Annotated in this window: 42 protein-coding genes, 1 pseudogene and 1 riboswitch; of the genes and pseudogenes, 35 read left to right on the top strand and 8 right to left on the bottom strand. The window is 72.6% G+C overall.

Annotated features, from left to right (window positions below; genetic code table 11):
• Nucleotides 1–116 precede the first annotated feature (116 nt).
• Both gcvH and gcvT read right to left on the bottom strand, forming a co-directional pair.
• Entirely contained in the window at nt 117–497 is a 381-nt protein-coding gene (gcvH, locus tag ACFWIC_RS20875; RefSeq protein ID WP_329882952.1) for a glycine cleavage system protein GcvH, read from the bottom strand.
• Nucleotides 498–574: 77 nt separating this feature from the next.
• Nucleotides 575–1,693, bottom strand: coding sequence for a glycine cleavage system aminomethyltransferase GcvT (gcvT, locus tag ACFWIC_RS20870; protein WP_329952185.1), 1,119 nt, complete (start codon nt 1,691–1,693; stop codon nt 575–577).
• Between the two features lie 213 nt (nt 1,694–1,906).
• Nucleotides 1,907–2,012, bottom strand: a riboswitch (glycine riboswitch).
• A 209-nt stretch (nt 2,013–2,221) separates the two neighbouring features.
• Between gcvT and ACFWIC_RS20865 the strand changes: the two genes are divergently transcribed.
• From ACFWIC_RS20865 to ACFWIC_RS20830, 8 genes are all read left to right on the top strand, one after another.
• Entirely contained in the window at nt 2,222–3,016 is a 795-nt protein-coding gene (locus ACFWIC_RS20865; RefSeq protein ID WP_329952184.1) for an enhanced serine sensitivity protein SseB, read from the top strand.
• A 151-nt stretch (nt 3,017–3,167) separates the two neighbouring features.
• Nucleotides 3,168–4,100 carry an enhanced serine sensitivity protein SseB C-terminal domain-containing protein gene (locus ACFWIC_RS20860; protein WP_380519681.1) on the top strand — a complete coding sequence of 311 codons (933 nt, stop codon included), beginning with the start codon at nt 3,168–3,170 and terminating at the stop codon, nt 4,098–4,100.
• A 458-nt stretch (nt 4,101–4,558) separates the two neighbouring features.
• Nucleotides 4,559–5,548, top strand: a complete 990-nt coding sequence (locus ACFWIC_RS20855; RefSeq protein WP_329882948.1) for an ABC transporter permease — start codon at nt 4,559–4,561, stop codon at nt 5,546–5,548.
• A gap of 56 nt (nt 5,549–5,604) precedes the next feature.
• The gene (locus ACFWIC_RS20850) at nt 5,605–7,374 is read left to right on the top strand and encodes an ABC transporter substrate-binding protein (protein ID WP_329882947.1); all 1,770 of its coding nucleotides are present in this window, start codon (nt 5,605–5,607) and stop codon (nt 7,372–7,374) included.
• Nucleotides 7,375–7,472: 98 nt separating this feature from the next.
• Nucleotides 7,473–8,483: an ABC transporter permease gene (locus tag ACFWIC_RS20845; RefSeq protein WP_329882946.1), complete on the top strand. Its 1,011-nt coding sequence runs from the start codon at nt 7,473–7,475 to the stop codon at nt 8,481–8,483.
• On the top strand, nt 8,480–9,562 hold the full coding sequence (locus tag ACFWIC_RS20840; RefSeq protein WP_329952183.1) for an ABC transporter ATP-binding protein: 1,083 nt from the start codon (nt 8,480–8,482) through the stop codon (nt 9,560–9,562). The genes ACFWIC_RS20845 and ACFWIC_RS20840 overlap by 4 nt, the downstream gene beginning before the upstream one ends.
• A gap of 34 nt (nt 9,563–9,596) precedes the next feature.
• Entirely contained in the window at nt 9,597–10,697 is a 1,101-nt protein-coding gene (locus tag ACFWIC_RS20835) for a dipeptide ABC transporter ATP-binding protein (protein ID WP_329882944.1), read from the top strand.
• A gap of 112 nt (nt 10,698–10,809) precedes the next feature.
• On the top strand, nt 10,810–11,469 hold the full coding sequence (locus tag ACFWIC_RS20830; protein WP_329952181.1) for a trimeric intracellular cation channel family protein: 660 nt from the start codon (nt 10,810–10,812) through the stop codon (nt 11,467–11,469).
• On the opposite strand, the gene ACFWIC_RS20825 is transcribed toward ACFWIC_RS20830, so the two are convergent.
• Nucleotides 11,405–12,160, bottom strand: coding sequence for an IclR family transcriptional regulator (locus tag ACFWIC_RS20825; protein WP_380519680.1), 756 nt, complete (start codon nt 12,158–12,160; stop codon nt 11,405–11,407). The two genes, ACFWIC_RS20830 and ACFWIC_RS20825, sit on opposite strands and share 65 nt — an antisense overlap.
• 267 nt (nt 12,161–12,427) lie before the next feature.
• On the opposite strand from ACFWIC_RS20825, the gene ACFWIC_RS20820 reads away from it, so the two are divergent.
• Both ACFWIC_RS20820 and mnmA read left to right on the top strand, forming a co-directional pair.
• Entirely contained in the window at nt 12,428–13,609 is a 1,182-nt protein-coding gene (locus ACFWIC_RS20820) for a cysteine desulfurase family protein (RefSeq protein WP_380519679.1), read from the top strand.
• Between the two features lie 50 nt (nt 13,610–13,659).
• Nucleotides 13,660–14,799, top strand: coding sequence for a tRNA 2-thiouridine(34) synthase MnmA (mnmA, locus tag ACFWIC_RS20815; protein ID WP_329882940.1), 1,140 nt, complete (start codon nt 13,660–13,662; stop codon nt 14,797–14,799).
• Here mnmA and ACFWIC_RS20810 read toward each other — a convergent pair.
• The 4 genes from ACFWIC_RS20810 to ACFWIC_RS20795 all read right to left on the bottom strand — a co-directional run bounded on the left by ACFWIC_RS20810 (nt 14,789) and on the right by ACFWIC_RS20795 (nt 16,810).
• Nucleotides 14,789–15,934: a methyltransferase domain-containing protein gene (locus tag ACFWIC_RS20810; RefSeq protein ID WP_380519678.1), complete on the bottom strand. Its 1,146-nt coding sequence runs from the start codon at nt 15,932–15,934 to the stop codon at nt 14,789–14,791. The genes mnmA and ACFWIC_RS20810 overlap by 11 nt on opposite strands.
• A complete protein-coding gene (locus ACFWIC_RS20805) occupies nt 15,931–16,065 on the bottom strand; it encodes a hypothetical protein (RefSeq protein WP_327680895.1) in 135 nt (44 codons plus the stop codon). Before ACFWIC_RS20805 ends, ACFWIC_RS20810 begins: the two co-directional genes overlap by 4 nt.
• A gap of 152 nt (nt 16,066–16,217) precedes the next feature.
• Nucleotides 16,218–16,373: a hypothetical protein gene (locus ACFWIC_RS20800; RefSeq protein WP_355404356.1), complete on the bottom strand. Its 156-nt coding sequence runs from the start codon at nt 16,371–16,373 to the stop codon at nt 16,218–16,220.
• Nucleotides 16,370–16,810 carry an ATP-binding protein gene (locus ACFWIC_RS20795; RefSeq protein WP_355404358.1) on the bottom strand — a complete coding sequence of 147 codons (441 nt, stop codon included), beginning with the start codon at nt 16,808–16,810 and terminating at the stop codon, nt 16,370–16,372. Before ACFWIC_RS20795 ends, ACFWIC_RS20800 begins: the two co-directional genes overlap by 4 nt.
• Nucleotides 16,811–17,028: 218 nt before the next feature.
• On the opposite strand from ACFWIC_RS20795, the gene ACFWIC_RS20790 reads away from it, so the two are divergent.
• The 25 genes from ACFWIC_RS20790 to cimA all read left to right on the top strand — a co-directional run bounded on the left by ACFWIC_RS20790 (nt 17,029) and on the right by cimA (nt 52,232).
• Nucleotides 17,029–18,192: a helix-turn-helix domain-containing protein gene (locus ACFWIC_RS20790; RefSeq protein ID WP_380519677.1), complete on the top strand. Its 1,164-nt coding sequence runs from the start codon at nt 17,029–17,031 to the stop codon at nt 18,190–18,192.
• Between the two features lie 12 nt (nt 18,193–18,204).
• Nucleotides 18,205–18,780: an HD family hydrolase gene (locus tag ACFWIC_RS20785; protein WP_380519676.1), complete on the top strand. Its 576-nt coding sequence runs from the start codon at nt 18,205–18,207 to the stop codon at nt 18,778–18,780.
• A 30-nt stretch (nt 18,781–18,810) separates the two neighbouring features.
• Nucleotides 18,811–19,263 (top strand): NUDIX hydrolase, encoded by a 453-nt coding sequence (locus ACFWIC_RS20780; protein WP_380519675.1) that lies wholly within the window; start codon nt 18,811–18,813, stop codon nt 19,261–19,263.
• Nucleotides 19,264–19,314: 51 nt separating this feature from the next.
• Nucleotides 19,315–19,845, top strand: a complete 531-nt coding sequence (locus ACFWIC_RS20775) for a TIGR00730 family Rossman fold protein (protein WP_329882939.1) — start codon at nt 19,315–19,317, stop codon at nt 19,843–19,845.
• A gap of 13 nt (nt 19,846–19,858) precedes the next feature.
• Entirely contained in the window at nt 19,859–20,548 is a 690-nt protein-coding gene (locus ACFWIC_RS20770; RefSeq protein ID WP_329882938.1) for an SDR family oxidoreductase, read from the top strand.
• Nucleotides 20,549–20,615: 67 nt separating this feature from the next.
• Entirely contained in the window at nt 20,616–21,626 is a 1,011-nt protein-coding gene (locus tag ACFWIC_RS20765; protein WP_329952177.1) for a methionine synthase, read from the top strand.
• A 24-nt stretch (nt 21,627–21,650) separates the two neighbouring features.
• A complete protein-coding gene (ligA, locus tag ACFWIC_RS20760) occupies nt 21,651–24,098 on the top strand; it encodes an NAD-dependent DNA ligase LigA (protein WP_380519698.1) in 2,448 nt (815 codons plus the stop codon).
• 311 nt (nt 24,099–24,409) lie between these two features.
• Nucleotides 24,410–26,161 carry a bifunctional diguanylate cyclase/phosphodiesterase gene (locus ACFWIC_RS20755; protein ID WP_329952175.1) on the top strand — a complete coding sequence of 584 codons (1,752 nt, stop codon included), beginning with the start codon at nt 24,410–24,412 and terminating at the stop codon, nt 26,159–26,161.
• Between the two features lie 186 nt (nt 26,162–26,347).
• Nucleotides 26,348–26,644: an Asp-tRNA(Asn)/Glu-tRNA(Gln) amidotransferase subunit GatC gene (gatC, locus tag ACFWIC_RS20750; RefSeq protein WP_035845952.1), complete on the top strand. Its 297-nt coding sequence runs from the start codon at nt 26,348–26,350 to the stop codon at nt 26,642–26,644.
• 5 nt (nt 26,645–26,649) lie between these two features.
• Nucleotides 26,650–28,143 (top strand): Asp-tRNA(Asn)/Glu-tRNA(Gln) amidotransferase subunit GatA, encoded by a 1,494-nt coding sequence (gene gatA, locus ACFWIC_RS20745; RefSeq protein WP_329952174.1) that lies wholly within the window; start codon nt 26,650–26,652, stop codon nt 28,141–28,143.
• Nucleotides 28,140–28,379: a hypothetical protein gene (locus ACFWIC_RS20740; RefSeq protein ID WP_329882933.1), complete on the top strand. Its 240-nt coding sequence runs from the start codon at nt 28,140–28,142 to the stop codon at nt 28,377–28,379. Before gatA ends, ACFWIC_RS20740 begins: the two co-directional genes overlap by 4 nt.
• A gap of 78 nt (nt 28,380–28,457) precedes the next feature.
• Nucleotides 28,458–29,966, top strand: coding sequence for an Asp-tRNA(Asn)/Glu-tRNA(Gln) amidotransferase subunit GatB (gene gatB, locus ACFWIC_RS20735; protein WP_329882932.1), 1,509 nt, complete (start codon nt 28,458–28,460; stop codon nt 29,964–29,966).
• Between the two features lie 235 nt (nt 29,967–30,201).
• Nucleotides 30,202–30,363, top strand: a complete 162-nt coding sequence (locus ACFWIC_RS20730) for a hypothetical protein (RefSeq protein ID WP_329882931.1) — start codon at nt 30,202–30,204, stop codon at nt 30,361–30,363.
• Nucleotides 30,364–30,497: 134 nt separating this feature from the next.
• Nucleotides 30,498–33,533, top strand: a complete 3,036-nt coding sequence (locus ACFWIC_RS20725; RefSeq protein WP_380519674.1) for an AAA family ATPase — start codon at nt 30,498–30,500, stop codon at nt 33,531–33,533.
• A 683-nt stretch (nt 33,534–34,216) separates the two neighbouring features.
• Entirely contained in the window at nt 34,217–37,105 is a 2,889-nt protein-coding gene (locus ACFWIC_RS20720) for a putative bifunctional diguanylate cyclase/phosphodiesterase (protein ID WP_380356380.1), read from the top strand.
• Nucleotides 37,106–37,413: 308 nt separating this feature from the next.
• Nucleotides 37,414–39,267, top strand: coding sequence for an acetolactate synthase large subunit (locus ACFWIC_RS20715; protein WP_329882929.1), 1,854 nt, complete (start codon nt 37,414–37,416; stop codon nt 39,265–39,267).
• A gap of 38 nt (nt 39,268–39,305) precedes the next feature.
• Nucleotides 39,306–39,830, top strand: coding sequence for an acetolactate synthase small subunit (ilvN, locus tag ACFWIC_RS20710; RefSeq protein WP_329882928.1), 525 nt, complete (start codon nt 39,306–39,308; stop codon nt 39,828–39,830).
• A 162-nt stretch (nt 39,831–39,992) separates the two neighbouring features.
• Nucleotides 39,993–40,991 (top strand): ketol-acid reductoisomerase, encoded by a 999-nt coding sequence (gene ilvC, locus ACFWIC_RS20705; protein ID WP_329882927.1) that lies wholly within the window; start codon nt 39,993–39,995, stop codon nt 40,989–40,991.
• A 218-nt stretch (nt 40,992–41,209) separates the two neighbouring features.
• On the top strand, nt 41,210–42,811 hold the full coding sequence (gene serA, locus ACFWIC_RS20700) for a phosphoglycerate dehydrogenase (protein ID WP_329882926.1): 1,602 nt from the start codon (nt 41,210–41,212) through the stop codon (nt 42,809–42,811).
• 347 nt (nt 42,812–43,158) lie between these two features.
• Entirely contained in the window at nt 43,159–43,320 is a 162-nt protein-coding gene (locus tag ACFWIC_RS20695; RefSeq protein ID WP_329882925.1) for a hypothetical protein, read from the top strand.
• 303 nt (nt 43,321–43,623) lie between these two features.
• Nucleotides 43,624–47,016, top strand: coding sequence for a S8 family serine peptidase (locus tag ACFWIC_RS20690; protein ID WP_380519673.1), 3,393 nt, complete (start codon nt 43,624–43,626; stop codon nt 47,014–47,016).
• 103 nt (nt 47,017–47,119) lie between these two features.
• Complete coding sequence (locus tag ACFWIC_RS20685; RefSeq protein WP_380519672.1) at nt 47,120–47,695, top strand: Uma2 family endonuclease; 576 nt, start codon at nt 47,120–47,122, stop codon at nt 47,693–47,695.
• A gap of 74 nt (nt 47,696–47,769) precedes the next feature.
• The gene (locus ACFWIC_RS20680) at nt 47,770–48,807 is read left to right on the top strand and encodes a 3-isopropylmalate dehydrogenase (protein WP_380519671.1); all 1,038 of its coding nucleotides are present in this window, start codon (nt 47,770–47,772) and stop codon (nt 48,805–48,807) included.
• 249 nt (nt 48,808–49,056) lie between these two features.
• Nucleotides 49,057–50,169, top strand: coding sequence for a branched-chain amino acid aminotransferase (locus ACFWIC_RS20675; protein WP_329882922.1), 1,113 nt, complete (start codon nt 49,057–49,059; stop codon nt 50,167–50,169).
• A gap of 452 nt (nt 50,170–50,621) precedes the next feature.
• A complete protein-coding gene (gene cimA, locus ACFWIC_RS20670; RefSeq protein WP_329952170.1) occupies nt 50,622–52,232 on the top strand; it encodes a citramalate synthase in 1,611 nt (536 codons plus the stop codon).
• An 82-nt stretch (nt 52,233–52,314) separates the two neighbouring features.
• On the opposite strand, the pseudogene ACFWIC_RS20665 reads toward cimA, so the two are convergent.
• Nucleotides 52,315–52,413, bottom strand: a pseudogene (locus ACFWIC_RS20665) (ATP-binding protein); the annotation flags it as partial.

Here is a 52,413-nt window from a genome sequence, read left to right as displayed (position 1 = left end):
TCGTACACGGCGCCCCCGGGGGGGGCCCCGGCGCGGGGGGGGGGCCGGGGCAGGGGTGGTGTCGCGCGGGGGGGGGGGGGGGGGCGGCCGCGCGGCGGCCCGCCCCGACGGGTGGCTCAGGCCGAGGGGTTGGTGAGCGCGGTGTACTCGTCCGCGCTCAGCAGCTCGTCGGTGGACTCGACGCGCACCTTGAACAGCCAGCCGCCGTCGAAGGGCTCGCCGTTCACCAGGGCGTTGTCGTCCAGGACGGCCTGGTTGACCTCGGTGATCTCGCCGGTCACCGGCGAGTAGAGGTCGCTCACCGACTTGGTGGACTCCAGCTCACCGCAGGTCTCACCGGCGGTCACGGTGTCGCCGACCTCGGGCAGCTGCACGTAGACGATGTCACCGAGGGCGTCGGCCGCGTGCTTGGTGATGCCGACCGTGGAGACGCCGTCCTCGGCGACGGTCAGCCACTCGTGCTCCTTGGTGTACTGCAGGTGCTGGGGGTTGCTCATGACGTCATTCTCCAGGATGGGAAGCGGGTACGACGAAGCGGCCCGGTGGGCGGGCATGCCTCGGGAAGGGGAAGGGGTCAGCGGGCGCGCTTGTAGAACGGCAGCGCCACGACCTGGACGGGCTCGTGCTTGCCGCGCACGTCCACCGCGACGGTGGTGCCGGGGGCGGCGTGCGCCGCGTCCACGTAGGCGATCGCGATCGGCTTGCCCAGGGTGGGGGAGGGGGCGCCGGAGGTGATCCGGCCGATCGGCTCGCCGTCGGCGGAGACCACGCTGTACTCGGCGCGCGGGACGCGCTTGCCCTCGGAGACCAGGCCGACCAGCACCCGCGGCGGGTTGGCCTCGGCCGCGGCGGCGGCCTTCTCCAGCGCCTTGCGGCCGATGAACGCGCCCTCGTTGGTGGTCTTGTCGAAGCGGACGACCCGGCCCAGGCCGGCGTCGAACGGGGTCAGCTCGGTGGACAGCTCGTGGCCGTACAGCGGCATGCCGGCCTCCAGGCGCAGCGTGTCGCGGCAGGAGAGACCGCACGGGACCAGGCCGCGGTCGGCGCCGGCCGCGGTCAGCGACTGCCAGATCTGCTCGGCGTCGCCCGGGTGGCAGAAGATCTCGAAGCCGTCCTCACCGGTGTAGCCGGTGCGGGCGAGCAGCACGTCGCGGCCGGCCACCTGGGCCGGGAGGATCGCGTAGTACTTCAGGCCGGGCAGGTCGGCGTCGGTGGTGTCGGCCAGGATGCCGGTGGCCTCCGGGCCCTGCACGGCGATCAGCGCGTAGGTGTCGCGGTCGTCGGTGACGACGGCGTCGAAGCCCTTGGCGCGGGCGATCAGCTCGTCCAGCACCAGCTGGGCGTTGGAGGCGTTGGCGACGACCAGGAACGCGTCCTCGCGCAGGCGGTAGACGATCAGGTCGTCCAGGATGCCGCCGTCCTCGGCACAGATCATGGTGTAGCGGGCGCGCAGCACGCCGAGCGCGGAGACGAAGCCGACCAGCGCGTGGTCCAGCATCTCGCCGGCCTGCGGGCCGGTGACGGTGATCTCGCCCATGTGGGAGAGGTCGAAGAGGCCGGCCCTGGTGCGGACGGCGAGGTGCTCCTCGCGCTCGCTCCCGTAGCGCAGCGGCATGTCCCAGCCGGCGAAGTCGGTCATGGTCGCGCCGAGGGCGCGGTGCAGCGCGTCGAGCGCGGTCAGGCGGAGGGACATGGCCAGGAACTCCTCGGTCGGGGCACTCAGGGGTGCACGCGCCGGAGCCGGCCCTGCTCGGGACCGACCCTGCGCGCGGGCATGCGGCGGCTGGGCCTCCCCATCTGTCGTCGAACCTGAGAGCTTCACCGCGCGCTGTCCTACGGGAACAGCATGGCGGCTTGCACCGTGGGTGGGCGTACGGCAGGGCCGTGCGCCGCTTTCCAGATGTGCCTAACCCGTGCGGTAGGGGTGCCTGAGAGATTCCGGGGAGGACTTGCTCCTTCGGCGCCGGCTGTGCCACCAGACGGGGCACTCCGGACTCTCCCGCGCGGGTTCGAGCGGCCGGTATGGAGTTAGGGGCCTCGGTGGGAATACACCCGAGACGCGGACATCATGGCACGTCCGCCCGGATGAGGGGAGAGGGGGAGGGGCCGGGCCGGGGGATCCGGCCACCGGGGAGCCCGGCGCCGGGGCGCTCCGGAGCAGGGCCGGGGCGGTGCCCGCTAGGCTGCGGGCGTCGGCGAGCGGAGGGCGGTACAGCGGCGCATGGGGAACCCGGTGGAGCAGCAGCAGGGGTGGGGCGGCCAGGAGCCGGTGCCGCCGGGCGGCGGATGGCCGGCCAACGAGCTGGAGCAGGTGCTCACCGCCGCGCTCGGTGATCCGGGGGCGACCCCCCGGGTGATCGAGGTGCTGGCCCGCAGCCAGGTGTGGATCCCGCTGCCGGCCGGCGGCGACCCGCAGGGGCAGTCGCTGGACCTCCCGGTCGTCGAGCTGGCCGGCGACCCGTACGTGCCGGTGTTCTCCTCGCAGGAGGTGTTCGTCCAGCAGGCGCCGGGGATGGCCTTCGCGGTCGCGCCGATGTGGGAGTTCGCCCGGGGCCTGCCGCTGGGCGTGGGGGTCGCGGTCAACCCGGAGGCGGCGGTGGGCATCCCGGTGCCGCCGGAGGGCGTGGCCGAACTGCGCCGCGGGCCGCGCGAGGACCGCTGGGAGGCCGGGGACGCGCCGTCCGGCGGCCGGGTGGCGCTGCGCGAGCCGGTGCCGGGCGAGGACCCGGAGCCGTTCCTGGCCGCCTGCCGGAACGAGCTGTTCGCCCTGCCGGGGGTGTTGACCGCACGGCGGGCACTGGCCAGTGTGGAGGGCGAGCCCACCGTGATGTTCGTGGGCGTCCAGCTCGATCCGTCGGCCCCGGCCGACCCGGGGGCGGTCAACGAGGCGCTGGGGCGCGCGCTGGGAACCGCGCCGCTGCCCGGCGGCGTCCACCTCGTACTGCTCGACCTCGCGGACGACCCGGTGGTCGACTGGATGCTGAACCGGGTCGCCCCTTTCTACGTACGGGGTTGATCCGGCCCCCGGCCGCGGTCGGGCGGGGGAGCGGTGCGCACCCTGGCACGTCGGCGTGGCGGTGGTCGGCGGCGCCCCATAGGGTGCGTCCTGGCGGCCGCGGGGCCGCCGGTGGCAGACGAGGAACGAAGAGGCGCAGCGAGGTGGGCGCATGAGTGCGGGAGCGGTAGCGGGCGGTGCACCGGGGCCCTGGGGCCAGGCACCCACCGGACGTCCGGATCAGGGCGCGCTGGAGCGCGCCCTGCGCGAGGTGGCGCCGGAGCGCTACGAGGCGTACGAGACGCTGCTGCACGCGCTGGCCGAGGGGCAGGTCTGGATGCTCCTCTGGCACGGTACGCCGGGCAGCGCGGACGCCCAGTACGGGAACATGGAGATCAGCGGCCACGGCTACGCGCCGGCCGTGACCTCGCCCGAGCAGTTGACGGCGTCCGGCTGGGCCCGGGCGCACGAGGTGATCTCCGGCCGGGAGATCGCCGCCTCGCTGTTCCGGACCCGCTGGGGGCTCTGGCTGAACCCGCACGCGCCGGGTGGCGGTGTCGGGGTGCCCTGGGCGGACCTGCGCCGGGTCGCGGCGGGGCTGAACCGGCTGCCGGCCGGTCCGTTGAAGCTGAGCGAGCCGCAGGTGCCGGCGCAGCAGTTCTTCGCGCTGCTGGAGCGCCAGGCGGTCGAGGTGCGGGCGGTGCGGGCGCTGCGCCGGGCCTGGGTGCGCCCGACGGTGGGCGAGCCGTACCTGGCCATCGGCCTTGAGCTGTACGAGAGTTCGCCGCCCACGGTGGAGGCCGTGCGGGCGCTGATGCAGCGGGCGATCGCGGTCGCGCCGGAGGGCCTGGCCGTCTCGACGGTGGCGATGGCGGACGAGTTCGACCCGGTGGCGCTCTGGATGCGGGCCAACGCGCGCCCGTTCTACGACCGGGAGGCGGCCGGGACGGGCCGCCCGCAGGGGCCGTACCCGCCGGTGCCGCCGCCGCCCTACGCCTCGCAGCAGGGGCCCGGCTACGGCTACGGCACGCACCCGCCCGCGCCGGGCTGGCCGGGGCAGCAGCAGCCGCCCCAGCAGCCGTGGCCCGGCTACCCCGGGCGCTGAGCCGACAAACGCAATAGCAACGTTCCTTTTCCGGAACCGGTCTGACGACAAGTCAGGCCGGTTCCGACGTTTTCCGGACGAACTTCCCGAAGTCGGTGGCCATCATCTTGACATGGCTGTTACAGCTGTGTGAAGAGGGATATACCGGGGATCAGGGAGGTGCATGGGCGCAGATCACAGTTGGGCATCTGTCGGTTGTCAGGGCTGGCGCAAGCCAGTTCGGATGGCAGAGAGTTCTGCAACAGCCGCCGCGCGTGGTTGGCGCCTCACAAAGGCGAACGCGCTGACGGACCGCAATATCCACGTGATGCCCATGCCGCGTGGCAGCAGTACTGAGCACGCCGTACCGCTGGGAACACCGCACTCCGCATGCCCGCACGTCCGCACCAGCCGTACCGCCGATCCCGGCGTCCGGCACCCGTGGGCCGGCCACCGTCGGCGAGGGGACCGAACTGACCATGACCGCACCCGTCAAGACCGCCGGCAACGCTCCGGAGGCAGCAGCCGCCGCGAGCCCGGCCAACAAGATCGAGGGCCGCTCGCTCGGCCGGATCGCCTGGACCCGCTTCAAGCGGGACAAGGCCGCCGTCGCAGGCGGCGTCGTCGTGATCCTGCTGATCCTGCTCGCCGTGCTGGCCAAGCCGATCGAATCGGTCTTCGGCCTCGACCCCGACGCGCTCAACCAGGACCTGCTGGACGCCAACCTCGGCGGCCTGCCGCTGGGCGACTGGGGCGGGATGAGCTGGGACCACCCGCTCGGTGTCGACCCCCTGCAGGGCCGTGACCTGCTCTCCCGCGTCATCGAGGGCTCCTGGGTCTCCCTGCTGGTCGCCTTCGGCGCGACCCTCCTGTCCAACACCATCGGCACCGTGCTCGGCGTGATGGCCGGCTACTACGGCGGGTGGGTGGACACCCTGATCAGCCGGGTGATGGACGTCTTCCTCGCCTTCCCGCTGCTGCTCTTCGCCATCGCGATCTCCGCCTCGCTCCAGGGCGGCGCGTTCGGCCTGCACGGCCTCCCGCTGCACATCGCCGTGCTGATCTTCGTGATCGGCTTCTTCAACTGGCCCTACATGGGCCGGATCGTGCGCGGCCAGACCCTCTCGCTGCGCGAGCGCGAGTTCGTCTACGCGGCCCGCAGCCTCGGCGCGCGGGGTCCGTTCATCCTGTTCAAGGAGCTCCTGCCGAACCTGGTCGGTCCGATCCTGGTCTACTCGACCCTGCTGATCCCGACCAACATCCTCTTCGAGGCGGGCCTCAGCTTCCTCGGCGTCGGCATCCAGGCACCCCAGGCCTCCTGGGGCGGGATGCTCAACGACGCGATCCAGTACTACCAGGTGGACCCCCAGTACATGGTGGTCCCCGGTATGGCGATCTTCCTGACGGTGCTCGCCTTCAACCTGCTCGGCGACGGGCTCCGTGACGCCCTCGATCCCAAGAGCAACTGACCCAGCGTCAGGACCCTCCGTTCGGCCACCACTTCCTCAAGGGGTTGATCCCACCCATGCGCAGGTCCCGTACCGTCGCACTGACCGCCGCAGCTGCCGCCGCGGTCCTGGTCGTCACCGGCTGTTCGTCGAGCTCCAAGAGCGACGACGCCAAGTCCACCGCCACCGGTAGCTCCGCGGCCGGCGGTGCCTCCGGCGCCGACGCGGCCACCAAGGGCATCGTCAACGCCTCGGACAAGAAGGGCGGCACCGTCACGTACGAGATGCGTGGCACGCCGGACTCGCTGGACCCGGGCAACACGTACTACGCGTACATCTACAACTTCTCCCGCCTGTACGGGCGTCCGCTCACCACCTTCCAGCCGGACGGCCAGAAGCTCGTCCCGGACCTGGCCGAGTCGCTCGGCCAGGCCAGCGCGGACGGCCTGTCCTGGACGTACAAGCTGCGCGCGGGCCTGAAGTACGAGGACGGCACGCCGATCACGTCCAAGGACGTCAAGTACGCGGTGCTGCGCTCCAACTACGCGCCGGAGGTCAACTCCAACGGCCCGACGTACTTCAAGGAGATGCTGGTCGACAACGAGACGCCGTACCAGGGTCCGTACAAGGACAAGGAAGGCGACCTCAAGTCCATCGAGACGCCGGACGACCAGACCATCGTCTTCCACCTGAAGCACGCCTTCGCGGACTTCGACTACCTGGTCTCCGCCCCGCAGACGGTGCCGGTCCCGAAGGACAAGGACACCGGCTCCAACTACGTGAAGCACGTCATCTCCTCGGGCACCTACAAGTTCGAGAGCTACGAGGACGGCAAGCAGGCGGTCCTGGTCCCGAACACCAACTGGGACAAGAGCACCGACCCGATCCGCAAGCAGCTGCCGGACAAGATCGTGCTCAAGATGAACATCGAGCAGTCCACGATCGACAAGGACCTGCTCGCCGGGAACGCCCAGGTCGACCTGGTCGGCGCCGGCGTCGACCAGCAGACCCAGGCGAAGATCCTCCAGGACCCGAAGCTCAAGGCCTCCACCGACAACGCCTACGGCGGCCGTCTGGTCTACACCGCGATCAACTCCAAGGTCGCGCCGTTCGACAACGTCGAGTGCCGCAAGGCCGTCCAGTACGCCATCGACAAGGTCTCGGTGCAGACCGCGATCGGCGGCCCGATCCGCGGCGCGGTCGCCAACACCGTGCTGCCGCCGGACATCCCGGGTCACGAGGACTTCAACACCTACCAGACCAAGGACAACAAGGGCGACGAGGCCAAGGCCAAGGACGCCCTGAAGGCCTGCGGCAAGCCCGGCGGCTTCGACACCGTCATCACCGCGCGCACCGAGCGCGGCCCGGAGATCGCCGCCGCGACCTCGATCCAGGCCGCGCTGAAGAAGGTCGGGATCAACGCCGAGATCCAGCAGTACCCGCAGGGCAAGTACCTCTCCGACCACGTCGGTGTCCCGGCGTTCAACAAGGAGAAGAACGTCGGCCTGATGATGATGCAGTGGGGCTCCGACTGGCCGACCGGCTACGGCTTCCTGCAGCAGATCGTCGACGGCCGCTCGATCAAGGCCTCCGGCAACAGCAACCTCGCCGAGCTGAACGACCCCGAGGTCAACAAGCTGATCGACGACGCCGCGGTCAACACCGACAAGGCGGCCCGCGAGAAGATCTACGCCCAGATCGACAAGAAGGTCATGGACGCGGCCGTCTACGTCCCGCTGACCTACTTCAAGGTCTTCCTGTACCGCCCGGACAGCGCGACCAACCTCGTCTCCACGCCGGCCTTCTCGGGTGAGTACGACTACCTGAACATCGGCACCACCAAGTAAGAGCCTGGCTCCGCATCCCTGAAGGCAGGTGAAGGCAGCGGCGCCCGCCGTCGTCCGGAGGATCCCGGACGGCGGCGGGCCGCCGGAGCCGCCCAACTGTGTTTGCCTACATCATCCGCAGGACGCTGGCCGCCGCGGTGCTGCTGCTGGTGGTCAGCGCGGTCACCTTCGCGATCTTCTTCCTGCTCCCGCGTCTGGCCGGCGAGACCACCGACCAGCTCGCCGCCCAGTACATCGGGAAGAACCCGTCCCCCGAGGCGATCGCGGCGGTCAAGAAGAACCTCGGTTTCGACCAGCCGCTGTACACCCAGTACTGGAACTTCCTGAAGGCGCTGGTCGCCGGTGCCGAGTACAACTTCGGCCCTGACCCCGCCACCTGCCACGTGCCGTGCTTCGGCTACTCGTTCAAGAACCACCTGGAGGTCTGGCCGGAGCTCACCAAGCGCATCCCGGTCACCATCTCCCTGGCCATCGGCGCCGCCGTCATCTGGCTCGTCTCCGGCGTCACCACCGGCGTGATCTCCGCGCTCAAGCCCAAGTCGATCTTCGACCGGCTCTCCATGGGCGTCGCCCTGGCGGGCGTCTCGCTGCCGGTCTTCTTCACCGGTGCGCTGCTGCTCACGCTCTTCAGCTACGAGTGGCCGATCCTGGACAACCTCCAGTACACCAACTTCACCGACGACCCGCTGATGTGGGCGCGCAACCTGATCCTGCCGTGGATCTCCCTCGCCTTCCTGTACTCCGCGCTCTACGCCCGGCTCACCCGCGCGGGCATGCTGGAGACGATGAGCGAGGACTACATCCGCACCGCCCGGGCCAAGGGCCTGGCCGAGCGGAAGGTGGTCGTCCGGCACGGCCTGCGGGCCGCGCTCACCCCGGTCGTCACCATCTTCGGCATGGACCTCGGCCTGCTCCTCGGTGGCGCGCTCATCACCGAGCAGGTCTTCTCGCTCCAGGGCGTCGGCTTCTTCGCGGTCTCCGCGATCAAGGACAACGACCTGCCGAAGATCCTCGGCGTCACCCTGCTCGCCGCGTTCTTCATCGTCCTGTGCAACCTCGTGGTTGACCTCCTGTACGCCCTTGTCGACCCCCGGGTGAGGCTGTCGTGACCGAGCTCCAGAAGACCGCGGCACCCGAGGCCGCCCCGACCGGGTCCGCCCCGACGGGGGACGCCTTCCTCTCCGTCCGGGACCTGCGGATCCACTTCGACACCGACGACGGCCTGGTCCGCTCGGTCGACGGGGTCAGCTTCGACCTCAGCAAGGGGCGGACCCTCGGCATCGTCGGCGAGTCCGGCTCCGGCAAGTCCGTCACCTCGCTCGGCATCATGGGCCTGCACCGCTCCAAGCGGGCCCGGATCGGCGGCGAGATCTGGCTGGACGGCGAGGAACTGGTCGCGGCCGGCCCGGACCGGGTCCGCCAGCTGCGCGGCCGCCAGATGGCGATGATCTTCCAGGACCCGCTCACCGCGATGCACCCGTACTACACGGTCGGGCAGCAGATCGTCGAGGCCTACCGGGTGCACCACCCGCGGGCCACCAAGAGGCAGGCGCGGGCCCGCGCGGTCGAGATGCTCGACCGGGTCGGCATCCCGCAGCCCGACCGCCGGGTCGACGACTACCCGCACCAGTTCTCCGGCGGCATGCGCCAGCGCGCGATGATCGCCATGGCCCTGGTCAACGACCCCTCGCTGCTGATCGCCGACGAGCCCACCACCGCCCTGGACGTCACCGTCCAGGCGCAGATCCTGGACCTCATCCGCGACCTCCAGGAGGAGTTCGGCTCCGCCGTCATCATCATCACCCACGACCTCGGGGTGGTCGCCGAGCTCGCCGACGACATCCTCGTCATGTACGGCGGCAAGTGCGTCGAACGCGGCCCGGCCGAGACCCTCTTCGACGCGCCCGAACACCCCTACACCTGGGGCCTGTTGGGCTCGATGCCGCGCCTCGACCGGGAGCTCCAGGACCGGCTCGTCCCGGTCAGGGGCACCCCGCCCAGCCTCATCAACGTGCCGTCCGGCTGCGCCTTCCACCCGCGCTGCCCGTACGCCGAGCTGACCGGCGGGCGCTCGGCCGGCGAGGTCCCGGTGCTCACCGAGGCCGCGGCCGGACACCACGCCGCCTGCCACCTCGCGACCGCCGACCGGCACCGCATCTTCACCGAAGAGATCGCGCCCCGACTGTGAGCCCCGCCCCGTACCACCTCTCTGGAGAGAACCGATGACGGACACTCAGGCGGCGGCCATCCCTTCTCCCGCACCCGCCCCCGACCGGGAGCCGCTGCTCCGGGTGGCCGGCCTGACCCGGCACTTCCCGATCCACGGCGGCCTGCTGCGGCGCCAGACCGGCGCCGTCCGCGCGGTCGACGGCATCGACTTCACGGTCAACGCCGGTGAGACCCTGGGCGTCGTCGGCGAGTCCGGCTGCGGCAAGTCCACGATGGGCCGGCTGGTCACCCGGCTCGACGAACCCACCGGCGGGACGATCGAGTTCGAGGGCACCGACATCACCCACCTGGGCGTCGGCGCGATGCGGCCGCTCCGCCGTGACATCCAGATGATCTTCCAGGACCCGTACTCCTCGCTGAACCCCCGGCACACCGTCGGCACCATCGTCAGCGCGCCGTTCCGGCTGCAGAAGGCCGAGCCGGCCGGCGGGGTGAAGCAGGCCGTCCAGGACCTGCTGGAGCTCTGCGGACTCAGCCCCGAGCACTACAACCGCTACCCGCACGAGTTCTCCGGCGGCCAGCGCCAGCGCATCGGCATCGCCCGGGCGCTCGCCCTGCGGCCCAAGATGATCGTCGCGGACGAACCGGTCTCCGCCCTGGACGTCTCCATCCAGGCGCAGGTGGTCAACCTGCTGGACGACCTCCAGCAGGAACTCGGCCTGACCTACCTGATCATCGCGCACGACCTCTCGGTGGTCCGGCACGTCTCCGACCGGGTCGCGGTCATGTACCTCGGCAAGATCGTCGAGATCGCCGACCGGGACTCGCTCTACAGCCGCCCGATGCACCCCTACACCAACGCCCTGATGTCCGCGGTGCCGGTGCCCGACCCGCGCCGCAAGCAGCGGGCCGGGCGTGAGCGGATCCTGCTCAAGGGCGACGTGCCGTCCCCGATCAACCCGCCCAGCGGCTGCCGGTTCCGCACCCGCTGCTGGAAGGCCCAGGACGTCTGCGCCAGCCAGGAGCCGCCGCTCGTCGCGCTGGAGTCCGGGCACCAGGTGGCCTGCCACTTCCCCGAGAACGCTCCCGGGTCCGCCGCCGCGGCCGCCCCCGGGACCGCCCCGTCGGGCGGACCGGTGCCCGTCTCCGGGTGAGGCCCGGGCCGCCCGTCGAACGGCGCAGGCCGTCCCGCACCGTCCGTCCGGAGCTCCGGGCTCCGGACGGACGGTGCGCGGAGGTCCGGACCATCGGGTCCATAGTGGTCCGGTGACCTCGCAGATCTTCCCCTCCGACGTGCAGCAGTCGCTGGACCTCGTCGGCATCTTCGTCTTCGCCCTCTCCGGAGGGCTGCTCGCCGTCCGCAAGAACATGGACATCTTCGGCATCTGTGTGCTGGCCGAGGTCACCGCACTGGGCGGCGGGGTGATGCGCGACCTCGTGATCGGCGCCACCCCGGTCGCCGCCTTCAGCAACCTCGGCTACTTCGTCACCCCGCTGGCCGCCGGGCTGGTCGTCTTCTTCCTGCACCCCGAGGTCGAACGGATCAACCGCGCCGTGCAGACCCTCGACGCGCTCGGCCTCGGCCTGTTCTGCGTCACCGGGACCGCCAAGGCGCACGACTACGGGCTCGGAGCCGTCGCGGCCGTCGCGCTCGGCATGGTGACCGCGGCGGGCGGCGGCGTCATGCGCGACCTGCTCGCCGGGGAGATCCCCTCCCTGCTCCGCTGGGACCGGGAGATCTACGCCGTGCCCGCCCTGGTCGGCTCGGCGCTGGTCGCCGTGCTCATCGCCCTCGACCGGCTGACCGCCCTCACCGGCACCGCCGCCGCCCTGACCGCCTTCCTGCTCCGGATGCTCGCCCTCAAGTACGGCTGGCGCGCACCGCGGGCCTGGCACCGCAACGGTTCTCGCACCAGCGAGGAGTAGGCGAACCGCCGTACGCCAGCGAGATCGCCTCGACCGTGCAGAGCAGCTCCGGCACCAGCCGCACCAGCTCGGCGGGCGACACCCGGTCGGTCGGCGCCGAGACCGCGCAGGCCGCCACGGCCCGCCGGTCGCTGCCGGCCACCGGCGCGGCGACGCAGGTGACCGCCTCCCGGTGCTCGGCCGACTCGGCGGCCCAGCCCCGGTGGCGGACCGCGGCCAGGTCGGCGGAGAGCTCCGCCTCGGGCCGGCCGTCCCCGGGCAGCCCGGCCAGCAGCACCCGGCCGATCGCCGTCCCGGCCGCCGGGGCGCGCCGCCCGATCCTGGTCGGCCGCCCGGCCTCGCCGTCCCACCGGCCCGCCAACTCGTCCAGGTACAGCACCTCGCCGTCCTGCAGCACCGCCAACTGCACGGTGCAGCCGGAGCGCTCGGCGAGGGCCGCCAGGTACGGCGCGGCGACCTGGCGGACGTCGATCTCCTCCAGGGCCCGGTTCGCCAGCGACAGCACCTTGCCGCCCAGCCGGTAGCGACGGTCGGACTGCCGGTGGACGAAGCCGTGCTCCTCCAGCGTGCGCAGCAGCCGCAGCGCGGTCGACTTGTGCACCCCGATCGAGGTGGCGGCCTGTTCGAGGGAGACCGGGCCGTCGCCGAGCGACCCGAGCAGGGTCAGCGCACGATCGACAGACTGCGACATTCCGCCCCGTCCTGTTCCGTCCGGCCGCATTGCGGTGGCCGTCAGGCTAACCGTTCGAGGCGGGTGCCCCCTACCGGGCCCCGGTCGCCCGGCACCCCCGCCGTCCGGGTCCGCCCCTCCGCCCGCCGCCGGACCCGCCCGTCCGACTGCCCGCCCGGGCACGGCGGGTCACCGACCGCCCGGGAGCGGCGGTCGGTGGCCGGATCGGTACGGTGGGCGGATCGGCCGCCGGACCGCACACCGGGGGCCCTCTACAATCGGATGGTTATGCCATACCTGGACCATGCGGCGACCACGCCGATGCTGCCCGAGGCGATCGCCGCGATGACGGCGCACCTGGGGGTCGTCGGCAACGCCTCCTCCCTGCACGCGGCCGGCCGCCGGGCCCGCCGCGTCGTCGAGGAGTCCCGCGAGTCGCTGGCCGACTCGCTCGGCGCCCGGCCCAGTGAGATCGTCCTCACCGCCGGCGGCACCGAGTCCGACAACCTGGCCGTCAAGGGCCTGTACTGGGCCCGCCGGGGGGCCGACCCGGCCCGCACCCGGGTGCTCTGCAGCCCCGTCGAGCACCACGCGGTGCTGGACGCCGTGCACTGGCTCGCCGAGCACGAGGGCGCCACCGTCGACTACCTGCCGGTGGACGGCCTCGGCCGGGTGCACCCGGCGGCGCTGCGCGAGGCGGTCGAACGCGACCCGGCCTCGGTCGCGCTCGTCACCGTCATGTGGGCCAACAACGAGGTCGGCACCGTCCAGCCGGTCGCCGAACTCGCCGCCGTGGCCGCCGAGTACGGCATCCCGATGCACGCCGACGCGGTCCAGGCGCTCGGTCAGGTCCCGGTGTCCTTCGCGGACTCGGGGCTCACCGCGCTTACCGTCACCGGCCACAAGATCGGCGGACCGTTCGGCATCGGCGCCCTGCTGCTCTCCCGCGGCGCGACGCCCGTCCCGCTGCTGCACGGCGGCGGCCAGGAACGCGACGTCCGCTCCGGCACCCTCGACGCACCCGCCGCCGCCGGCTTCGCGGCCGCCGCGGCGATCGCCGTCGAACGCCGCGCCGAGCACGCCGGCACGCTCGGCGCACTGCGGGACGACCTGGTCGCCGAGGTGCTGGCCGGGGTCCCGGACGCGGTGCTCAACGGCGACCCGGCGGCGGACGGACGGCTGCCCGCCAACGCGCACTTCTCCTTCCCCGGCTGCGAGGGCGACGCACTGCTGATGCTGCTCGACGCCCAGGGCATCGAGTGCTCCACCGGCTCGGCCTGCTCGGCCGGCGTCCCGCAGCCCAGCCACGTCCTGCTGGCGATGGGCGTCGACCCGCTGCTCGCCCGGGCCTCGCTCCGCTTCTCGCTCGGCCACACCTCCACCCGGGAGGACGTCGCCGCCCTCACCGGGGCCATCGGCCCGGCCGTCCACCGCGCCCGCAGCGCCGGTCTCGCGGCCGTCCGGCGCTGAGGAAAGCCCCGGCGGAATGCCGGACGGCACCACGTACGCTTGGACTCATCATGACTGACTTCCCGGGTGCTCCGACCGCTCCGTCCCCCACCGGCCGCCTGCGCGTGCTCGCGGCGATGTCCGGCGGGGTGGACTCCGCCGTCGCCGCGGCCCGCGCCGCCGAGGCCGGACACGAGGTGACCGGCGTGCACCTGGCGCTCTCCAGCAACCCGCAGTCCTTCCGTACCGGCGCCCGCGGCTGCTGCACCATCGAGGACTCCCGGGACGCCCGCCGGGCCGCCGACGTGATCGGCATCCCGTTCTACGTCTGGGACCTCGCCGAGCGGTTCCGCGAGGACGTGATCGACGACTTCGTCGCCGAGTACGCGGCCGGGCGCACCCCCAACCCCTGCCTGCGCTGCAACGAGAAGATCAAGTTCGCCGCGCTGCTGGACAAGGCGGTCGCGCTCGGCTTCGACGCCGTCTGCACCGGCCACTACGCCCGGATCGTCGACCTGCCGGACGGCCGCCGCGAGCTGCACCGCGCGGTGGACGGCGCCAAGGACCAGTCCTACGTGCTCGGCGTGCTCGACGCCGACCAGCTCGCCCACTCGCTCTTCCCGCTCGGCGACACCACCAAGGACGTCATCCGCGAGGAGGCCGAACGGCGCGGCCTGGCCGTCGCCAAGAAGCCCGACAGCCACGACATCTGCTTCATCGCGGACGGCGACACCCAGGGCTTCCTCGCCCGGCACCTCGGCACCGCGACCGGCGACATCCTCGACGCCGACGGCACCAAGCTCGGCGAGCACGACGGCGCGTACGGCTTCACCATCGGCCAGCGCAAGGGCCTGCGGATCGGCCGCCCGGCCGCGGACGGCAAGCCGCGCTACGTCCTCGACATCTCGCCGGTGAACAACACCGTCACCGTCGGCCCGGTCGAGGGCCTGGACGTCACCGCGCTGACCGCGATCCGTCCGCGCTGGTGCGGCGACGAGGCACCCGCCGAGGGGCGCTACACCGCCCAGCTGCGCGCCCACGGCGAGGAGGTCCCGGTCGCCGCCTCGGTCGCCGACGGCGAACTCCGCGTCCGCCTCGACACCCCGGCCCGCGGCATCGCCCCGGGCCAGGCGGTCGTGCTCTACGACGGCACCCGCGTGGTCGGCTCCGCCACCATCGCCACGACGGAGCGCCCGGCCGTCAACGCCTGAGCACACGACGGTCGGGCCCGTCCAGCCAGGCCCACTGCCGCTCCGCCGTGACCGTCAGGCCGAACCGGCCGGGGGACGGCCGGCCGTTGTCGAGCCACCAGCGGTGGGCCTCCTCGACCTCGTCCCAGAGCCGGCGGGGGCCGTACTGCCACGCGGTGCCGTCCTCGACGGCGGCCCAGGAACGGGCGTCGGTGGTCGCCACCCACAGCCGGGCGCCGTCCTCGTCCCAGGCGGTCCACACGGTCCCCAGCCGCAGCCCGAGCGCGAAGCGGGCCTCCCACTCGTCTCCCGTGACCCGCCACGGGGACAGCACGGTCCGGCGTTCTTCGGGGACGTGCTCGTCGCGGACGACGTCGCGGAAGATCCGCAGATCCTGCCGCTGGGTGCGCATCAGCATGAATGCCGAGTGCGGGGCGAACCGGCCCTGCGCACGGCCCCGTTCGACGGTGAGCCTGAGAAGACCCCAGCAGAGCATGGGGTTGTCCCAGGGAGTGAGGACGATGCCGCCCGGCCTGGTCTGTTCGATCCACGCCCACGGGACCCGTCGGACCGAGCAGGTCGAGATGATCCGGTCGTACGGCAGTCGACGGTGCCGGCCGAGGGAGCCGTCCCCGCAGATCACGTTGACGGTCAGGCCGGCCGCGTTCAGGGAGGTCTGCGCCTGCCGGGCGACCCGGGGGTCGATCTCGATCGAGGTGACGCCTCCGGGGCCGAGGCGGTGGGCGAGGAGCGCGGCGTTCCAACCGGTACCGGTGCCGATCTCCAGGACGTGCATGCCGGGGCGGACATCGAGGTCGCGGAGCATCCGGACGACGATCGAGGGGGCGGAGGCCGAGGAGGAGGGCCAGGCCTCGGTGGGGTCGGGCGGTTCGGCGCCGTCGTTGACCTGGGTGACGATCGGCACGTCCGCGCAGGCGGCATCGAACCAGCGGTCGTGGTCGGTCCGGAGGTCGCACGGCACGTAGCCGCCTCGGCCGTCGTCCAACCAGACCCGCTCCGGGAGGAAGCGGTGGCGGGGGACTGCCGTGATCGCTTCCTGCCACTCGCGGGGGACGGGGCCGCCGAGCGCTTCGCCGGCGGCCCGGAGCAGGCCGCGGGCGGCGGCCTGCTCCGGGTGGTGAGGGGAGTCCGTCACTTCTTGTCGTCGTCCTTCCGGTGCTTCGGCTCGGGTGCGGGCCGCGCGCCGTCGGGGGACGGCTTGTCCGTGCCGGGGTCCTTCTTGCCCCCGTGCTTCCCGCCGCTGTCCTTGTCGGTTCCCCAGGCCATGGGTCCTCCTCGTGTTGTGGTGGTGATCGGGTTGTGGCTACCGGTCCGGAGGGCGCGGCGTGGGCGGATTCGCCGGCTTCGGTCGGGGTGGCTTCGGTTCGGGCGCGGGCATGGCGGTGCTCCTTTCTGTGCGAGGGGAGAGCGGTCCGGCTTCAGCGGGCGCGGTCGATCAGCACCAGGGCACCGGCGACGACGTGGAGTGCGGCCGCGACCGACACCCCGTAGGCGGCCCAGACCCGAACGGGATCGTCGCCGGAAGGCGAGCCGCCCTCGGAACAGCGATCGTCGTCCGTCGACGGGCGGTTCATCGGGGGATCGAAAGGTCGGCGTGCACGACCTTTCCGAGTGCCTCGACGCTCACGCCCCATCTGCCCCGGGTCAGGCGGTTCACCAGGGTCAGGCCGCGGTGGCACTCCTCGTCCGGAGCGGCCTGGATCAGTACCGGCAGGGCACACGAGCCGTCCCGAACCGAGATCCGCACGGTCGTCCGCGAGATGACTCGGACGGTGACCGCCATCTGCTGCCGGCATCCGGTCTTCGCGGCATTGGCGACCAGCTCGCTCGCGACCAGCTCGGCCGTGTCGAGCAGCTGGTCCAGTGCCCATTCCGTCAGGGTCTCCCGGAGGAACCGGCGAGCCTGCCCCGCCGATTCCGGCAGGTAGGGCAGCAGGATCTCGGCTGAGGTCAGAAGGCGAGCCGGTCCGTCAGCAGGAGGCGCGTGAGCCTCAACCGACCTCTGTGGCATGGCAACTCCTCTGTAAACTGGCCCGCTCGGCAAGATGTTCGAGTGCCGGGTTCGGGAGGGATCCGAGCAATCGATGTCGCAGACTCCTGCATCAGGTCTACGATTTCCGAGCCACGCGCGGAATCTCTCCGTGTCCGAGACGCTACGCCGCGTAGTGCATCGCTTCGACGGGCCGTCAGTACGAGTTACCCGGCCGATCCAGGCCAGGGGGAGCCCCGATGGTTGCTCAATCTCAGGCAGGGCGAGGAACAACACCGACCGGGGGTCGGTCTTCGCCCGAGCGGGAGCTGGAGGGCGCGATCGCCGGCTATCTCTTCAAGGTCATTCGCGAGCAGATTCCCCGGACTCAGGAGGAGCTGGCGGAGGAGCTCGGAGTGGACAAGAGCACCGTCCAAGGGTGGGAGTCCGGACGGCGTCCGCTGTCGTCCACCAAAGCCGGAAACCTTGTAGCGATGCGCCGAAGACTGATCCTTCTCGGTGCTCCGTCGGCTCTGGTGGACATACTCGCTGTCGCGATGGACGCAGACCTCCTCCTGGGCGAGATTCTCAGGGCGGAACCGACCCGCGCTCGGGTTCGTGAGCACCCGCTGGCGGGATGGGTGCTCACGCGAGACACGACGCACATGATCGGCTGGGCGGTCAGCGGAGTTCTCCCCGGCGCCGTTGCTGCCTACTCGACGCTTCCGGCCGCGCGACGTGGGCCGGTCTCGTCGTCGCCTCTTCTGGACCCTGGGTCGAGGGCACGCTTCTTCCACAATCTCCGGACTGCTTCGGATGCCGCGGAGCGGGCTGGACCGGACGCGGCTCTCCTGCGTCGACAGGTCTGGTACCTCTCCGCGTACGACCGGGAATGGGATGCCGCGAACTGGTTCGACGGAATGCGTCGCAGAGGTGCACTGACTGCGACGGTTGACGGCTGGTCGCCGCAGTGGGCCGAGACAAGGTCGGTGGCAGCGGCCTTGGCTCGTCAAGGCGACGCGGCTCTGTTGAGGGAGTTCATCAACAGGTCGATTGTTGATCATGACCAGGCGGAGGCGGCCAACCTGAACTACTGGGCGCATTGGCTCGGCCTCGACCGTCGGGCTCAAACGGACGACTGCTTCATGGCTGAGCGCGACCGGCCGGCCTGGGATGCCTCGGCGCTCCTGCGGGAGCTCGCCGTACGGCTCGACCGGGCTGTCGAGTACACCGATCTGTATGTTCATTCGGTTTGGGCTCTGATCCTTTCCCGCCGGAATCTGCTCGACTCCGATCCGTACGTGGCGCGGGAACTGGCCCGAAGAGTTGGTGTTCTGCTTGACGACGGACTTCTGTCTTCCGAGTCCCGGCGCAAGTTGGAGTCGGTGTACTACGGTCTCCGGGCAGGTGGCTACGGCGTGTGAGAGAGGGCGGCGATGGCAGAGGACGGGCAGGCGAAGGGCACCGCGGGGTACCTGTTCGAAGCAGGGATGCTCAAGCGGGCGAAGCGATCGGGCTGGTGGATCGCCGGAGTCAAGGATCCCGAGACGATTGCCGAACACTCCTTCCGCGTCGGTGTTGTCGGTGCGGTCCTCGCGATGATGGAAGGCGCCGATCCGGCGAAGGTCGCCCTGCTGTGCCTCTTCCATGACACGCAGGAGACCCGTGTCGGCGACATTCCGCACATCGGACGGCGATACGTCACCGCCGCGTCCAACGAGCGCGTCACTGCCGACCAGGTCAGTGCTGCCCACCCGGTTGTGGTCGCGGGAGTCCAGGCGATCGTCGAGGAGTACGAGAACGGCGAGAGCTTGGAGGTGGTCGTCGCACACGACGCCGACAAGCTCGAATGTCTGATCCAAGCCGTCGAGTACCGGGAGCAGGGCTACCGGAACGTCCAGCCCTGGATCGACAGCAGCCTCGGCAGCCTGAAGACCGACGCGGCCCGGCAACTCGCCGAGGCCTCGCTCACGATGACGTCGCTGGAATGGCAGAAGACCTACCTTGGGTAAGCTGCCCACCCCTCCTCGAACCCCGGTGACATGACGAGAGGCGAGGAGACCGGCCCGCCGCCACTGCACTCCGTGTCCGTCGCAGGGGTGGTGGTGCGGGAGGACGGGCGGGTGCTGGCGATCCGCCGGGCGGACAACGGGGCGTGGGAGCCGCCGGGCGGGGTGCTGGAGCTGTCCGAGGCCGTCGAGGACGGGGTGCGGCGGGAGGTCTTCGAGGAGACGGGCATCAAGGTCGGTGTGGAACGGCTGACCGGCGTGTACAAGAACGTGACCCGCGGCATCGTCGCGCTGGTCTTCCGCTGCCGTCCGGAGGACGGGACGGCGCGGCTCTCGGACGAGTCGACCGCCGTCGACTGGCTCACGCCGGCGGAGGTCTCCGACCGGATGGCCGAGGTGTACGCCGTGCGCGTGCTCGACGCGCTCCGGGACGGTGCCGCGCCCAGCATCCGTGATCACGACGGCCGGCGGGTGCTCGGGCGGTAGGGCGTCCCACCGGGGAGGAGGATCTCCGGACCGTGATAGACCGGACGCACTATGAACATCACTGTCTTCTGCTCCGCGTACTCGCTCGACGACCGCTACTCGGCTCCGGCCGCCGAGTTCGCCCGGCTGCTGGGGGAGGGCGGGCACACGCTGGTCTGGGGCGGTTCGAACGCCGGGCTGATGGGTCTGCTCGCGGACGGGGTGAAGGCCGCCGGGGGCCGGCTGGTCGGGGTCTCCGTCGAGTTCCTGAGGCACAAGGCGTACGACGGGGCCGACGAGCTGATCACCACCGCCGACCTCGCCGAGCGCAAGGCCCAGCTGCTGATGCGGGCCGATGCCGTGGTGGTGCTCGTCGGCGGCCTCGGCACGCTGGACGAGGTCACCGAGGTGCTGGAGCTGAAGAAGCACGCGCTGCACGACAAGCCGGTGGTCGTCCTGGACACCGAAGGTTTCTACGCGGGCCTGCGCACCCAGCTGGAGCGGATGGACGCCGAGGGCTTCCTGCCCCGCCCGCTGGGCGACCTGATCACCTTCGCCGGTACTCCGGCCGAGGTTTTCGAACAGCTCAAGTCCGGCGCCTGAGAGGATCGGCCCCATGGCTGCACATCTGATCACCGGCGCCGGCTCCGGCATCGGCGCCGTCCTCGCCGAACGCCTCGCGGAACGCGGGGACGACCTCTGGCTGCTGGCCCGCGACGCCCGCCGCGCCGCCGAGCTGCGCGAACGCTTCCCCGGGGCGCAGACCCTGGTCGGCGACCTCGGCACCCCGGCGAAGCTCTCCTGGGCCCTGGGGCACCAGGCACCGCCGATCGAACTCGACTCGCTGCTGCACGTCGCGGGCATCGTCGAGCTGGGCCCGGTCGGCGAACTGCCGGTCAAGGCCTGGCAGGACACCCTGAACGTCAACCTGGTCGCGCCCGCCGAGCTGACCCGTCTGCTGCTGCCCTCGCTGCGGCTGGTCAAGGGCCACGTCGTCTTCGTGAACTCCGGTGCCGGTCTGCGGGCCAGTGCCGACTGGTCGGCGTACGCGGCGAGCAAGCACGGCCTGAAGGCGCTCGCCGACTCGCTGCGCGCGGAGGAGCACGGGCACGGCGTCCGGGTCACCTCGGTCTACCCCGGCCGCACCGCCACGGCGATGCAGGTCAAGGTGCACCAGCAGGAGGGCAAGGAGTACGACGCCGGGCAGTGGATCGAGCCGGAGTCGGTGGTGAAGGCGATCCTGACCGCCCTCGACGTCCCGCGCGACGCCGAGATCACCGACATCACCGTCCGCCCCGGCCGCTGAGCCGCGACCGGCGGGGCGGGAGGTCGGCCGGTCCGACCTCCCGCCCCGGCGCACTAGGCTCGGGCGGGTGAGCAACGGACACCCCTTCCCCGACCTGGTCGGCGCCGCCACCGGCGTCGGATCGCTGCCCGGCACCGACGCCCGGGAGGCCGCCAGGACCTCCACCGGTGCGCTGGAGCACCTGCCGTTCCTCCCCGAACTGCCCGCGCGCGGGCCGGGTGCGGACATGATCGGACGCTCCGCCGGGATGCTGGTCGAGCTGTTCACGCAGACCGAGCCGAGCGGCTGGCGGTTCGCCGACCGCCCCGGCCGGGACACCCGCCGCGCCCACTCCTGGCTCGGCGAGGACCTGGACGCGCTGGAGGAGTACACCCAGGGCTACCGGGGACCGCTCAAGGTCCAGGCGGTCGGCCCGTGGACGCTGGCCGCGTCGATCGAGCTCAAGCACGGCGAGAAGGCGCTCGCCGACCGCGGCGCCTGCCGCGACATCGCCGCCTCGCTCACCGAGGGCCTCCGCCGCCACCTCGCCGACGTCCGCCGTCGCGTCCCCGGCGCCGAGGTCGTCCTCCAGCTCGACGAGCCCTCGCTGCCCGCCGTGCTGGCCGGCTCCGTGAAGACCGCCAGCGGCTTCCAGCGGCTGCGCTCGGTCGACCGGCAGGTCGCCGAGGAGGTCCTGCGCGAGGTGGTCCTCGGGCTGGACGCGCCGGTCGTGGTGCACTGCTGCGCGCCGCAGGTGCCGCTGCCGCTGCTGCGCCGCGCCGGGGTGGTCGGGGTCTCGCTGGACTTCTCGCTGCTGACCGAGCGTGAGGACGAGGAGCTGGGCGAGGCGATCGACGCGGGCACCGTGATCCTCGCCGGTGTCGTCCCCTTCACTGACCAGGGAGTGTCGGACGCGGCCGGTAGTGTCCAGGGTGTCAGGACGTTGTGGCGCAGGCTCGGGTTCGCCCCGGAGCTGCTGGGCCGCCGTGTGCTGGTGACGCCCACCTGCGGGCTGGCCGGGGCCTCACCGGCCTACGCGCGCACGGCGCTGTCACTCAGCGTGAAGGCGGGCCAGAGCCTGGTGGACAACCCGGAATGAGAAGTTAACGGAGGGCTTGCGGTGGTGGCTGTCGAGGGCTGGGAGGACGTTCCGGCGGAGGTTCGCAGGCGGCACGCCGAGCTGGCCACCGAGATCGAGGACCACCGGGCCCGCTACTACGAGCAGGACGCTCCGGTCGTCAGCGACGCCGAGTTCGACGCGCTGATGCGCGAGCTGGAAGGGCTGGAGGCCGAGCACCCGGCGCTGGTCACGCCGGAGTCGCCGACCCAGCGGGTCGGCGGCGCGCCGACCGGGCTGTTCGCCCCCGTCGAGCACCGGGAGCGCCTGCTCAGCCTGGACAACGCGATGGACGACGACGAGCTGGCCGCCTGGGCCGAGCGCGTCGCCGCCGAGCTGGCCGGCATTGACTACCACTACCTCTGCGAACTCAAGGTGGACGGCCTGGCCGTCAACCTCACCTACGAGAACGGCCAGTTGGTGCAGGCGGCGACCCGCGGCGACGGCCGGGTCGGCGAGGACATCACCGCCAACGTCCGCACCATCAAGGAGATCCCGCACCGGCTCAAGGGCGAGAACATCCCCGAGCTGGTGGAGATCCGCGGCGAGGTCTACTTCCCGACCGACGCCTTCGAGGCGCTCAACGCCTCCTTCGCGGAGGAGAACGAGCGCCGCCGGCTGGAGAACGAGGAGCGCGCCGAGGAGGGCAAGCGGCCCCGGGCGATGATCCGGCTCTTCATGAACCCGCGCAACGCCGCCGCCGGCTCGCTCCGTCAGAAGGACCCGCTGGTCACCGCCTCCCGTCCGCTGCAGATGGTGGTGCACGGCATCGGTGCCCGGGTCGGCTTCGACATCGACGACCAGTCGCACGCCTACCGGCTGCTGCACGACTGGGGCCTGCCCACCGCGCGGCACAACGAGGTGGTGGGGACCCTCGACGAGGTCCGCGCCTTCATCCGGCGCTTCGGCGAGCAGCGGCACTCGGTCGAGCACGAGATCGACGGCGTGGTCGTCAAGGTCGACGAGATCGCCCTGCAGGGCCGGCTCGGCTCCACCTCCAAGTCCCCGCGCTGGGCGATCGCCTGGAAGTACCCGCCGGAGGAGGTCACCGGCAAGCTGGCCGAGATCAAGATCGGCATCGGGCGCACCGGCCGGGCCACCCCGTACGCGGTGCTGGCCGAGCCGGTCAAGGTGGCCGGCTCGATGGTCCAGTACGCGACGCTGCACAACCAGGACGTGGTGAAGGCCAAGGACGTCCTGCTGGGCGACACCGTGGTGCTGCGCAAGGCCGGCGACGTCATCCCGGAGATCCTCGGCCCGGTCTACGACGTGCGGGACGGCAGCGAGGTGCCGTTCGTGATGCCCTCGCACTGCCCCGAGTGCGGTGCCGAGCTGCGGCCGATGGCCGAGGGGGACATCGACCTGCGCTGCCCCGACGCCCGGTTCTGCCCGGCCCAGATCCGCGAGCGGATCGCCTTCCTCGGCGGGCGCTCGGCGCTGGACATCGAGGGTCTGGGCTACGTCGCGGCCACCGCGCTGACCCAGCCGCTGACGCCGGCCGAGGCGCCGGTGCGCAACGAGGGCGACATCTTCGGCCTGACGGTGGAGCAGCTGCTGCCGATCAAGGTCCTGGTGCGCGACCAGAAGACCGGCATGCCGAAGCTCGACGACGAGACCGGCGAGGAGAAGGAGGTGTTCTTCTTCGCGACCACCGCCGGGGCGCCGAAGAAGAACACCGGGGTGATGCTCGACAACATCGAGAAGGCCCGGGACCGCCCGCTCTGGCGCTTCCTCAACGGCCTCTCGATCCGGCACGTGGGCCCGGTCGCGGCCCAGGACCTGGCCCGGGAGTTCCGCGACCTGGACGCGATCTTCGCGGCGAGCGAGGAGCGGCTGGCCGCGACCGACGGCGTCGGCACGGGCACCGCGCGGTCGATCATCGAGTGGTACCAGGTGGACTGGCACCGCGAGATCCTGGAGAAGTGGCGTGCGGCCGGCGTCCGGTTCACCGAGGAGGCCCCCGAGGAGGAGGCCGAGCGTCCGCTGGAGGGCCTCACCGTCGTCGTCACCGGGACGCTGGCCGGGCACACCCGGGACGGCGCCAAGGAGGCGCTGACCTCGCGCGGCGCGAAGGTGACCGGATCGGTGTCGAAGAAGACCCACTTCGTGGTCGCCGGGGACAACCCGGGGTCCAAGTACGACAAGGCCGTCCAGCTCGGACTGCCGGTCCTCGACGACGCCGGCTTCGACGTCCTGCTGGCGCAGGGCTCGGCCGCGGCGCGGGTCCACCTGGGCCTGCCGCCGGAGCCCGAGGCCGAGGAGCCGGTGAAGAAGGCGCCCGCGAAGAAGCGTGCGGCGAAGGCCGCCGCGGGAGCGGTCGCGGAGGCCGCCGAGGGCGCCGCGACCGCGGGGGAGAGCGTGGCGGGGGAGCCCGCCGAGGCGCCCGCGTCGGAGGCCGCCGGGCAGGATCCGTCGGCGCCGGAGCCGGGGGCGGAGGAGCCCTCTGAGGGCTGACCCGCGCGCGGAGGCCGGGGATCCGTCTTGTTATCGTCCTGATGCAACGTCATCGGGTGTCGCACGGTGGGAGCGGGCATCGTGTCACCGTGCGACACCGGAGCGCGGTGGCGCATTTCCGGTTGTCCGAAAGTCTGCCCGTCGGGTGGACCCGCGCATACCCTGGAGCGCAACAGAGTGTCAGCAGGGGTGGGGGTACCGGCTGAGCCGGACTCCGCGGGGCCGCTCCATGCCCGGCAGGCTGCCGGCACCGGTACGGTGCCTCACCGCTAGGCGGCCTGACGGGGCGGGCCCGACGGAGGACAGGGCTTATGGATCATACGACCGGCGGTGCGCCCACACGCCCGCCGCAGGGGGTGGCGGGTGCGGTCCTGCTGCTCGGAGTCCTGCTGGCCGGCGCCGCACCGCTCATCCCGCTGGCCGTCCTGGTCTACCGCTACGAACCCGAGCTGCTGCCGCTGTTCGCGGTTCCGCTGGCCGTGCTGGTCGCCGCCTGGCGGATCGCCCGGGACCGTGCCCGGGACCAGCTCACCGACCCGCTGACCGACCTGCCCAACCGCCAGGCGTTATTGATCGCGGCCCAGGAGGCGATCGCCGAGCACGCCGAGGGATACAGCGTCGGTCTGATCCTGCTCGACCTCGACCGCTTCCGGTCGCTCAACGACACCCTCGGTCATACCGCCGGTGACCGGCTGCTGGTCCACATCGCCCGCCGCCTGCACCGGGCGCTGCGCTCCGGCGGTGCGGCCGGCAGCGCCACCCGGGAGTCGATCGACGACGTCTTCGCCGGGCTGCCCCGGCACTACCGCGGCCGCCCGATGGTGGCCCGGATGGGCGGCGACGAGTTCGCCGTCCTGCTGCCCGGCATCGGCTGTCCGGACTCGCTGGAGAAGGTCGCCAAGGCGCTGATCGCCGAACTCGCCGCGCCGATCCGGCTGGACGGCCTGCTGCTCGTCCTGGAGGCCAGCGCCGGCGTCTGCGTCTACCCGCAGCACGCGCAGGACGCCGAGTCGCTGCTGCGCCGGGCCGACGTCGCGATGGGCCACGCCCAGCGCGGCCGTACCTCGGTCGAGCAGTACGACGAGGCGCAGGACGCCGACACGCCGTACCGGATCGGGCTGCTGGGCGACCTGCGGCGGGCCCTGGAGACCGGCGAGGTGCAGCTGCACTACCAGCCCAAGGTGGCCTTCGACGGCCGGGTGGTCGGGCTGGAGGCGCTGCTCCGATGGGAGCGGCCCGGCCAGGGGAAGGTCTCGCCGGACGAGTTCGTCGGGCTGGCCGAGTCCAGCGGCCTGATGCCCCGGCTGACCGACTACGTGCTGGAGGCCGCCGTCGGCCAGCTCGCCACCTGGCGCGAGCAGGGCCTCCAGGTGCAGGTCGCGGTGAACGTCTCCCCGCGCGACGTGCTCAACCCGGGCTTCGCCCAGCGGGTCGCCGGCCACCTGGTCCGCCACCAGGTCCCGGCCCACGCGCTCCAGCTGGAGATCACCGAACGGCTGCTGCTGGACGACTCCCGGCGGGCCGCCGACACCCTCGCCGAGCTGCGCGGCTACGGCGTCGGGATGTCCCTGGACGACTTCGGCACCGGCCACTCCTCGCTGGTGCGGCTGCGCAGCCTGCCGGTCGGCGAGCTGAAGATCGACCGCTCCTTCGTCTCCCGGATGGTCGCCGACGACCACGACGCGGCGGTGGTCCGCTGCTCGGTGGAGCTGGCGCACTCGCTCGGCCTGACCGTGGTCGCCGAGGGCGTCGAGGACGACGAGACCTGGGAGCGGCTGAACCGCATGGGCGTGGACGCCGTGCAGGGCTGGCTGGTCTCGGCGGCGCTGCCGGCCGAGCAGGCCACCGCCTGGCTGCGGGTGCACCGCACCGGCGCGCCGCCGGTGGAGCGGCTCACCACCGCCCCCGCCGTCCAGCTGCCGTCGGTGATCCACCCGGTGCGGCCCCCGGTGCTCCCGCCGGTGCCCCACGTTCTGCCGCCGGTGATCCAGGCGGTCCAGGCCGCGAAACTGGAGATCCAGGCGCCCGGGCAGCAGAGTTGGGCGCCGACCCGCCCCCAGTGAGCCGCCCCGCTCACCCGGGTGACCCGGGCCCGCCCTCGCTCGTTGGCCGGTGGCCGGGCCGTGCCCCATAGGATGGGGACCACAGACCAAGAGGACGGGAGCGCCGGACAGGCCGCTCCTGCCCGGGCCCGGCGCCGCCGGAAGGCGGTACCGGGCCTCACCAGAACTCACCCTGAGGATCGCTGCATGCCTGGCATCACGCGCGAGGAGGTTGCCCACCTCGCTCGGCTGTCGCGTCTTGAGTTGCAGGCCGAAGAGCTGGACCACTTCGCCGAGCAGCTCGACGTGATCATCGGCGCGGTCGCCCGCGTTTCCGAGGTCGCCGGACAGGACGTCCCGCCGACCTCCCACCCGCTGCCGCTGACCAACGTCATGCGCGCGGACGAGGTGCGGCCGTCGCTCACCCCGGAGCAGGCGCTGGCCGGTGCCCCCGCCGCCGAGGAGCAGCGTTTCCGTGTGCCGCAGATCCTCGGGGAGGACTGACCGAGATGACCGACCTGATCCGTTACACCGCGGCCGAGACGGCGAACGCCGTCGCCACCGGCGAGGTCTCCGCCGTCGAGGTCGCCCAGGCGCACCTGGACCGCATCGACGCCGTCGACAAGAAGGTCAACGCCTTCCTGCACGTCGACACCGAGGGCGCGCTGAGCGCCGCCCGGGCCGTCGACGAGAAGCGCGCCAGGGGCGAGGAGCTGGGCCCGCTGGCCGGCGTCCCGCTGGCGCTGAAGGACGTCTTCACCACCAAGGGCGTCCCGACCACCTGCGGCTCCAAGATCCTCGAAGGCTGGATCCCGCCGTACGACGCCACTCTGACCACGCGTCTCAGGGACGCCGGCGTGGTGATCCTCGGCAAGACCAACATGGACGAGTTCGCGATGGGATCCTCCACCGAGAACTCCGCCTACGGCCCGACCGGCAACCCGTGGGACCTCTCCAAGATCCCCGGCGGCTCCGGCGGCGGTTCGGCCGCCGCGCTGGCCGCCTTCGAGGCCCCGCTGGCGATCGGCACCGACACCGGCGGCTCGATCCGCCAGCCCGGCGCCGTCACCGGCACCGTCGGCGTGAAGCCCACCTACGGCTCGGTCTCCCGCTACGGCCTGGTCGCGTTCTCGTCCTCCCTGGACCAGGGCGGCCCGTGCGCCCGCACCGTGCTGGACGCGGCGCTGCTGCACGAGGCCATCGCCGGCCACGACCCGCTGGACTCCACCTCGATCGACGCGCCGGTCCCGGCCGTGGTCGAGGCCGCCAGGCGGCGTGACGTCCGCGGCATGCGGATCGGCGTCGTGAAGGAGTTCGCCGGCGAGGGCTACCAGGCCGGCGTGATGCAGCGCTTCAACGAGTCCGTGGAGCTGCTGCGCGAGCTGGGCGCCGAGGTCGTCGAGGTCTCCTGCCCGTCGTTCACCCTGGCGCTGCCCGCGTACTACCTGATCGCGCCCAGCGAGGCCTCGTCCAACCTGGCCCGTTTCGACGCGATGCGCTACGGCCTGCGGGTCGGCGACGACGGCACCCGCTCGGCCGAGGACGTCACCGCGCTCACCCGCGAGGCCGGCTTCGGCGCCGAGGTCAAGCGCCGCATCATCCTCGGCACCTACGCGCTCTCCTCGGGCTACTACGACGCCTACTACGGCTCGGCCCAGAAGGTGCGCACGCTGATCTCGCGCGACTTCGACGCGGCCTTCGCCGGCGTGGACGTCCTGGTCTCGCCGACCACCCCGACCACCGCCTTCCCGATCGGCGAGCGCGCCGACGACCCGATGGCGATGTATCTGGCCGACCTGTGCACGATTCCGTCCAACCTGGCGGGCAATGCGGCCATGTCGCTGCCGTGCGGGCTGGCCCCGGAGGACAATCTCCCGGTCGGCCTGCAGATCATCGCACCCGCGATGGCGGACGACCGCCTGTACCGCGTGGGCGGCGCCGTGGAGGCCGCACTCAACGACAAGTGGGGGCACACCCTGCTGGAGGAGGCACCGGCACTGTGAGCAAGATCGAGAAGGCCAAGGGCTTCAAGCACTCGAAGCCAGGCATCTGGCTGTCCATCGGCACGAGCGCGTTCAGCGTGATCACCGTGGTGAAGGACGTCCGCAAGGCCCGGGGCGAGAACGACACCCTGAAGCTGGTCAACGCCCTGGTCGGTGCCGCCGCGCTGGTCACCGGCACCGCCCTGCTGGTGCGCGAGCTGCGCCGGCTGGGCGACGACGACGTCCTGCTGGGCTGACCGAGCCCGCGAGGCCCGGCCTGTACCCGCCGTACAGGCCGGGCCGGCACCTCCAAGACTTTTAGTGAAGGGGACGCTGTGAGCGTCAAGAACCTGGTCTCCTACGAGGACGCTCTCGCGTCGTACGACCCGGTGATGGGCCTTGAGGTCCACGTCGAGCTGGGCACCAAGACCAAGATGTTCTGCGGTTGCTCGACCGAGCTGGGTGCCGAGCCGAACAGCCAGGTCTGCCCGACCTGTCTGGGCCTGCCGGGCTCGCTGCCGGTGGTCAACGCGATCGGCGTGGAGTCGGCCGTCAAGATCGGCCTGGCGCTGAACTGCGAGATCGCCGAGTGGTGCCGGTTCGCGCGGAAGAACTACTTCTACCCGGACATGCCGAAGAACTTCCAGACCTCGCAGTACGACGAGCCGATCGCCTTCGACGGCTACCTCGACGTGCAGCTGGAGGACGGCTCGACCTTCCGGGTGGAGATCGAGCGCGCCCACATGGAGGAGGACACCGGCAAGTCCAGCCACGTCGGTGGCGCGACCGGCCGCATCCACGGCGCCACGCACTCGCTGCTCGACTACAACCGGGCCGGCATCCCGCTGATCGAGATCGTCACCAGGCCGATCGTCGGCGCCGGCGAGCGCGCCCCCGAGGTCGCCAAGGCGTACGTCGCCGAGCTGCGCGAGCTGATCAAGGCGCTGGGCGTCTCCGAGGCCCGGATGGACAAGGGCCAGATGCGCTGCGACGTCAACCTGTCGCTGCGCCCGAACGGCACCGAGACCTTCGGCACCCGTTCGGAGACCAAGAACGTCAACTCGCTGCGCAGCGTCGAGCGGGCCGCCCGGTTCGAGATCCAGCGGCACGCGACGGTGCTCTCCGACGGCGGCACGATCGTCCAGGAGACCCGGCACTTCCACGAGGAGGACGGCAGCACCACGGCCGGCCGGATCAAGGACAACGCCGAGGACTACCGCTACTTCCCGGAGCCGGACCTGGTCCCGATCGCGCCGTCCCGCGCGTGGGTCGAGGAGCTGCGGGGCGGTCTCCCCGAGCTGCCGCGGGTGCGCCGGGCCCGTCTCCAGGCCGAGTGGGGCCTGACCGACAAGGACATGCAGTCGGTGCTGAACGCGGGCGCCGTCGAGTCGATCCAGGAGACCATCGCCGCCGGCGCCCCGGCCGACCAGGCCCGCAAGTGGTGGATGGGCGAGCTGGCCCGCCGGGCCAACGAGACCGGCACCGAGCTGAGCGAGCAGCCGATCACCCCGGCGCAGGTCGCCCGGGTCGCCGCGCTGGTCGCCGAGGGCAAGCTGAACGACAAGCTGGCCCGCCAGGTCATCGAGGCCGTGCTGGCCGGTGAGGGCGAGCCGGACGAGGTCGTCGAGAAGCGCGGCCTGGCCGTCGTCTCGGACGACTCCGCGCTCGGTGCCGCCGTCGACCAGGCCATCGCCGAGAACGAGGCGATCGCCGCCAAGATCCGTGACGGCAAGGTCGCGGCCGTCGGCGCCCTGGTCGGCGCGGTCATGAAGGCCACCCGTGGCCAGGCCGACGCGGCCCGTGTGAAGGATCTGATTCTGGAGAAGCTGGGCGCTTCTGCCTGAGTTTCTAAGGTGTCTTAGACCTTCTAAGGTCTACTTAGACGCCTCAGGCCCGGTCTTACCCCTCATAAGGGGTAGGCCGGGCCTTTGCCGTGTCCGGGCCGGGCACCCGGGCCCGGCACCTAAGGCCCGGACGGCCCGGAAGATCCGGCAGGCTGCCGATGCGCCCCACCCCCCTGGGAGAGGAGTGTTTACCCCAGAACGAGAGAGACACACCGAAACCCACAAGGGGAACACCGTGATCGAGTACGAGCTCATCAAGCAGCACGAGCAGGAACTCCAGGCCCTGGCCGAGCACGAGCGGCTGGTACGCCAGGCGAAGGGCGCCAAGCGCACCGGATGGCGGCCGAACGTCGCCTTCCGCTCCGTGCGCCGCGCCGTGCGTCCCGGCGAATGCTGACGGACCGGCACCAGCCCGGTGCCGCAGGGAATCCGGAGGGGGAGGCGACACGGGGGTGCGCCTCCCCTTCCGGGCGTCCGGAGGGCGGGATAACCGCTCGGCCGGTGCAGGACCTCTATGGCATGCTCGCAGCCATGCAGCAGATATCGGTGAGTCCCGTCTTCGTCGGCCGCGATCCGGAGCTCACCGCCCTGACGGCCGCGCTGCGACGGGCCGGCTCGGGACAGCCGCAGGCCGTGCTGATCGGCGGCGAGGCGGGCGTCGGCAAGACCCGGCTGCTGGAGGAGTTCCTGCGACAGGCCTGCGACGACGACGTGCTGACCACCGTCGGCGGCTGCCTGGAGATCGGCGCCGAGGGCCTGCCGTACGCACCGCTGGCCACCGCGCTGCGCCGGCTCCACCGCGGCATGGGGGCCGACTTCGAGGGCGCCGCCTCGGGGATGGAGGGCCATCTCGCCCGGCTGCTGCCCGACTTCGGCGAGGCTGACGGCGAACCCAACAACGAGTACGGACGAGCCCGGCTGTTCGAGCACACCGCGAGGCTGTTCGAACGACTCGGCACGGACCGTACTCTCGTGCTCGCCGTGGAGGACCTGCACTGGTCCGACCGGTCCACCCGCGAGCTGTTCTCCTACCTGGTCCGCACCCTGCACCGGGCCCGCGTCCTGCTGGTCGCCACCTACCGCAGCGACGACCTGCACCGCCGCCACCCGCTGCGGCCCTTCCTGGCCGAACTGGAGCGGCTGCGCACCGTGCAGCGCATGGAGCTGGAGCGGTTCGGGCCGGGCGAGGTGGCCGCGCAGCTGGCCGGCATCCTCGGCACCGCCGCGCCCGACCGTCAGCTCGTCGACCGGATCCACCGCCGCTCGGAGGGCAACCCGTTCTTCGTCGAGGAGCTCGCCACCTCCGTCCGGGAGGGCTGCTCGGCCGGGCTCACCGACTCGCTGCGGGACATCCTGCTGGTCCGGGTGGAGGCCCTGGACGAGCAGACCCAGCGGGTCCTGCGGATCGCCGCCGAGGGCGGCTCCTACGTCGAACACGCCCTGCTCGCCGCCGTCCTGGACGACGAGGAGGAGCTGATCGACTCGCTGCGCGAGGCGGTGGGCGCCAACATCCTGCGCCCGGACACCGACGGCGACGGCTACCGGTTCCGGCACGCGCTGGTCCGCGAGGCCGTCTCGGACGACCTGCTGCCGGGTGAACGGCACCGGATCAACCGCCGGTTCGCCGAGGCCCTGGAGGCCGAGCCGCACCTGGTCGGCAGCGACACCCGGCCGGCCCGGCTGGCCAACTACTGGTACCACGCGCACGACCCGGCCCGGGCCCTGCCGACGGCCCTGGACGCCGCCCGGGCCGCCCGGCGGCGCAACGCCTTCGCCGAACAGCTGCGGATGCTGGAGCGGGCCCTCGAACTCTGGGACGAGGTCTCCGAGGAGGTGCTCGGCGGCACGCTGCGGCCGTACGACTGGGCCGAGACCTACCCGCCGTGCTCCTGCGACGCCGACGCCCACGACGAGAGCTGCGACCGGCTGAACCTGATCGACGTGCTGGCCGAGGCGGTCGTCGCGGCCCGCCGCACCGGCGACCGCGAGCGCGGGCTGAGCCTGGCCCGACGGGCGCTCAAACTGGTCGACGAGGTCGAACACCCGGCCCGCGCCGCCTGGTTCCGGATCAACCGGGCCCGGATGCTCGGCCACCTGCGCCGCTCCGGCGACGAGGAGGAGATCGCGTACGCGCACCGGCTGGTCGAGCACCTGCCGGCGTCCGCCGTCCAGGCGGAGGTGTTCGCGCTCGGCGCCGGCAGCGGGATGCTCTCCAACCCCCGGCCCGAGCTGGTCGAGCTCGCCGAGCGGGCCGTCCGGATCGCCCGCCAGGTGGGCGCGCACGCCGTCGAGCAGCACGCCGTGATGACGCTCAGCGGACTGCGCAACGACCTCGACTCCGACCCGGACGCCGCGGTCGCCCAGCTCACCGCCGCGGTGGAGGCCACCCGGCGGATCGGCGCACCGGACGTCCTGCTGCGCGGCATCAACAACCTCTCCTCCATGCAGCGCGGGCTCGGCCGGGCCGAGGAGGCGGTGGCGCTGGCCCGCGAGGGCCTGGAGTCGGCGCGCGGCAACGGCCTGCAGCGCAACATCGGCGCCATCCTGACCGGCAACCTCGTCGAGGCGCTGATGGACCTCGGGCGGATCGACGAGGCCGAGCGGGTGCTCGCCGAGTGCGACCTGCTCGGCTCGACCGGCACCCACGCCGAGTTCCTGGACCGGATGCGCGGCGAACTCGCCCTGCTCCGCGGTGACCTGTCCGGCGCCGCCGCGATGCTGGCGCAGGCCAGGGCGGCCAACCGGGTCGGTCAGCTCCAGCACTCCGTCCCGATCGCGCGGCTGGCGCTGCGGATCGCGGTCGGGGCCGGACGCCCGCTGGACGCCCGCGCCGAGCTGCTCGCCGCCCTGGACGAGGACCTCCGGTGCGGCTACCTCGCCGACCTCTACCCGCTGCTGGTCGACGGCGCCGCCGCCGAGGCGGACACCCGGGGCCTGCCGGAGGCCGGCCCCGGCCGGGCCGCGGTGCTGGCCCGGATCACCGCCGTCGCCGCCGGGCTGACCCCGACCGCGCCGCTGCACCGCGGCTGGGCCCGGCTGCTGGCGGGCGAGCTGGCCCGCGCGGAAGGGACGGACGCCCCGGCGCACTGGGCCGCCGCGATCGAGGCGCTGCGCCCGACCGGGCTGCCGTACCCGCTGGCGCTCGCGCTGCTGCGGGCCGGCGAGGCGGAGGTGCTGGCCGGCCGCCGCGAGGCTGCGGTCGAACTGCTGCGCGAGGCAAGGGAACTGGCGATCGCCCGGTCCGACGCCGGACTCGGCGCGGAGGTCTGTGCGCTGGCCGAGCGGGCCGGTCTGGCGCTCACCGTGCGCCGTCCCGCCCCGGCTCCGGCGGCCCCGATCGGCGACTCCTTCAGCCTCACCCCCCGTGAGCGGGACGTGCTCCGTCTGCTCGCGCGGGGCTGCACCAACCGGCAGATCGCCGAGGAACTGTACATCTCGCCGAAGACCGCGAGCGTGCACGTGTCCAACATCCTCGGCAAGCTCGCGGTGGCCGGTCGGGGCGAAGCGGCCGCGCTGGCGCACCGGTTGCGGCTCTTTCCGGAGGACCTGGTCCCGGCCGGCCGCTGACCGCCCGACCCCGCAGATGCCCGACCGGTACCGCCGCCTTCCGGCGGTGGCCGGTCGGGCACTGCCGTGTGCTCCCGTGCGCGCCGCGTGAGCCCCTGCCCGCGCGCCCCCGCCAACCGGCCGGTTTCGTCGGAATCGAGTGTATTTCCCCACCTCCGCGCCATTACTCTACGTTGAGTGTGCGTGTCATTGAGTGACCGAAGTGGTGTAGGGTCCCGACCGGGAACATCGGTGCGGCGGGCCGGCCTGCAGGCCGCCCACCCCCTGGGCCACCGCCCTGACGGGGCGCCAGGTCACCGCGTACGGCCACCAGGCGTGCGGCCGGTGGTCCGTGGCCGGGGCGCCAGGCCCCGGGCCGGAGGGGGAGAGGCCGAGTGAGCCCCACCGACGCGGTGCTGCCCGGAGCCGGACGGCCGGAGGTGCCGGACACCGACCTGCCCGCGACCGGGCCGCCCACCGCCGGCCGGCCGGAACGGGACCGCTTCCCCGCCGCCGACCGGCCCACCCGCGACCGCCCTGCCGTTGACCACGCCGCCGTCGACCGCCCGGCCGCCGACCGGGCCAACGGCCGTGCCGCCGACCGGGCCACCGCCGCCCGCCCCGCCGTTCCGGGCGCGGCCGGCCGGTTCGGGCCGGCCCGCCGCGCGCTCCGCAGCCGCAACCTGCCCGGCGCCGCCCTCGGCGTGCTCTGCCTCGCCTACGCCCTGGGTGCGGCGCTCGGCTGGGGCTCGCACCAGATCGCCGTCTTCATGGGCGACTTCGGTCTGGCCGCGGCGGCCCTCGCCGCCGCGCTCTCCTGCCTCGCGTACAGCTGCACGGTCGGTGGCCACGCCCGCCCGGCCTGGCTGCTGTTCGGCCTCTCCTCGCTCATGGTTGCCTTCGGCAACGGCACCTGGGGCTGGTACGAGCTGGTCGAGCGGACCCCGCTGCCGCCGAACTCGCTCGCCGAGTACGCCTTCCTGCTGTTCGCCCCGCTCGCCATCACCGGCGTCCTGGTGCTCGCCCAACGCCCCCGCACCGCCGCCGGCTGGCTCTGCCTGCTGCTGGACGGCTGGCTGGTGGCCGGCTCGCTGTTCACCCTCAGCTGGAGCCTCGCGCTCGGCCGCACCGCCGCCGGCGAGGACGGCTCCCCGCTCCGGCTGGCCCTCAACCTGGCCTACCCCGTCCTGGACATCCTGCTGGTCTCGCTGGTCGTCGGGCTGCGCTTCGGCGGCCGGGACGGCAACCGGGCCGCCGTCCACACCGCCATGGTCGGCCTCGCCGTCACGGTGCTCTGCGACGCCCTGTTCACCTCGCCCGAGCTGCGCAGCAGCTACCACTCCGGCGAACTGCTGGACGCCGGCTGGTTCGCCGGCAGCCTGCTGCTCGCCTGGGCGCCGTGGTCCCCGCGGTGGCGCCGCCCGCTGCGCGAGCACCCGGCGCTCGGTGGACTGCCCCGGCGCCGGGTCGCCACCACCTTCAGCGCGCTCACCCCGTACGCGGCCGCCGCCGTCTGCACCGCCGGCATCCTCTACAACGCCCTCGGCGGGCGGTCGCTGGACCGGGTGGTGGCCTCGGCCGCCTGCACCGTCGGCCTGGCGCTGATCCTGCGGCAGGGCATCATGCTGCTCGACAACCTCTCACTGGCCCAGGAACTCGCCCACAAGGAGGCGCACTTCCGCTCCCTGGTGCAGGGCTCCAGCGACGTCATCATGATCGCCGGCGCCAACGGCGTGCTCTCCTACGTCTCCCCGGCCGCGCTCGGCGTCTACGGGCGCGACCCGGAGGAGCTGGTCGGCGGCAACCTGCTCGACCTGATCCACCCCGAGGACGTCGACCGGGTGCTGCTGGAGGTCCGCCGCTTCCTGGCCCGCGGCCGGCTCGCCGCCCACCGCGACCCCGGCGGCGCCGAACCGGCCGCCGCCCGGGTGGAGTGCCGGATCAGCTCCGGTGACGGCGAGTGGCTGCACGTCGAGTCGACCGTCGACCGGTACCGCGACGGTCTGATCCTCAACAGCCGGGACGTCACCGAACGCGTGATACTCCAGGCCCAGTTGCAGCACAACGCCTTCCACGACCCGCTCACCGACCTGCCCAACCGGGCGCTGTTCACCCAGCGCCTGCGCGCCGCCCTCGCCACCCGCAGCCAGCAGGACGAGGCGGGCGCCGGGGTCGCGGTGCTCTTCCTCGACCTGGACGGCTTCAAGGCCGTCAACGACACCGCCGGCCACCAGGTCGGCGACGAGCTGCTCGTCCGGGCCGCCCGCCGGCTGCAGTCCGCCGTCCGCTGCGGGGACACCGTCGCCCGGTTCGGCGGCGACGAGTTCGCCGCGCTGGTCTGCGGCCCGCTCGGCCGCCTCCAGGTCCAGGAGCTCGCCGACCGGCTGCGGACGGCGCTCTCCGAGCCGTACTGGATCGGCGGCGTCGAACTCAGCGTGGCCGCCAGCATCGGCATCGCCTTCGGCACCCCCGAACGCGGCCCGGCCGCCGACCCGCGCGCCGCCACCGACGAGCTGATGCGCAACGCCGACCTCGCGATGTACCGGGCCAAGTCCGAGGGCAAGGGCCGGGTGGTGCTCTACACCCCCGCCATGCGCGCCGACCTGGAGCGCCGCACCGAACTCGACGAGCGGCTCCGGGCGGCTGTCCGGGAGGGCGGCTTCACCCTGCTCCACCAGCCGGTGGTGGACCTCGCCAACGGTGTGGTCACCGGCGTCGAGGCGCAGGCCCGCTGGCGCTCCGCCCAGGGCCTGCTGCTCACCCCCGCCGAGTTCCTGCGCTCCACCGAGCACGGCGACGCCGCGACCCGGTTCTCCCGCTGGCTGATCCGCGAGGCGGTCACCGCCGCCGCACTGCGCCGCGGCCTGCCGCTCAGGGGCCGCCCGGCGCCGCCGCCCGTCCCGGTCTCGATCCGGCTCTCCGCCGAGCGGCTCTGCGCGCCGGGCCTGTACGAGGCGGTGGTCGCGGCGCTGCGCGACAGCGGGCTGCCCGGCGGCCAGCTGGTCATCGAGGTGGCCCGGATGGGGCCGGACACCCTGGCGGACGAGCTCGGCCGCCGGCTCGGCGCCCTGCGGATGCTCGGCGTCTCCACCGCGCTGGCCGGCTTCGGGGCCGGCAACGGCTCGCTCGGCGCGCTCGCCCGGCTGCCGTTCGACGGCCTCAAGCTGGACCGCACGCTCGTCCAGGACCTGGGGGAGTCCCCGCTCAGCCGGACCCTCGCCGGGCACGCCCTGCGGCTCGGCCGCGACCTCGGGCTGGTCACCGCCGCCGAGGGCGTCGACCTGCCCCGGCAGATGGCCGTGCTGCAGGAACTGGGCTGCCGGCAGGGCCAGGGTTCGGCCTTCGCCCCGCCGCTGGACGAGACCCGGCTGAGACGCGCGCTGGCCCGCCGTTCCTACCCGCTGCCGAGACCGGTCGGCGCCCTCGCGGCGCGGCGGGCCTTCCTCGCCGCGGACGCCCGTACGAGTGGCGGCGGCGAGGGTGCGCCGGGACGTGTCGCACCTCACCACGGTGGCCCCGACCTGCCCGAACACCGAGCCGCCGCAGGTCCGGGAGCGGGTCCGCATGGCGAGACTGTCGTCCCACCTGCTTGACAGTCGACCCTTGACGGGAGGAAGGTCGTTGCCATGCGCACCCGAATTCTCGTACTTGGCGGGCGCGTCGGCTGAGCGGGCCTCGCCCCGTTCGTGACAGACCGACGCGCCACCCCTCGCATGCCCTTGGCACGAGGGGTTTTTTGTTGCACTGACGCTGTTCCACCACCGCAAGACCCCTGGCCCCGAGCCCCTCGAATTGGGACGATTGGGGCAGAGCCGGCGATCGGCCCGCAAGCGGGACCCCACCCTCGACCTACCGGGGCCCGGAACCACCGGGCCGGCAAGAACCGAGAAGAGACAGGCAGATGACTGAGCACGCCGCATCCCCCCGCCGCGGGGACACCCCGGCCGCCCACGCTCCCGCTCCCCAGCACGTCGTCGAGACCATGACCGGCGCCCAGTCGCTCATCCGCTCGCTGGAGGCCGTGGGCGCGGACACCGTCTTCGGTATCCCGGGCGGGGCCATCCTTCCCGCGTACGACCCGCTGATGGACTCCGTCAAGGTGCGCCACATCCTGGTCCGCCACGAGCAGGGTGCCGGCCACGCCGCGACCGGCTACGCGCAGGCCACCGGCCGGGTCGGGGTCTGCATGGCCACCTCCGGCCCGGGCGCCACCAACCTGGTGACCCCGATCGCCGACGCCTACATGGACTCGGTGCCGATCGTCGCGATCACCGGCCAGGTCGCCTCCAAGGCGATCGGCACGGACGCCTTCCAGGAGGCGGACATCTGCGGCATCACGATGCCGATCACCAAGCACAATTACCTGGTCACCGACCCGGCCGAGATCCCCCGGGTGATCGCCGAGGCGTTCCACATCGCCGCCACCGGCCGCCCCGGCCCGGTCCTGGTCGACATCGCCAAGGACGCCCTGCAGGCCACCACGACCTACCGCTGGCCGGTCGAGACGTCGCTGCCCGGCTACCGTCCGGTGACCAAGCCGCACGCCAAGCAGATCCGCGAGGCCGCGAGGCTGCTGGTCTCCGCCAAGCGCCCGGTCCTCTACGTCGGCGGCGGCGTCATCAAGGCCGGTGCCACGGCCGAACTGCGCATCCTGGCCGAGCTGACCGGCGCCCCCGTGGTCACCACCCTGATGGCGCTCGGCGCCTTCCCGGACAGCCACCCGCAGCACCTGGGCATGCCCGGCATGCACGGCTCCGTCCCGGCGGTCACCGCACTGCAGAAGTCCGACCTGCTCTTCACCCTCGGCGCCCGCTTCGACGACCGGGTCACCGGCAAGCTGGACGGCTTCGCGCCGCACGCCAAGGTCGTCCACGCCGACATCGACCCGGCCGAGATCGGCAAGAACCGCCCCGCCGACGTGCCGATCGTCGGCGACGCCCGCGAGGTGCTGGCCGACCTGATCGTCGCCGTGCAGGCCGAGTTCGACGCCGGCCACAAGGGCGACTACGCGGACTGGTGGGAGAAGCTCGACGCCTGGAAGAAGACCTACCCGCTGGGCCACGAGCCCGCCCCGGGCGGCCAGCTCTCCCCGCAGCAGGTCATCGAGCGGATCGGCCGGCTGGTCGGCCCGGACGCGATCTACGCGGCGGGCGTCGGCCAGCACCAGATGTGGAGCTCGCAGTTCATCCGGTTCGAGAAGCCGGGGACCTGGCTGAACTCCGGCGGCGCCGGGACGATGGGCTACGCGGTGCCGGCCGCGATGGGCGCCAAGGCGGGCCGCCCGGAGACCGCGGTCTGGGCGATCGACGGCGACGGCTGTTTCCAGATGACCAACCAGGAACTGGCCACCTGCGCCCTGAACGACATCCCGATCAAGGTCGCGGTCATCAACAACGGCTCGCTGGGCATGGTCCGCCAGTGGCAGACCCTGTTCTACAACCAGCGCTACTCCAACACCGTGCTGCACTCCGGGCCGGAGCACGACGGCATCGAGCCGCCGGCCCAGGGCACCCGGATCCCCGACTTCGTCCTGCTCTCCGAGGCGATGGGCTGTGTCGGTCTGCGCTGCGAGCGCCCGGAGGACCTGGACGCGGTGATCAAGCAGGCGATGGAGATCAACGACCGCCCGGTGGTCATCGACTTCATCGTCCACCAGGACGCCATGGTCTGGCCGATGGTCGCGGCCGGCACCAGCAACGACGAGATCCTGTTCGCCCGGGGCGTCCGCCCCGACTTCGGCGACGACCTCGACTGAAGCCCCCACCTCCAGAACGACCTAGGGAACAGAGACCCATGTCCAAGCACACCCTCTCCGTCCTGGTCGAGAACAAGCCCGGCGTGCTCGCCCGCATCGCCTCGCTGTTCTCCCGTCGGGGCTTCAACATCGACTCCCTCGCCGTCGGCCCCACCGAGCACCCGGACGTCTCCCGGATGACGATCGTGGTCAACGTCGAGGACCTCCCGCTGGAGCAGGTCACCAAGCAGCTCAACAAGCTCGTCAACGTGATAAAGATCGTCGAACTCGACCAGTCCGCTGCGATCCAGCGGGAACTGGTCCTGGTGAAGGTCCGCGCCGACAGTGAGACCCGGTCGCAGATCGTCGAGATCGTCCAGCTGTTCCGCGCCAAGACGGTCGACGTGTCCCCGGACGCGGTGACCATCGAGGCCACCGGCAGTTCGGACAAGCTGGAGGCCATGCTCCGGATGCTGGAGCCGTACGGCGTCAAGGAGCTCGTCCAGTCCGGTCTGGTCGCCATCGGCCGCGGCGCCCGTTCGATCACGGACCGCTCGCTGCGCGCCCTCGACCGCAGCGCGTAGCGCCCCGCCGGCCGCCCGCCACCACCCTCCCGGGCGGCGTGCCGGCGCGCGACACCGCGGTCCGTCTCACACCCTGAAGCACCGTCCCACCGCACCGCCGGGTCCACGTACGGTTGGAACCGCAGTACCCGGCAACACCACCACGCAAGGAGAAGTGCCCCCGTGGCCGAGCTGTTCTACGAAGACGACGCCGACCTGTCCATCATCCAGGGCCGCAAGGTCGCGGTCATCGGCTACGGCAGCCAGGGCCACGCCCACGCGCTGTCCCTGCGCGACTCGGGCGCGGACGTCCGGGTCGGCCTGAAGCCCGACTCGAAGTCGCGCCAGAAGGCCGAGGAGGCCGGGCTGCGCGTGGTCACCCCCGCCGAGGCGGCGGCCGAGGCCGACGTCATCATGATCCTCGTCCCGGACCCGATCCAGTCCGACGTGTACGAGGCGGACATCGCCCCGCACCTGAAGGCCGGCGACGCCCTGTTCTTCGGCCACGGCCTGAACATCCGCTTCGGCTTCATCAAGCCCCCGGCCGACGTCGACGTCTGCATGGTCGCCCCGAAGGGCCCGGGCCACCTGGTCCGCCGCCAGTACGAGGAGGGTCGCGGCGTCCCCGCGATCGTCGCCGTGGAGCAGGACTTCAGCGGCAACGCGTTCGCCCTGGCGCTGTCCTACGCCAAGGGCCTGGGCGCCACCAAGGCCGGTGTCATCAAGACCACCTTCACCGAGGAGACCGAGACCGACCTGTTCGGTGAGCAGGCCGTCCTCTGCGGTGGCACCGCCGCCCTGGTGAAGGCCGGGTTCGAGACCCTGGTCGAGGCCGGCTACCAGCCGGAGATCGCCTACTTCGAGTGCCTGCACGAGCTGAAGCTCATCGTCGACCTGATGTACGAGGGCGGCCTGGAGAAGATGCGCTGGTCGGTCTCCGAGACCGCCGAGTGGGGCGACTACGTCACCGGCCCCCGCATCATCACCGACGCCACCAAGGCCGAGATGAAGAAGGTCCTCACCGAGATCCAGGACGGCACCTTCGCCAACACCTGGATCGCCGAGTACAAGGCCGGTCTGCCCAAGTACAACGAGTACAAGAAGGCCGACGAGGACCACCTGCTGGAGACCACCGGCAAGAAGCTCCGCAAGCTGATGAGCTGGGTCAAGGAAGAGGCCTGAGCCTCACCGCTCCTGTGACGCCCTTGTACAACTAGGCTGCTCCCGTCCGGGTGATTTCGCCGGACGGGAGCAGCCTGGTACCCAGCCCGTCGATACACTTCCGAGTGCGCGTCAGGCCCACAGCGTCGTGCGTCTACCTACGCGGCATGCCACCTTCCCCCCGCCTTCCACGCCACCTACGTGCCGGGGAGAACCGGACAGTTAAGGACAACACTGTCGTGAGCACTGCTAACACTGTGAAATCCGGCGTCGTACTGATCGCCGAGGAGCTGTCGCCCGCCACCGTCGACGCCCTCGGTCCCGACTTCGAGATCCGTCACTGCAACGGCGCGGACCGCACCGAGCTGCTGACCGCCATCGCGGACGTCGACGCCGTCCTGATCCGCTCGGCCACCAAGATCGACGCCGAGGCACTGGCCGCCGCACGCAAGTTGAAGGTCGTCGCCCGTGCCGGCGTGGGCCTGGACAACGTGGACGTCGCCGCCTCCACCAAGGCCGGCGTCATGGTCGTCAACGCGCCGACCTCCAACATCGTCACCGCCGCCGAACTCGCCTGCGGCCTGCTGATCTCGGTCGCCCGCAACATCGCGCCGGCCAACGCCGCGCTCAAGCAGGGCGAGTGGAAGCGCAACAAGTACACCGGCGTCGAGCTGAGCGAGAAGGTCCTCGGCGTGGTCGGCCTCGGCCGGATCGGCGTCCTGGTCGCGCAGCGGATGTCCGCGTTCGGTATGAAGATCGTCGCGTACGACCCCTACATCCAGGCCGCCCGCGCCGCGCAGATGGGCGTCAAGCTGGTCTCCCTGGAGGAGCTGCTGGAGGTCTCGGACTTCATCACCGTCCACCTCCCGAAGACCCCGGAGACCATCGGCCTGATCGGTGACGAGGCGCTGCACAAGGTCAAGCCGAGCGTCCGGATCGTCAACGCGGCCCGCGGCGGCATCGTCGACGAGGAGGCGCTCGCCTCCGCGCTGCGCGACGGCCGGGTGGCCGGCGCCGGCCTCGACGTGTACACCAAGGAGCCGTGCACCGACTCGCCGCTGTTCGCCTTCGACAACGTGGTGGCCACCCCGCACCTGGGCGCCTCCACCGACGAGGCGCAGGAGAAGGCCGGCATCGCCGTCGCCAGGTCGGTCCGGCTGGCGCTGGCCGGCGAGCTGGTGCCGGACGCGGTCAACGTCCAGGGCGGCGTCATCGCCGAGGACGTCCGTCCGGGTCTGCCGCTGGCCGAGAAGCTCGGCCGGATCTTCACCGCGCTGGCCGGCGAGGTGGCCGTCCGGCTCGACGTCGAGGTGCGCGGCGAGATCACCCAGCACGACGTGAAGGTGCTCGAACTCTCCGCGCTCAAGGGCGTGTTCGAGGACGTCGTGGCGGAGACGGTGTCCTACGTCAACGCCCCGCTGTTCGCGCAGGAGCGCGGCGTCGAGGTGCGCCTGACCACGTCCAGCGAGAGCCTGGAGCACCGCAACGTGATCACCGTGCGCGGCACCCTGGCGAGCGGCGAGGAGATCGCCATCTCCGGCACGCTGTCCGGCCCGAAGCAGACCCAGAAGATCGTCGGCGTGGACGCCTTCGACGTGGACGTGGCGCTCACCGACCACATGGCCTTCTTCAAGTACGAGGACCGCCCGGGCGTGGTCGGCGTCCTCGGCCGCCACCTCGGCGACGCCGGCGTCAACATCGCCGGCATGCAGGTCGCCCGTGACGGCAGCGGCGCGCTGGCCTCCATCACCGTGGACAGCCAGATCCCGCAGGACGTCCTGACCGCCATCGCCGGCGAGATCGGCGCCCGCTTCGCCCGCTCGGTCGACCTGGGCGACTGAGCCCCGGAACGCCCCGCCGGCAGGGCCCGGACCACCGTTCGCACGGTGGTCCGGGCCCTGCTGCTTTCCTCCGGGTGACCCGCGTCTCAGATAGTAGGAAATCCAAGTATTCGTGCAGACACGGCCGCGCCCCGGTCGTACCGTGGAGGGACCGTACGGTGTGCCGCCCCTGCAGCCAGGGCGTTCGGCCCGGACGGCCCCGCATGCCCGATGGGCGGGTGATCCCCGCCCGGCGTGCCGTCCCGTGACCCGCCGCCGCCCCCGTGCGGCGCGCTTCGCACGGGTCCCCCCGTCGCACACCCTCCACCGCGTCCTTCCCCGGCACGCAACGAACCAAGGAGCCCGGCATGTCCCCGACCGCAGACCGCCACGCCGCTTCCGCCGCCGCCACCGCCACGACCCGCGCCCCCCGCCGCCGTCGGACGGCCGAGCCGAACCCCTTCGCCGCCGCCGCGCTGCAGCGTGCGCTCGACCGCCGCGACAACGGCGGGTCGGCCGGCCGCGCCTGACGGGCGGGCCCTGGCCTGACGGGAGGGCCTCCGCCTGACGGGAGGGCCCGCCTCCGGCGGGCTCGCCGTCCCCTCCGGACGACCGGATCCGCAGGATCCGCGTTCATCCTCCGAATAGGCCGACCGGGCTGACGGCGGGTCACTCGGGAGAGTGCAAGTCGCCACCGTTCGGGGGATGTTGCTCGCCCTGACCGGCGCGATATTCCTAATTTGGGGCCCCCGGAAGGGTGATCGACGGCCGCGCGGGCGGGCGTCAGCGGCGCGACATGCGGATCAGCTCCCCCGGCCGGGGGAGAGGGTCCCATGCGTCAGCCGACCGTCCGTCGACCGCTCGTCCGGATCGGGCTCGTCCTGAGCCTCCTGGCCGGGCCGATCCTGCTCACCGCCGCCCCGGCGGCCGGCAGCCCACCGGGCGCCCCGCCGGGCCGCACGGCCGCGGCCGGCGCCCCGGCCTCCGTCCTGCTGGAACTCCGCACCGAAGCCGTCGCCCCCGCCTGGCGCCGGGCCGGCGCCGAGGCCCGGCGGGCCCAGCGCTCCCCGGAGGCCGTCCGGGGCGAGGCGGCCCGGGCCGGAGCCGGACAGCGGGCCCGGGCCTCCGCGGCCCTGGACCGGCTCGCCGAGGCCGTCCGCGGCGTCGCTCCCGCCGCCCGGGAGCTCTACCGCACCCGCACCCTGCTCACCGGCCTCGCCGTCACCGTGCCCGCCGACCGGCTGCCCGCGCTGCGCACCCTGCCCGGGGTCGCGGCCGTCCGCCCGATCGTCCGCAAGCAGCGCGCCAACGCCCACTCCGTGCCGGTGACCGGCGCGCCCGAGGTCTGGTCCGGGGCCTCCGCGGACACCTCCTCCGGCGCCGCCGGGAACACCGGCGGGGGCGTCCGGATCGGCGTCGCCGACAGCGGCATCGACTACACCCACGCCGACTTCGGCGGCCCCGGCACCGAGGAGGCCTTCACCGCGGTGGACGGCGCGAAGCCCGCGCCCGCCGGCCTCTTCCCCAACGCCAAGGTGGTCGGCGGCCGGGACCTCGTCGGCGACGACTACAACCCCGACCCGGCCTCCCCGCACTACCAGCCCGAACCCCGCCCCGACGACAACCCGATCGACTGCGCCCGCAACGGCCACGGCACCCACGTCGCCGGCACCGCCGCCGGCCTCGGCGTCACCACCGACGGACGCCCCTACACCGGTCCCTACCGGCCCGGCCTCGACCCGGCCGGCTTCAGGGTCGGCCCCGGCGCCGCACCCGGCGCCCAGCTCTACGCGATCCGGGTCTTCGGCTGCGACGGCTCCACCGACCAGCTCGCCCAGGCCCTCGACCTGGCCGCCGACCCCGACGGCGACGGCGACCTCGGCGACCGGCTCGACGTCCTCAACCTCTCGCTCGGCAGCCGCTTCGGCTCCACCGACGACGCCGACGCCCTCGCCGTCGACCGGCTCTCCGAACTCGGCACCGTCGTGGTCGCCGCCGCCGGCAACGAGGGCGACGTCCACGGCATCGGCGGCAGCCCCGGCACCGCCGCCCGGGCCGTCGCCGTCGCCGCCTCCGTCGACCCGCACAGCGACGCCGACGGCATCACCGTGCTCGACCCCGAACCGCTCGCCGGCGTCGTCCCCGCCCACTGGAGCGCCCGCTACCAGGACTGGTCCACCGCCGACGTGACCGGCGCGCTGGCCCTGCCCGCCGACCAGTCCGACGGCTGCACGGCCTTCTCCGAGGCCGACCGGCAGCGGATCGGCGGAAAGATCGCCGTCCTCGCCTGGCGCACCCGCGAATCCGAGCGCGCCTGCGGCTCCGGCCCCCGCGCCGACCACGTCGCCGAGGCCGGCGCGATCGGTGCGCTGCTCGCCGCCGACGACGACCACCTCGCCGAGGTCGCCGGGAACGACCGCGTCCCGCTCGCCCTGCTCGCCCGCGCCGACGGCGCGCGGCTCCGCGAGGGCGCCGCCGCCGGCCCGGTCCGGGTCCGGCTCGCCGCACCCGGCAACCCGCTGCACGGCGTCGTCCCCCAGGACCAGCCGCAGCGCCTCGACACCCTCACCGACTTCACCTCCCGGGGCATCGGCGTGCCCGGCGTGGTCAAGCCCGACCTGGCCGCCCCCGGCGAGACCATCTGGTCCGCCAAGGTCGGCAGCGGCAGCGGCGGCCAGCGCGAGGACGGCACCTCGATGGCCACCCCGCACACCGCGGGCCTGGCCGCCCTGGTCCGCGCCGCCCACCCCGACTGGACCGTCGAGCAGGTCAAGGCCGCGCTGATGAACACCGCCGGCGACACCTGGGCCGGCGACGGCGCCACCGGCCCGGTCTACGGCCCCGAACGCACCGGCGCAGGCCGGGCCCGGGTGGACCGCGCCGTCCGCACCCCCGCCGTCGCCTACGCGGCGGGCGCGGGCGCGGTGGAGGGCGCCGTCGGCGTCTCCTTCGGCCCGGTGGCGGTCGGTGGACCGCTCACCCTCGACCGCGAGGTCGAGGTGCGCAACCTCTCCGGCTCCCCGGTCGTGTACCGCACCGGCTACGCCGCCGCGACCGAACTGCCCGGCGCCCGCTTCGACGTCTCGCCCGGCCGGGTCGACGTCCCGGCCGGCGGCAGCGCCCGGGTCCGGGTCACCCTCGCGGTCCCCGGACAGCTCGGCCGCGTCCCGGACCCGACCATCGCCACCCTCCAGGGCGGCAAGGCCCGCACCTACCGGGGCGAGCTCTCCGGCCGGCTGCTGCTCACCCCGGACGACCCGGCCGTCCCCGAGCTGCGGGTGCCCGTCCTCGCGGCCCCGCGAGCGGCCTCCGAGCTGACCGCCACCACTCCGGTCCGGACCATCCGCGCGAACGCCCTGGCCGCCCTCTCCGGCACCGCCGCGCCCGGCGACCGGCCCGGACTGCTCAGCGCCTTCGCCCTGGGCGGGGAGGCCGCCCGCTGGCCCGACTGCCCGCCGGACAGCGGTGCGGCGGTCGGCCCGGGCGCCGGCATCGTGCCGGACGACAGCACGGACGAGGCCGCCGGGATCCAGGACGTCTGCGTCGAGCGCGCCGGGGACCGGGCCGCCAACCTGCGGGCGGCCGGCGCGGCCACCGACGCTCCCGCCGTCGCCGGCGACCCGCTCGCCGAGGGCGTGCTCTACCTCGGGGCCCAGGTCTGGGCGCCCGCCGCCACCCCGGTCGGCCTGTTCGGCGTCCGGGCCTCGCTCGACACCGACGGGGACGGCGCCACCGACGTGATCGTCAAGGCCGACCGGCAGCGCGGCAGCGACGTCCTGGTGGCCCGGGCGCTCGACGCCCGCACCGGCGCCGAGTTGGGCGTCCAGCCGCTCAACGCGCGCTGGGGGGACACCGACACGGCGTTGCTGGACAGCGACGCGGTGGTCCTCCCGGTCCGGCTGGCCGTCCTGCCGGGCGTGCGGGCGGGTCACAGCACCGTCCGCTACGCGCTCTGGACCGGTGTGGCCGGCGCGGGGAAGCCCGATCCGGCCGGGGCCTTCTCGGCGATCGGCCTGCGCGGCACCCGGCCCACGCTGACCGTCGACGTCCTGCAACCGGCTGTCGACGTCCGCACCGGTCAGGGCGGCCCGGCGGCCGTCGCCGCGCCGGCCGGGCCCGGCACCGTCCTCGACATCCGCCGCACCGAGGGCGACACGTCCCGCCTGTTCCTGCTCCACCACTTCAACCCGGACGGCCGGAGGGGGCAGGTCCTGACCCTGCCGTGACCCCGAGGAGGGGGCGCCCGCAAACAGCCGGGCGCTCCCTCGAAAGGTGGAAGATCGGGACGGTCGGCCCGAGTGGCCTGAGATCAGCCACGAGGATGCCCGCATGGGAGGAACCATGAGCGTCGTGCCGTACCCCGACTGGATTCGGCCCCCCGCCGGTGGTTACACCGCCGAGGACCTCGACCGGCTGCAGGATCTCCCGCCGCACACCGAGCTGCTCGACGGGCGCCTGGTCTTCGTGAGTCCGCAGACGAAGTTCCGCGTGAGGACGAAGCGCCTGCTGGAGCGTGCGCTGGAACAGGCTGTTCCGGACGGGTGGGAAGTCTGGCCCGGGATGACGGTGACCATCGACCGGCGGAACCGTCCGGAGCCGGACCTGCTCGTCGTCAACGCGTCCTCGGACACCGGGTATCTCCAGACGACCTTCGACGCCGAACACGTCCTGCTCGCCGTCGAGGTCGTCTCGGAGGAATCGCGGGACCGGGACCGGGAGGTCAAGCCGCGGAAGTACGCGAGGGCGGGCATCCCGCACTTCTGGCGGGTCGAGTGCGACGAGGGGCGTCCGATCGTCCACACCTTCGAGATCGACCCGGCCACCGGCCTCTACGGCCCCACCGGCATCCATCACAAGCAGCTGAGGCTGAACCGGCCCTTCCCGGTCGACATCGATCTGACCTGATCGCTTCCGGGCGGCTATGTCCGGATAGTGGACGGCAGATGTCAGGCTCTGGGACGGCGGAGTAGCCTCCGAGCATGTCTCGCACGATTCGTCTCGCAGTTGTCCCCGGTGACGGCATCGGCCAGGAAGTGGTGGCCGAAGGCCTCAAGGTCCTTGGTGCGGTGCTCCCCGCCGACGTGAAGCTGGAGACCACCGAGTTCGACCTCGGCGCCCGGCGCTACCACCGCACCGGCGAGACGCTGCCGGACAGCGTCCTGGCCGAGCTGAAGGCGCACGACGCGATCCTGCTCGGCGCCATCGGCGACCCGAGCGTCCCGTCGGGCGTCCTGGAGCGGGGGCTGCTGCTCAAGCTGCGGTTCGCCTTCGACCACCACATCAACCTCCGCCCCGGCCGGCTCTTCCCCGGCGTGAAGTCCCCGCTGGCCGGCGAGCCGAACATCGACTTCGTGGTCGTCCGCGAGGGCACCGAGGGCCCGTACGTCGGCAACGGCGGCTCGCTGCGCACCGGGACCGAGCACGAGGTGGCCACCGAGGTCAGCCTGAACACCGCGTTCGGCATCGAGCGGGTCGTCCGGGACGCGTACGCGCGTGCCGCCGCCCGGCCGCGCAAGAAGCTCACCCTCGTCCACAAGAACAACGTGCTGGTGCACGCCGGCCACCTGTGGACCCGGATCTTCGAGCAGGTCGGCCGGGAGTTCCCCGAGGTCACCACCGACTACCTGCACGTCGACGCGGCGACCATCTTCTTCGTCACCCAGCCCGAGCGGTTCGACGTCATCGTGACCGACAACCTGTTCGGCGACATCCTGACCGACCTGGCCGCCGCCGTCACCGGCGGGATCGGCCTGGCCGCCAGCGGCAACATCAACCCGAGCGGCGCGTTCCCGTCGATGTTCGAGCCGGTGCACGGTTCGGCGCCGGACATCGCGGGCCAGGGCAAGGCCGACCCGACCGCCACCGTGCTGTCGGTCGCCATGCTGCTGGAGCACCTCGGCCTCGCCGCCGAGGCCGCCCGGATCGAGGCCGCGGTCGCCGCGGACCTCACCGAGCGGACCGGAACCCGCACCACCGCCCAGGTCGGCGACGCGCTCGCCGCCCGAGTATCCGGCTAGGCCGGAACCGAAAGAAGGTAGTCCGGCCTGGCAGGGCCGGAACCGACAGACGGTGTTCCGGCCGGTGGGCCGGACCCCATAACGGCAGCTTGCGGCTCTCCGAGGAGCCGGCGACTGTTCGGCACGGCCCTCTGGATGCGAGTATCGACAGTGGGCCGTGCCGTTGTGCGTCCGTTTCGGGGAAATCCACCGAAACGCTCACCCGGCGGAGGCGGCCCGGACCAACCCCACGGTGAAGGACACACAGCCATGAGCACGCCCACCCAGGCGCCCATCACGTTCGACCTCAAGCCCTCCGCCCACCCGCTCTCCGACGCGGAGCGCGAGGCCCGACTGGTTAACCCGGGTTTCGGCAGGGTCTTCACCGACCACATGGTCACCATCCGCTGGACCGAGGGCGTGGGCTGGCACGACGCCCAGCTGGCGCCGTACGCGCCGCTGGAGATCGACCCGGCCAACATGACCCTCCACTACGGTCAGGCGATCTTCGAGGGCCTCAAGGCCTACCGCCAGGCCGACGGCTCGATCTCGACCTTCCGCCCGGAGGCCAACGCGGCCCGCTTCCAGTCCTCGGCCCGCCGCCTGGCGATGCCGGAGCTGCCGGTCGAGACCTTCGTCGAGGCGGTCGAGCTGCTCGTGCAGCAGGAGCAGGCGTGGGTCCCGAACGAGGCCGAGCAGAGCCTCTACCTGCGCCCGTTCATGTTCGCCACCGAGGTCGGCCTGGGTGTCCGCCCGGCCAACTCCTACCTCTTCATGATCATCGCCTCCCCGGCCGGCGCCTACTTCTCCGGTGGCGTCAAGCCGGTCTCGGTCTGGCTCTCCGAGGACTACGTCCGCGCCGCCCCGGGCGGCACGGGCGCCGCCAAGTGCGCCGGCAACTACGCCGCCTCGCTGGTGGCCCAGGCCGAGGCCGCCGCCAAGGGCTGCGACCAGGTGGTCTGGCTCGACGCCGCCGAGCACCGGTGGATCGAGGAGATGGGCGGCATGAACCTGTACTTCGTCTTCGGCGAGGGTGCGGACGCCCGGATCGTCACCCCGGAGCTGTCCGGCGCCCTGCTGCCCGGCATCACCCGTGACTCGCTGCTCCAGCTCGCGGCCGACCTCGGCTACGCGGTCGAGGAGCGGAAGATCTCCACCGAGGAGTGGAAGCAGGGCAACGCCGACGGCACCCTCACCGAGGTCTTCGCCTGCGGCACCGCCGCGGTGATCACCCCCGTCGGCTCGGTCAAGTCCCGCGGCGGCGACTGGACCGTCGGCGCCGGCGAGCCCGGCCCGGTCACCATGGAGCTGCGCAAGACCCTGCTGGCCATCCAGGGCGGCCAGGCGGCCGACACCCACGGCTGGCTGCACAAGATCGTCTGACCGCCGCGAGCGGCACGTCCGGGAGCCCGCCGCGGCGGGCTCCCGGACGGAACGGGAGCCGCCCGGGCCGCGCGCCGGCCCGTCGCGCGCCGTCCACCGGGCGGACCCGTCGCGCGGCCGCGGCCCCCGTTCCGGATACCGAGACGGGGCGGCCGGATCCCGGATCGGTGTGCCAGACTGCGAGCGTGTCCTCGCTTTCGCTGATTATTAGCAGCAGGCGCGCCGGTCCGCAGTGACCGCTCCCGCAGTACCCGATGCGGAGCGACCACCAGCGTCCAGACCCGCGCGCAGACCTCTCGCACCCGCGAGGGGTCTTTTTGTTTCCCCCGGACCGGCCGGAGCCCCCACAAGGGGCCGAGGGACACCGGGGAGCGCGCGGGATGCTGGACAGTGGAGCCGGATCAGAACCGGCAGAGCAGCACCCGACCTCCCGGAACGGAGAACCCAGGGTCATGACCCAGGCGAGCAACCTCCCAGACGACGCCTTCCACGTCTTCGACACCACCCTGCGCGACGGGGCCCAGCGCGAGGGCATCAACCTCACGGTGGCCGACAAGCTGGCCATCGCCCGGTACCTGGACGAGTTCGGGGTCGGCTTCATCGAGGGCGGCTGGCCCGGCGCCAACCCCCGGGACACCGAGTTCTTCGCCCGCGCCGCCACCGAGCTGGACCTGGCCAACGCCCAGCTCGTCGCCTTCGGCGCCACCCGCCGGGCCGGCGGCAACGCGGCCGACGACCCCCAGCTCGCCGCCCTGGTGAACTCGGGCGCGCCCGTCGTCACCCTGGTCGCCAAGGCCCACGACCGCCACGTCGAGCTGGCGCTGCGCACCACGCTGGACGAGAACCTGGAGATGATCCGGGACAGCGTCGCCCACCTGCGCGCCCAGGGCCGCCGCGTCTTCATCGACTGCGAGCACTTCTTCGACGGCTACAAGGCCAACCGGGACTACGCCCTCGCCGTGGTCCGGGCCGCCCACGGGGCCGGCGCCGACGTGGTGGTGCTCTGCGACACCAACGGCGGGATGCTGCCGGCCGGCGTGCACGACATCGTCGCCGACGTCCTCCGCGAGACCGGGGCCCGGCTCGGCATCCACGCCCAGGACGACACGGGCTGCGCCGTCGCCAACACCCTGGCCGCGGTGGACGCGGGCGCCACCCACGTCCAGTGCACCGCCAACGGCTACGGCGAGCGGGTCGGCAACGCCAACCTCTTCCCGGTGGTCGGCGCGCTGGAGACCAAGTACGACCGCCGGGTGCTGCCCGCCGGCAAGCTGGCCGAGATGACCCGGATCTCGCACGCCGTCGCGGAGCTGGTCAACCTGACCCCCTCCACCCACCAGCCCTACGTCGGCTTCTCCGCGTTCGCCCACAAGGCGGGCCTGCACGCCTCGGCGATCAAGGTCGACCCGGACCTGTACCAGCACATCGACCCGGAGACGGTCGGCAACACCATGCGGATGCTGGTCTCCGACATGGCCGGCCGGGCCTCCGTCGAGCTGAAGGGCAAGGAGCTCGGCTACGACCTCTCGACCGACCGCGACCTCGCCGGACGGGTGGTGGCCAGGGTCAAGGCGCAGGAGAGCCTCGGCTACACCTACGAGTCCGCCGACGCCTCGTTCGAGCTGCTGCTCCGCGACGAGGTGCGGGGCGACCGCGCGCGCTTCTACACCCTGGAGTCCTGGCGGACCATCAGCGAGCAGGGCCCGGAGGGGAGTACCGGGAACGAGGCCACCGTCAAGCTCCGGGCCAAGGGCGAGCGGATGATCGCCACCGGCGAGGGCAACGGTCCGGTCGACGCGCTGGACAAGGCCCTGCGCACGGCGCTGGAGCGGATCTTCCCGCAGCTGGCCAAGCTGGAGCTGGTCGACTACAAGGTCCGGATCCTGGAGGGCCAGCACGGCACCGGCTCGAAGACCCGGGTGCTGATCGAGACCACCGACGGGACCTCCGCCTGGTCCACGGTCGGGGTGGCGGACAACGTGGTGACCGCCTCCTGGCTCGCCCTGGAGGACGCCTACACCTACGGCCTGCTCCGGTCCGGTCTGGAGCCCGTCACCGAGTGACCGGCGTGACCGTGCGGCCCGTGGACCGGAGGGTCCGCGGGCCGCACCGCTGTCGCGCGCACCGTCGCCGTACGCGCCCGTCTCACCGGAGGCGGGCGAGGAGGGCGTGTTCGACGAGGGTGATGAGGGCGCTCTTGGCGCTGTCCCGGCGTCGGGCGTCGAGGGTGACGACGGGGGTGTC

Origin of the sequence: Kitasatospora sp. NPDC127035, assembly GCF_042726075.1 — a bacterium.
In the GTDB taxonomy this organism is placed as follows: Bacteria; Actinomycetota; Actinomycetes; order Streptomycetales; family Streptomycetaceae; genus Kitasatospora.
The sequence above is the reverse complement of the archived record's forward strand: the minus strand, read 5'-3'. Positions and strand labels throughout refer to the sequence as shown.

Excerpts from the sequence above, each read along its gene's own strand:
- gcvH (WP_329882952.1), bottom strand. The coding sequence starts at position 497 with ATGAGCAACCCCCAGCACCTGCAGTACACCAAGGAGCACGAGTGGCTG.
- gcvT (WP_329952185.1), bottom strand. The coding sequence starts at position 1,693 with ATGTCCCTCCGCCTGACCGCGCTCGACGCGCTGCACCGCGCCCTCGGC.
- ACFWIC_RS20865 (WP_329952184.1), top strand. The coding sequence starts at position 2,222 with ATGGGGAACCCGGTGGAGCAGCAGCAGGGGTGGGGCGGCCAGGAGCCG.
- ACFWIC_RS20860 (WP_380519681.1), top strand. The coding sequence starts at position 3,168 with ATGAGTGCGGGAGCGGTAGCGGGCGGTGCACCGGGGCCCTGGGGCCAG.
- ACFWIC_RS20855 (WP_329882948.1), top strand. The coding sequence starts at position 4,559 with ATGACCGCACCCGTCAAGACCGCCGGCAACGCTCCGGAGGCAGCAGCC.
- ACFWIC_RS20850 (WP_329882947.1), top strand. The coding sequence starts at position 5,605 with ATGCGCAGGTCCCGTACCGTCGCACTGACCGCCGCAGCTGCCGCCGCG.
- ACFWIC_RS20835 (WP_329882944.1), top strand. The coding sequence starts at position 9,597 with ATGACGGACACTCAGGCGGCGGCCATCCCTTCTCCCGCACCCGCCCCC.
- ACFWIC_RS20825 (WP_380519680.1), bottom strand. The coding sequence starts at position 12,160 with ATGTCGCAGTCTGTCGATCGTGCGCTGACCCTGCTCGGGTCGCTCGGC.
- ACFWIC_RS20820 (WP_380519679.1), top strand. The coding sequence starts at position 12,428 with ATGCCATACCTGGACCATGCGGCGACCACGCCGATGCTGCCCGAGGCG.
- mnmA (WP_329882940.1), top strand. The coding sequence starts at position 13,660 with ATGACTGACTTCCCGGGTGCTCCGACCGCTCCGTCCCCCACCGGCCGC.
- ACFWIC_RS20805 (WP_327680895.1), bottom strand. The coding sequence starts at position 16,065 with ATGGCCTGGGGAACCGACAAGGACAGCGGCGGGAAGCACGGGGGCAAG.
- ACFWIC_RS20800 (WP_355404356.1), bottom strand. The coding sequence starts at position 16,373 with ATGAACCGCCCGTCGACGGACGACGATCGCTGTTCCGAGGGCGGCTCG.
- ACFWIC_RS20795 (WP_355404358.1), bottom strand. The coding sequence starts at position 16,810 with ATGCCACAGAGGTCGGTTGAGGCTCACGCGCCTCCTGCTGACGGACCG.
- ACFWIC_RS20790 (WP_380519677.1), top strand. The coding sequence starts at position 17,029 with ATGGTTGCTCAATCTCAGGCAGGGCGAGGAACAACACCGACCGGGGGT.
- ACFWIC_RS20785 (WP_380519676.1), top strand. The coding sequence starts at position 18,205 with ATGGCAGAGGACGGGCAGGCGAAGGGCACCGCGGGGTACCTGTTCGAA.
- ACFWIC_RS20780 (WP_380519675.1), top strand. The coding sequence starts at position 18,811 with ATGACGAGAGGCGAGGAGACCGGCCCGCCGCCACTGCACTCCGTGTCC.
- ACFWIC_RS20775 (WP_329882939.1), top strand. The coding sequence starts at position 19,315 with ATGAACATCACTGTCTTCTGCTCCGCGTACTCGCTCGACGACCGCTAC.
- ACFWIC_RS20770 (WP_329882938.1), top strand. The coding sequence starts at position 19,859 with ATGGCTGCACATCTGATCACCGGCGCCGGCTCCGGCATCGGCGCCGTC.
- ACFWIC_RS20755 (WP_329952175.1), top strand. The coding sequence starts at position 24,410 with ATGGATCATACGACCGGCGGTGCGCCCACACGCCCGCCGCAGGGGGTG.
- gatC (WP_035845952.1), top strand. The coding sequence starts at position 26,348 with ATGCCTGGCATCACGCGCGAGGAGGTTGCCCACCTCGCTCGGCTGTCG.
- gatA (WP_329952174.1), top strand. The coding sequence starts at position 26,650 with ATGACCGACCTGATCCGTTACACCGCGGCCGAGACGGCGAACGCCGTC.
- ACFWIC_RS20725 (WP_380519674.1), top strand. The coding sequence starts at position 30,498 with ATGCAGCAGATATCGGTGAGTCCCGTCTTCGTCGGCCGCGATCCGGAG.
- ACFWIC_RS20715 (WP_329882929.1), top strand. The coding sequence starts at position 37,414 with ATGACTGAGCACGCCGCATCCCCCCGCCGCGGGGACACCCCGGCCGCC.
- ilvN (WP_329882928.1), top strand. The coding sequence starts at position 39,306 with ATGTCCAAGCACACCCTCTCCGTCCTGGTCGAGAACAAGCCCGGCGTG.
- ACFWIC_RS20695 (WP_329882925.1), top strand. The coding sequence starts at position 43,159 with ATGTCCCCGACCGCAGACCGCCACGCCGCTTCCGCCGCCGCCACCGCC.
- ACFWIC_RS20690 (WP_380519673.1), top strand. The coding sequence starts at position 43,624 with ATGCGTCAGCCGACCGTCCGTCGACCGCTCGTCCGGATCGGGCTCGTC.
- ACFWIC_RS20685 (WP_380519672.1), top strand. The coding sequence starts at position 47,120 with ATGGGAGGAACCATGAGCGTCGTGCCGTACCCCGACTGGATTCGGCCC.
- ACFWIC_RS20680 (WP_380519671.1), top strand. The coding sequence starts at position 47,770 with ATGTCTCGCACGATTCGTCTCGCAGTTGTCCCCGGTGACGGCATCGGC.
- ACFWIC_RS20675 (WP_329882922.1), top strand. The coding sequence starts at position 49,057 with ATGAGCACGCCCACCCAGGCGCCCATCACGTTCGACCTCAAGCCCTCC.
- cimA (WP_329952170.1), top strand. The coding sequence starts at position 50,622 with ATGACCCAGGCGAGCAACCTCCCAGACGACGCCTTCCACGTCTTCGAC.